This window comes from Sulfurovum sp. MH2-6 (assembly GCF_058374785.1).
Map to the genome: position 1 here is coordinate 288,358 of NZ_CM178170.1, position 57,193 is coordinate 345,550.

58 protein-coding genes, 1 other RNA gene and 1 riboswitch (1 of these 60 cut by a window edge) are annotated in these 57,193 nt (G+C 44.4%); of the genes, 38 read left to right on the forward strand and 21 right to left on the reverse strand.

Annotated elements, in window-relative coordinates; all coding sequences use genetic code 11:
- Positions 1-57: 57 nt before the first annotated feature.
- A complete protein-coding gene (locus tag AC4JOV_RS01420) occupies positions 58-276 on the forward strand; it encodes a hypothetical protein (protein WP_229936903.1) in 219 nt (72 codons plus the stop codon).
- A 25-nt stretch (positions 277-301) separates the two neighbouring features.
- Positions 302-526 carry a hypothetical protein gene (locus AC4JOV_RS01425; RefSeq protein ID WP_229936902.1) on the forward strand — a complete coding sequence of 75 codons (225 nt, stop codon included), beginning with the start codon at positions 302-304 and terminating at the stop codon, positions 524-526.
- 56 nt (positions 527-582) lie between these two features.
- Here AC4JOV_RS01425 and AC4JOV_RS01430 read toward each other — a convergent pair whose 3' ends face one another.
- On the reverse strand, positions 583-1,575 hold the full coding sequence (locus AC4JOV_RS01430) for a GGDEF domain-containing protein (protein ID WP_229936901.1): 993 nt from the start codon (positions 1,573-1,575) through the stop codon (positions 583-585).
- 233 nt (positions 1,576-1,808) lie between these two features.
- Between AC4JOV_RS01430 and AC4JOV_RS01435 the strand changes: the two genes are divergently transcribed.
- The 9 genes from AC4JOV_RS01435 to AC4JOV_RS01475 all read left to right on the forward strand — a co-directional run bounded on the left by AC4JOV_RS01435 (position 1,809) and on the right by AC4JOV_RS01475 (position 11,304).
- Positions 1,809-2,291 carry a prepilin-type N-terminal cleavage/methylation domain-containing protein gene (locus AC4JOV_RS01435; RefSeq protein ID WP_404820149.1) on the forward strand — a complete coding sequence of 161 codons (483 nt, stop codon included), beginning with the start codon at positions 1,809-1,811 and terminating at the stop codon, positions 2,289-2,291.
- A 297-nt stretch (positions 2,292-2,588) separates the two neighbouring features.
- Complete coding sequence (locus AC4JOV_RS01440; protein ID WP_229936900.1) at positions 2,589-3,071, forward strand: type II secretion system protein; 483 nt, start codon at positions 2,589-2,591, stop codon at positions 3,069-3,071.
- Positions 3,072-3,117: 46 nt separating this feature from the next.
- A complete protein-coding gene (locus AC4JOV_RS01445) occupies positions 3,118-3,600 on the forward strand; it encodes a type II secretion system protein (protein ID WP_229936899.1) in 483 nt (160 codons plus the stop codon).
- Between the two features lies 1 nt (position 3,601).
- Complete coding sequence (locus AC4JOV_RS01450) at positions 3,602-5,452, forward strand: primosomal protein N' (protein ID WP_256444094.1); 1,851 nt, start codon at positions 3,602-3,604, stop codon at positions 5,450-5,452.
- A gap of 86 nt (positions 5,453-5,538) precedes the next feature.
- A complete protein-coding gene (locus AC4JOV_RS01455; protein WP_229936897.1) occupies positions 5,539-5,895 on the forward strand; it encodes a four helix bundle protein in 357 nt (118 codons plus the stop codon).
- Positions 5,896-5,967: 72 nt separating this feature from the next.
- A complete protein-coding gene (gene ispG / locus AC4JOV_RS01460; protein WP_229936896.1) occupies positions 5,968-7,032 on the forward strand; it encodes a flavodoxin-dependent (E)-4-hydroxy-3-methylbut-2-enyl-diphosphate synthase in 1,065 nt (354 codons plus the stop codon).
- A gap of 73 nt (positions 7,033-7,105) precedes the next feature.
- Entirely contained in the window at positions 7,106-7,462 is a 357-nt protein-coding gene (locus AC4JOV_RS01465; protein WP_229936895.1) for a four helix bundle protein, read from the forward strand.
- An 87-nt stretch (positions 7,463-7,549) separates the two neighbouring features.
- Positions 7,550-10,003, forward strand: a complete 2,454-nt coding sequence (dnaB, locus tag AC4JOV_RS01470) for a replicative DNA helicase (RefSeq protein ID WP_229938385.1) — start codon at positions 7,550-7,552, stop codon at positions 10,001-10,003.
- Positions 10,004-10,038: 35 nt separating this feature from the next.
- A complete protein-coding gene (locus tag AC4JOV_RS01475) occupies positions 10,039-11,304 on the forward strand; it encodes a ComEC/Rec2 family competence protein (protein ID WP_229936894.1) in 1,266 nt (421 codons plus the stop codon).
- On the opposite strand, the gene AC4JOV_RS01480 is transcribed toward AC4JOV_RS01475, so the two are convergent.
- From AC4JOV_RS01480 to AC4JOV_RS01490, 3 genes are all read right to left on the reverse strand, one after another.
- Positions 11,301-12,116 carry a YihY family inner membrane protein gene (locus AC4JOV_RS01480; protein ID WP_229936893.1) on the reverse strand — a complete coding sequence of 272 codons (816 nt, stop codon included), beginning with the start codon at positions 12,114-12,116 and terminating at the stop codon, positions 11,301-11,303. The two genes, AC4JOV_RS01475 and AC4JOV_RS01480, sit on opposite strands and share 4 nt — an antisense overlap.
- A gap of 331 nt (positions 12,117-12,447) precedes the next feature.
- Positions 12,448-13,839: an FAD-binding oxidoreductase gene (locus AC4JOV_RS01485; RefSeq protein ID WP_229936892.1), complete on the reverse strand. Its 1,392-nt coding sequence runs from the start codon at positions 13,837-13,839 to the stop codon at positions 12,448-12,450.
- A gap of 73 nt (positions 13,840-13,912) precedes the next feature.
- Positions 13,913-14,599: a plasminogen-binding N-terminal domain-containing protein gene (locus AC4JOV_RS01490; protein ID WP_229936891.1), complete on the reverse strand. Its 687-nt coding sequence runs from the start codon at positions 14,597-14,599 to the stop codon at positions 13,913-13,915.
- A gap of 165 nt (positions 14,600-14,764) precedes the next feature.
- Between AC4JOV_RS01490 and AC4JOV_RS01495 the strand changes: the two genes are divergently transcribed.
- Together AC4JOV_RS01495 and AC4JOV_RS01500 are read left to right on the forward strand one after the other, a co-directional pair.
- Positions 14,765-15,985 carry a peptidoglycan DD-metalloendopeptidase family protein gene (locus tag AC4JOV_RS01495; protein WP_229936890.1) on the forward strand — a complete coding sequence of 407 codons (1,221 nt, stop codon included), beginning with the start codon at positions 14,765-14,767 and terminating at the stop codon, positions 15,983-15,985.
- Between the two features lie 2 nt (positions 15,986-15,987).
- The gene (locus AC4JOV_RS01500) at positions 15,988-16,554 is read left to right on the forward strand and encodes an NUDIX hydrolase (RefSeq protein WP_229936889.1); all 567 of its coding nucleotides are present in this window, start codon (positions 15,988-15,990) and stop codon (positions 16,552-16,554) included.
- A 283-nt stretch (positions 16,555-16,837) separates the two neighbouring features.
- Here AC4JOV_RS01500 and AC4JOV_RS01505 read toward each other — a convergent pair whose 3' ends face one another.
- Both AC4JOV_RS01505 and AC4JOV_RS01510 read right to left on the reverse strand, forming a co-directional pair.
- Complete coding sequence (locus tag AC4JOV_RS01505) at positions 16,838-17,323, reverse strand: globin domain-containing protein (RefSeq protein ID WP_229936888.1); 486 nt, start codon at positions 17,321-17,323, stop codon at positions 16,838-16,840.
- Between the two features lie 74 nt (positions 17,324-17,397).
- On the reverse strand, positions 17,398-18,273 hold the full coding sequence (locus AC4JOV_RS01510) for a carbon-nitrogen hydrolase (RefSeq protein WP_229936887.1): 876 nt from the start codon (positions 18,271-18,273) through the stop codon (positions 17,398-17,400).
- Positions 18,274-18,337: 64 nt separating this feature from the next.
- Positions 18,338-18,417, forward strand: a riboswitch (cyclic di-GMP riboswitch).
- 60 nt (positions 18,418-18,477) lie between these two features.
- Here AC4JOV_RS01510 and AC4JOV_RS01515 point away from each other — a divergent pair.
- Positions 18,478-19,110: a CAP domain-containing protein gene (locus AC4JOV_RS01515; protein ID WP_229936886.1), complete on the forward strand. Its 633-nt coding sequence runs from the start codon at positions 18,478-18,480 to the stop codon at positions 19,108-19,110.
- A 2-nt stretch (positions 19,111-19,112) separates the two neighbouring features.
- On the opposite strand, the gene AC4JOV_RS01520 is transcribed toward AC4JOV_RS01515, so the two are convergent.
- Positions 19,113-20,126: an agmatine deiminase family protein gene (locus tag AC4JOV_RS01520; protein WP_229936885.1), complete on the reverse strand. Its 1,014-nt coding sequence runs from the start codon at positions 20,124-20,126 to the stop codon at positions 19,113-19,115.
- Complete coding sequence (locus AC4JOV_RS01525; protein ID WP_229936884.1) at positions 20,126-20,263, reverse strand: hypothetical protein; 138 nt, start codon at positions 20,261-20,263, stop codon at positions 20,126-20,128. Before AC4JOV_RS01525 ends, AC4JOV_RS01520 begins: the two co-directional genes overlap by 1 nt.
- Positions 20,264-20,315: 52 nt before the next feature.
- Here AC4JOV_RS01525 and AC4JOV_RS01530 point away from each other — a divergent pair, with 52 nt between their 5' ends.
- Complete coding sequence (locus tag AC4JOV_RS01530; protein ID WP_229936883.1) at positions 20,316-21,323, forward strand: alanine racemase; 1,008 nt, start codon at positions 20,316-20,318, stop codon at positions 21,321-21,323.
- An 18-nt stretch (positions 21,324-21,341) separates the two neighbouring features.
- Here AC4JOV_RS01530 and AC4JOV_RS01535 read toward each other — a convergent pair whose 3' ends face one another.
- Entirely contained in the window at positions 21,342-21,554 is a 213-nt protein-coding gene (locus AC4JOV_RS01535) for a hypothetical protein (protein ID WP_491522169.1), read from the reverse strand.
- 201 nt (positions 21,555-21,755) lie between these two features.
- Here AC4JOV_RS01535 and AC4JOV_RS01540 point away from each other — a divergent pair, with 201 nt between their 5' ends.
- The 4 genes from AC4JOV_RS01540 to AC4JOV_RS01555 are packed head-to-tail and all read left to right on the forward strand — an operon-like array spanning position 21,756 to position 25,642.
- The gene (locus tag AC4JOV_RS01540) at positions 21,756-22,736 is read left to right on the forward strand and encodes an ATP-grasp domain-containing protein (protein WP_229936881.1); all 981 of its coding nucleotides are present in this window, start codon (positions 21,756-21,758) and stop codon (positions 22,734-22,736) included.
- A 2-nt stretch (positions 22,737-22,738) separates the two neighbouring features.
- On the forward strand, positions 22,739-23,794 hold the full coding sequence (locus AC4JOV_RS01545; RefSeq protein WP_229936880.1) for a glutamate-cysteine ligase family protein: 1,056 nt from the start codon (positions 22,739-22,741) through the stop codon (positions 23,792-23,794).
- Positions 23,795-23,806: 12 nt separating this feature from the next.
- Positions 23,807-24,793, forward strand: a complete 987-nt coding sequence (locus tag AC4JOV_RS01550; protein WP_229936879.1) for an ATP-grasp domain-containing protein — start codon at positions 23,807-23,809, stop codon at positions 24,791-24,793.
- Between the two features lie 12 nt (positions 24,794-24,805).
- Positions 24,806-25,642 (forward strand): class I SAM-dependent methyltransferase, encoded by an 837-nt coding sequence (locus tag AC4JOV_RS01555; protein WP_229936878.1) that lies wholly within the window; start codon positions 24,806-24,808, stop codon positions 25,640-25,642.
- A 184-nt stretch (positions 25,643-25,826) separates the two neighbouring features.
- On the opposite strand, the gene AC4JOV_RS01560 is transcribed toward AC4JOV_RS01555, so the two are convergent.
- The 4 genes from AC4JOV_RS01560 to AC4JOV_RS01575 all read right to left on the reverse strand — a co-directional run bounded on the left by AC4JOV_RS01560 (position 25,827) and on the right by AC4JOV_RS01575 (position 30,584).
- On the reverse strand, positions 25,827-26,561 hold the full coding sequence (locus AC4JOV_RS01560; RefSeq protein WP_229936877.1) for a porin family protein: 735 nt from the start codon (positions 26,559-26,561) through the stop codon (positions 25,827-25,829).
- A gap of 147 nt (positions 26,562-26,708) precedes the next feature.
- Positions 26,709-27,383: a porin family protein gene (locus tag AC4JOV_RS01565; RefSeq protein ID WP_229936876.1), complete on the reverse strand. Its 675-nt coding sequence runs from the start codon at positions 27,381-27,383 to the stop codon at positions 26,709-26,711.
- Between the two features lie 117 nt (positions 27,384-27,500).
- Complete coding sequence (locus AC4JOV_RS01570) at positions 27,501-28,871, reverse strand: DUF1501 domain-containing protein (protein ID WP_229936875.1); 1,371 nt, start codon at positions 28,869-28,871, stop codon at positions 27,501-27,503.
- A 3-nt stretch (positions 28,872-28,874) separates the two neighbouring features.
- The gene (locus tag AC4JOV_RS01575; RefSeq protein WP_229936874.1) at positions 28,875-30,584 is read right to left on the reverse strand and encodes a DUF1800 domain-containing protein; all 1,710 of its coding nucleotides are present in this window, start codon (positions 30,582-30,584) and stop codon (positions 28,875-28,877) included.
- 259 nt (positions 30,585-30,843) lie between these two features.
- Between AC4JOV_RS01575 and AC4JOV_RS01580 the strand changes: the two genes are divergently transcribed.
- The gene (locus tag AC4JOV_RS01580) at positions 30,844-31,071 is read left to right on the forward strand and encodes a hypothetical protein (protein WP_229936873.1); all 228 of its coding nucleotides are present in this window, start codon (positions 30,844-30,846) and stop codon (positions 31,069-31,071) included.
- A 262-nt stretch (positions 31,072-31,333) separates the two neighbouring features.
- Here the strand turns inward: AC4JOV_RS01580 and ssrA are convergent.
- Positions 31,334-31,707: a transfer-messenger RNA gene (ssrA, locus tag AC4JOV_RS01585) on the reverse strand.
- A gap of 298 nt (positions 31,708-32,005) precedes the next feature.
- On the opposite strand from ssrA, the gene AC4JOV_RS01590 reads away from it, so the two are divergent.
- From AC4JOV_RS01590 to AC4JOV_RS01650, 13 genes are all read left to right on the forward strand, one after another.
- The gene (locus tag AC4JOV_RS01590; protein ID WP_229936872.1) at positions 32,006-33,445 is read left to right on the forward strand and encodes an OprD family outer membrane porin; all 1,440 of its coding nucleotides are present in this window, start codon (positions 32,006-32,008) and stop codon (positions 33,443-33,445) included.
- Positions 33,446-33,466: 21 nt separating this feature from the next.
- Positions 33,467-33,886: a TOBE domain-containing protein gene (locus AC4JOV_RS01595; protein WP_229936871.1), complete on the forward strand. Its 420-nt coding sequence runs from the start codon at positions 33,467-33,469 to the stop codon at positions 33,884-33,886.
- Positions 33,887-33,904: 18 nt separating this feature from the next.
- Positions 33,905-34,651 carry a molybdate ABC transporter substrate-binding protein gene (gene modA / locus AC4JOV_RS01600; RefSeq protein WP_229936870.1) on the forward strand — a complete coding sequence of 249 codons (747 nt, stop codon included), beginning with the start codon at positions 33,905-33,907 and terminating at the stop codon, positions 34,649-34,651.
- Positions 34,648-35,046 (forward strand): TOBE domain-containing protein, encoded by a 399-nt coding sequence (locus AC4JOV_RS01605; protein WP_229936869.1) that lies wholly within the window; start codon positions 34,648-34,650, stop codon positions 35,044-35,046. The genes modA and AC4JOV_RS01605 overlap by 4 nt, the downstream gene beginning before the upstream one ends.
- Complete coding sequence (modB, locus tag AC4JOV_RS01610; protein WP_229936868.1) at positions 35,043-35,741, forward strand: molybdate ABC transporter permease subunit; 699 nt, start codon at positions 35,043-35,045, stop codon at positions 35,739-35,741. Before AC4JOV_RS01605 ends, modB begins: the two co-directional genes overlap by 4 nt.
- Positions 35,738-36,592 carry an ABC transporter ATP-binding protein gene (locus AC4JOV_RS01615; protein ID WP_229936867.1) on the forward strand — a complete coding sequence of 285 codons (855 nt, stop codon included), beginning with the start codon at positions 35,738-35,740 and terminating at the stop codon, positions 36,590-36,592. Before modB ends, AC4JOV_RS01615 begins: the two co-directional genes overlap by 4 nt.
- 133 nt (positions 36,593-36,725) lie before the next feature.
- Complete coding sequence (locus tag AC4JOV_RS01620) at positions 36,726-38,024, forward strand: alginate export family protein (RefSeq protein ID WP_229936866.1); 1,299 nt, start codon at positions 36,726-36,728, stop codon at positions 38,022-38,024.
- A 12-nt stretch (positions 38,025-38,036) separates the two neighbouring features.
- Entirely contained in the window at positions 38,037-39,023 is a 987-nt protein-coding gene (locus tag AC4JOV_RS01625) for an ABC transporter substrate-binding protein (RefSeq protein WP_229936865.1), read from the forward strand.
- Position 39,024: 1 nt separating this feature from the next.
- Positions 39,025-39,771, forward strand: a complete 747-nt coding sequence (locus AC4JOV_RS01630) for an ABC transporter permease (protein WP_229936864.1) — start codon at positions 39,025-39,027, stop codon at positions 39,769-39,771.
- 3 nt (positions 39,772-39,774) lie between these two features.
- On the forward strand, positions 39,775-40,416 hold the full coding sequence (locus tag AC4JOV_RS01635) for an ABC transporter ATP-binding protein (RefSeq protein ID WP_229936863.1): 642 nt from the start codon (positions 39,775-39,777) through the stop codon (positions 40,414-40,416).
- A gap of 124 nt (positions 40,417-40,540) precedes the next feature.
- Positions 40,541-41,386: a ModD protein gene (modD, locus tag AC4JOV_RS01640; RefSeq protein WP_229936862.1), complete on the forward strand. Its 846-nt coding sequence runs from the start codon at positions 40,541-40,543 to the stop codon at positions 41,384-41,386.
- Between the two features lie 77 nt (positions 41,387-41,463).
- Positions 41,464-42,798 (forward strand): dicarboxylate/amino acid:cation symporter, encoded by a 1,335-nt coding sequence (locus tag AC4JOV_RS01645; RefSeq protein ID WP_229936861.1) that lies wholly within the window; start codon positions 41,464-41,466, stop codon positions 42,796-42,798.
- Positions 42,799-42,807: 9 nt separating this feature from the next.
- Positions 42,808-43,599 (forward strand): methyltransferase domain-containing protein, encoded by a 792-nt coding sequence (locus tag AC4JOV_RS01650; RefSeq protein ID WP_229936860.1) that lies wholly within the window; start codon positions 42,808-42,810, stop codon positions 43,597-43,599.
- Here AC4JOV_RS01650 and AC4JOV_RS01655 read toward each other — a convergent pair.
- The 5 genes from AC4JOV_RS01655 to trpA form a co-directional block, all read right to left on the reverse strand.
- Complete coding sequence (locus tag AC4JOV_RS01655; protein WP_229936859.1) at positions 43,583-45,088, reverse strand: hypothetical protein; 1,506 nt, start codon at positions 45,086-45,088, stop codon at positions 43,583-43,585. The genes AC4JOV_RS01650 and AC4JOV_RS01655 overlap by 17 nt on opposite strands.
- Positions 45,085-45,291: a hypothetical protein gene (locus tag AC4JOV_RS01660; RefSeq protein WP_229936858.1), complete on the reverse strand. Its 207-nt coding sequence runs from the start codon at positions 45,289-45,291 to the stop codon at positions 45,085-45,087. The genes AC4JOV_RS01655 and AC4JOV_RS01660 overlap by 4 nt, the downstream gene beginning before the upstream one ends.
- On the reverse strand, positions 45,288-48,695 hold the full coding sequence (locus tag AC4JOV_RS01665) for a BadF/BadG/BcrA/BcrD ATPase family protein (RefSeq protein ID WP_229936857.1): 3,408 nt from the start codon (positions 48,693-48,695) through the stop codon (positions 45,288-45,290). The genes AC4JOV_RS01660 and AC4JOV_RS01665 overlap by 4 nt, the downstream gene beginning before the upstream one ends.
- A gap of 11 nt (positions 48,696-48,706) precedes the next feature.
- Complete coding sequence (gene lgt / locus AC4JOV_RS01670) at positions 48,707-49,498, reverse strand: prolipoprotein diacylglyceryl transferase (protein WP_229936856.1); 792 nt, start codon at positions 49,496-49,498, stop codon at positions 48,707-48,709.
- A 240-nt stretch (positions 49,499-49,738) separates the two neighbouring features.
- Complete coding sequence (trpA, locus tag AC4JOV_RS01675; RefSeq protein WP_229936855.1) at positions 49,739-50,479, reverse strand: tryptophan synthase subunit alpha; 741 nt, start codon at positions 50,477-50,479, stop codon at positions 49,739-49,741.
- A gap of 151 nt (positions 50,480-50,630) precedes the next feature.
- Between trpA and panB the strand changes: the two genes are divergently transcribed.
- The 5 genes from panB (at position 50,631) to AC4JOV_RS01700 (ending at position 55,549) form a co-directional block, all read left to right on the forward strand.
- Complete coding sequence (gene panB, locus AC4JOV_RS01680) at positions 50,631-51,443, forward strand: 3-methyl-2-oxobutanoate hydroxymethyltransferase (protein ID WP_229936854.1); 813 nt, start codon at positions 50,631-50,633, stop codon at positions 51,441-51,443.
- On the forward strand, positions 51,443-52,450 hold the full coding sequence (ruvB, locus tag AC4JOV_RS01685; RefSeq protein ID WP_229936853.1) for a Holliday junction branch migration DNA helicase RuvB: 1,008 nt from the start codon (positions 51,443-51,445) through the stop codon (positions 52,448-52,450). The genes panB and ruvB overlap by 1 nt, the downstream gene beginning before the upstream one ends.
- Before the next feature lie 99 nt (positions 52,451-52,549).
- On the forward strand, positions 52,550-53,602 hold the full coding sequence (locus AC4JOV_RS01690; protein WP_229936852.1) for an AI-2E family transporter: 1,053 nt from the start codon (positions 52,550-52,552) through the stop codon (positions 53,600-53,602).
- Entirely contained in the window at positions 53,595-54,284 is a 690-nt protein-coding gene (locus tag AC4JOV_RS01695; RefSeq protein ID WP_229936851.1) for a response regulator transcription factor, read from the forward strand. The genes AC4JOV_RS01690 and AC4JOV_RS01695 overlap by 8 nt, the downstream gene beginning before the upstream one ends.
- Positions 54,285-54,304: 20 nt before the next feature.
- Complete coding sequence (locus tag AC4JOV_RS01700) at positions 54,305-55,549, forward strand: ArsS family sensor histidine kinase (protein WP_229936850.1); 1,245 nt, start codon at positions 54,305-54,307, stop codon at positions 55,547-55,549.
- Positions 55,550-55,566: 17 nt separating this feature from the next.
- Here the strand turns inward: AC4JOV_RS01700 and AC4JOV_RS01705 are convergent, their stop codons facing one another.
- On the reverse strand, positions 55,567-56,868 hold the full coding sequence (locus AC4JOV_RS01705) for a (Fe-S)-binding protein (RefSeq protein ID WP_229936849.1): 1,302 nt from the start codon (positions 56,866-56,868) through the stop codon (positions 55,567-55,569).
- A 311-nt stretch (positions 56,869-57,179) separates the two neighbouring features.
- Positions 57,180-57,193, reverse strand: partial view of an ornithine carbamoyltransferase gene (gene argF, locus AC4JOV_RS01710; RefSeq protein WP_229936848.1) — the 3' end only. It continues 913 nt past the right edge of the window; the window shows 14 of its 927 coding nt (coding positions 914-927); the start codon falls outside the window, past its right edge; it ends in the stop codon at positions 57,180-57,182.

Below are 57,193 nucleotides of genomic sequence, written 5' to 3' on the forward strand. Positions count from 1 at the left end.
CTTGATTCTTGTTAAAATTCTGCTATTATAACACAACCAATTATCAAGGAGAAGAGTATGTCTGCATTACAAAGACTACAAGCGAAGATCGAGCAGTGGAGAGTGGATTTTGAAGCACTCAAAAGTGAAAATGCACAATTGAAGATTGAACTGCAAAATGCAAGCGGTTCCAAAGAAGAACAGGCCTTACAGATCGAAAGCCTAAAGCGTGAACTTGAAGAGAAAGATGCAGAGATCGAGAAGATCATTGCGCAGGTTGAGACACTCCTAGACTAGGGTTTTATCACCGAAAGGAATTGCCATGAAACAGGTCGGACTGACGATCTCCGGTCATCGTTACAACATCAATTTGGAAGATGAATTTGCTGACTTTGTCTATAGAGACTTGGAAGAAGCAGGTGTTGAACTCCACAAAGACAACAAACCCGATGCGTTGCTCAGAGCCTATCTCCGCCTGGCAAAGCAGGCAACCTCTTATGAGAGTGAGATCGAACTGCTGATCGAAACGCTCGAGAGTCTCTCTTAAGATTCTTTTAGAAAAACTGTAATTTCAAAAAAGGCATGAAGAAGTGAGACGACTTCTTATGCTTCTATTTTGCTTAACGCTCTTTTGAGAAACGCTTGATCCGACTCTTTCCCATCATATTGTGTCGTTCTATAGTGCACTGAGATCTTCGGTTCTACATGATTGATCTTTTTCCCAGCTAATGCCTGGTGGATACGTGCTTCAAAGATATGTCCGTTTTCATCTGTCGTGAATGGCATCAGTATGGCAAACTTGTTTTCACTATACCGGCAGGCAACATCACTCTCTCTGGCAGTCATAGAGAAAACTTCACCGATCTCTCTCATGAGCCTCTTTGTTGTTCTCTTGTTGTAAGCTTTGCTGTGATACCCATCCAAAGAGATCACAAGCAGTGTAAGCGGATAGCCATGTCTTACGGCACGGGCACAGAGCGTATGGAGCTCTGCATTGAAATATTTGCGGTTGAAGAGGCCCGTCTCCTCATCATGGATCGCATGTTTTTTCATCTGCAGATGGATGTAGACTCTGACAAAATAGATCAAAAGCAGTGCAAAGAACATCGCCAAAGAGAGGTTCCAGTAGAACATATTGACCATGCTTTTCTGTTTGAGATAAACCATGTTTTCAATGATCAGTGTAAGTTTTTCTATAGACTCATGGCACCGGACGGTATGGCGTTCCATCACCTGACTTGTCGCCGTGGAGTGTTGGATAAACTCTTTATGCTGCTCCCAGCATCTTTGTGCATCATCAAAATCTTTCTGGAGTGTCTGTCCCCCGAGGTAAAAGTGTGAGTTTTGATGTCTGCTGACCCACCCTTTGATCGATTGAAAGCTCTGATCGATCTCTTTGACAAGCACAGGATCTGGATCGAAAGCGCTAGAAGCCAGTACCCCTTCCATCCAGGCAGTTTTATGAACGACCCTGGTGTCACCCTCCAACTCCTTGAAAGCGCTGTGAAAGAGATAAAATGCGATAGGGATGAGTCCAACAACGATATAGAGCAAAAGTGTGATTCTAAGGGATTTCCACTCTTTTCTGTGATACATGATCCATTCCCCTTTCTTCTCTGTTATTTCGGGATTTGTGATATATTGTATCTATTCTATGGTTAAAAAACATAGTTGTATCTTTGAAGCGTTTCATCGATGAGATATCCATACTTTATAAAAATGTTTTTATAGGAAATCATAATAATTTTTATATTTTTTAAAGGATTAAAACTATAAAATATCAACAGGCCGGTTATTGAATCGGTACTATTTTTTATCAGGAGTTAATCATGGCAAACATGAGACGTGGTTTCACAATGATCGAATTGATCTTTGTAATTGTAATTATTGGTATTTTGGCGGCAGTAGCTATCCCTAAATTGGCGGCTACAAGAGATGATGCATCAGCAGCGACATGTGTACATGAAGTAGGTCAGTTCCTCTCTGAGGTTTCTGCAACATATACAAAGTTGGGTTATTCAGATTTTATAACTAAAAATGCAAGTGATATGACAAACATCTATACTGCAGGATCAATCAATGCTGGAGAAAACGGGATTGTAGATGGAACTGTAGATGGTGACGGTGTTGGATATGAATGTGATGGTACACTTATCGTAACATTCGCAGGTACTTCAGCAGGTAACGATTATAACTTGACAGTGACTGCTGAGGGAACAGCTGATGGTAATCCTCCTGCAGCAAATCAGGCTATTACTGACATAACAAAGAATATGTTGAATGGGGAGACATCAAAAACTTTCTCTCTCTAAGAGGTATCTACTTTCTTAACTATACCCACCTTTTGAAAAAGGTGGGGTAGTTTTTTCACATTTCCACATTTTATAATTTACTTTTCATATATTTTTCACATTTCCACATTTTATAATTTACTTTATCAAATATTTTTTTCATTTTATCTTGCAGTATAGAGATGATAAGAAAATAATAATTTATTATAGATTGATTGTTAAGATAGGTATCCGTATAATGAAGGTACAAGTAAAGTATATGTTTATTAATATAAAGAATGCTATGATAAAAAAGAGGGGAGTCAAAGGAGAGTTGTCATGCAGATTATGCATAAAAAGGCATTTACGTTGGTGGAGCTCATTTTTATAATAGTTGTATTGGGGATTTTGTCCATCGTTGCGATCCCCCGATACCTCACACAGAGAGATGATGCGACCGCGGCTGTATGTACACAGGAAGTACAGCAACTGATCTCAGAGATCAGTCAAAAGTATTTGACGGTGAATTACCATACATTTGACGTAATGCCGATTGATGAGATCACGAATATTCGTACGGGTGCAGTATCGGGTAATGGCATCTCAAGTGTGAGTGGGACTCTTGTGAAAAATGGTATTGTATATATATGCGATGGAGAAAATCTTGTAGAGTTAAAAGGCGGGGTTGTTGGTACGGAGTATAATCTGACAGTGAGAGACCTGGATCCTTCTAATGCACCGGCAGCCGTGACAGCTGCAGAAATTATAAGAAATTTAAACGGTATTGAGACAGCCGGCGGGACAAATAGCTATAAACTTTAAAAGAGCTATTGAAGTATGATATAATAACTTTAAAAGAATGGAATGGATGATGAACAGTTTATCAAGAAGTAGAAAAGCATTTTCAATGATAGAGCTTATATTTGTGATCGTTGTGATCGGGATCCTGGCAGCGATCGCGATACCGAAACTTGCAGTGACAAGAAGTGATGCGGAGATAGCAAAGGCGAAAAATACCGTGGCTGCAGTCAGAAACAGTGTGGCAACGAAACGGCAAAAGCAGATCATGAGCGGAGATATAGGGACAGGGATTAAAAAGTTAAGTTCTGATATAGGATACGATAAACCTATCTTTGATGCGTTTAATGATGATACATCAGACCCGGTATTGATGTATTCGTTGACTTCATGTAAAAACAGTGATGCGCGAGGTTGCTGGTACACTGCGGATAAGATAAACTATACCTATAAGATGCCGGTAAGCGGAAGTGTAGACTTTAATGTGACCAATAACAGTAGGTTTGACTGTAAGAAACCTAGTTTAGATAACTGTAAACTACTCACACAATAAGTTGTATTTCTATCAGGTTTCTCTTTTAGGGTCAAGTGCTCCAAGCTTGACCTATCATTATCTCCGGCAAATTACTATAGGTTCCATTGTCAGTGTACCTTTACAGACAAGAGTGAAAGAGGCTGTGATCGTAAAAGAGGTCGACAGACCCTCTTTTGAAACGGCAGCGATAGAAGCCGTTTCCGAAAAATTTTACCCCCCTGCACAAATCGATATCGCAAAATTCATCTCAGAGTACTACTTCTCCACTTTTGGGGAGGCGATATCTCTTTTTGTTCCGTACCGTCGTCATTCCGGGCTTGACCCGGAATCCACGGTTCAGGATGGCGAAGTTGTCGTGCCTCAGTTAACAGAGGTGCAGCAGTCAGCCTACGATAAACTCCTTCATAAAGAGCGGGCACTCCTCTTTGGCGTGACGGGAGCAGGAAAGACGGAGATCTTTATCTCCCTGATGGCCAAGATGCTTGAAGAGGGGAAAAGCACGATCTTTTTGATGCCGGAGATCTCCCTCACCCCCCAGATGGAGAAGCGTCTGAAAAAGTATTTCGGAGAGCGTGTCGCTATGTGGCACTCCAAGCTGACCAAAAAGAAAAAAGAGTCTATCCTGGATGGGATCTACAGCGGAGAGATACGTATCGTAGCGGGGGCACGCTCTGCCCTTTTTGTACCTTTAAAGAACCTGGGGTTGATCATCGTGGATGAAGAGCATGATGACAGCTACAAGGCGATGACAAGGCCGCGCTATCATGCCAGGGATGTGGCTGTACTTATGGGACAGAAACTTGGGGCCAAAGTACTGCTGGCCTCTGCAACACCGAGTATGACCTCCTATACGAAATATGATATGGTCAAGCTGGATCAACCTTTTATTCAGACAAGCAAACGTTATAGCTTTATCTCAGGGGATACGATCAGTACACCGATCTTGAAAGCACTCAGCCAAAACTACCGGAGGGGTGAACAGTCTCTGCTTTTTTTGCCGACACGCGGAAACTTCAAATACCTCTACTGTGAAAACTGCGGGAAGACCCACCTCTGTCCCTACTGTTCTGTAGGTATGGCACTGCACCGCAACCATAAGCACATGAAGTGCCACTACTGTAACTATACTGAAGCGATCAGGGAGAGCTGCAGTTACTGCGGACATGCACCCTTGCGAAGCGAGCGTATGGGTACACAGGAAGCCATAGAGGTGATCGAAGAGGAGATAGAGGGAATCAGGGTAGAGAAGTTTGATAAAGACAGTATCACTACAGCAAACAAGCTCAAACAGGCATTGCAGCGCTTTGAGAAAAAAGAGAGTGACCTGCTTTTGGGAACACAGATGCTCTCCAAGGGGCATGACTATGCCGATATCACACTCTCTGTGATCATGGGGCTTGATCATATCCTGGGACTGGCTGACTATCGTGCCAGGGAACGGGCGATGAGCCTTTTCTTCCAGATCGCCGGTCGAAGCGGACGTGCCAAGGCGGCAGAGGTGATCGTACAGACAGGGGATCCGGATTTTTTCAAAAGCTGTCTGGGGGACTATGAGTCCTTTATCAAAGAGGAGCTCTCCTTCCTGGAGATGATGGAGTATCCCCCTTTTGCCTCGCTCGCGCGGATACTGATCGCACACAAGGATGAGAACAAAGCAGCGAAGATCACACTGGATACCGTTGCCAGACTCAAATCCTTTGAAGCGGTCGAGATCGTAGGACAGGGGAAAGCACCTGTCGAGAAGATCGCCAATAAATACAGGTTTAATATCCTGCTTAGAGCGAAGAGCAGGGTACCGCTTCTTAAGGCCCTCCATGCGGTAGATTGCAGGGAGATTGAGATCGATATGGACCCGGTCGAATTTTCTTAGAAAATTCGAAGTGAAGAATTAAGAGTGAAGAGTGAAGAGTTTTGGTATGCTTTTCTTTTGAAAAGCTTTTTTAAATTAGGAAATAAATGAGTATATTGGAAGAGAAAAGCTATGCTTTTTCGATTCGTATTGTAAAGTGTACACAGTATTTACAAGATGAAAAAAAAGAGTTTGTACTAAGTAAACAGCTTATTCGCTCGGGTACTGCTGTTGGGGCATTGATCGCAGAGGCGAAATATGCACAATCGAAATCGGATTTTATCAGTAAGCTTTCAATAGCGGCTAAAGAAGCAAATGAGACCAAGTATTGGCTGCGTCTTTTAAAAGATTGTAACTATCTTCAAGAAAAAAGTGCTATAAGTCTATTGGATGATATAAAGAGTCTTATCCGGATTTTGGCATCAAGTATAAAAACTGCAAAAGAGAATAACTATGAAAAATAAAATACAAACGAAGTTTGTTTTCCAGCACTCTTCACTCTTCACTCTTCACTCTTCATTTTTGAAGGAGACTCTATGAAAGAGAGATTTCCTACAAAGAAGATCTATGTCGGTGATGTAGCCATAGGGGGAGATGCCCCTATCTCGGTACAGTCGATGACCTATAGTGATACGCATAATGTGGAAGCAACCGTAGAACAGATCAACAGGCTTCACTTTGCAGGTGCAGATATAGTACGTGTAGCGGTACCTAAGATGGAGGATGCCCTGGCGCTTGAGGAGATCAAGAAGCGTATCTCCCTGCCGTTGATCGCTGATATCCACTTTGACTACAGACTGGCACTTGAAGCAGCCAAATGGGTGGATTGTATCCGTTTCAACCCCGGAAATATCGGTGAGAAAAACCGTATCAAAGAGATCGTAAAAGCGTGTCAGGAGAGAAGCCTTCCGATCCGTGTGGGGGTCAATGCTGGAAGTCTGGAAAAAGAGTTTGAAGACCGGTACGGAGTGACAGCCGAAGGGATGGTGGCGAGTGCGGAGTATAATATCAAGTTTCTTGAAGATCTCGGCTTTTCGGATATCAAGGTGTCGCTCAAAGCCAGCGATGTAGACCGTACTGTAGAGGCCTACCGGATGCTGCGTCCCAAGAACAACTATCCGTTTCATCTTGGCGTAACGGAAGCCGGTACGATATTCCATGCTACGGTCAAGTCTGCTATCGGACTGGGGGCCTTGCTGCTTGACGGGATAGGAGATACGATGCGTGTCTCTATCACCGGTGAGCTTGAAGAGGAGATCAAGGTTGGGAAAGCGATCCTCAAAGACAGCGGAAGGGTACAGGAGGGACTCAACATTATCTCCTGCCCGACATGCGGACGTATAGAGGCGGATCTTGTCTCGGCAGTGGCTGAGGTAGAGAAGCGTACGGCACATATCAAAACCCCGATGGATGTCTCTGTGATGGGGTGCGTGGTCAATGCTATCGGAGAAGCGAAGCATGCGGATGTAGCAATCGCCTACGGAAAAGGTTCTGGACTCATTATGGTAAAAGGTGAGGTGGTGGCACGCCTTCCTGAGAATGAACTGGTCGATAGATTCGTAGAGGAGGTTGAGGCGTTTGCCTCAAACGCTTCGAAGTGAAGAATTAAGAACTAAGAGTGAAGAGTTTTGGTATGCTTTTCAAAAGAAAAGCTTTTTTTAAATCAGGAAATAAATGAGTATATTGGAAGAGAAAAGCTATGCTTTTTCGATTCGTATCGTGAAGTGTACACAGTATTTGCAAGATGATAAGAAGGAGTTTGTTCTAAGTAAACAGCTCATTCGTTCGGGTACAGCTGTGGGTGCATTGATCGCAGAGGCGAAATATGCACAATCGAAATCGGATTTTATCAATAAGCTTTCAATAGCCGCCAAAGAAGGAAATGAGACCAAATATTGGCTGCGTCTTTTAAAAGATTGTAACTACCTTCAAGAAAAAAGTGCTATAAGTCTATTGGATGATATAGAGGGGCTCATCCGGATTTTGGCATCAAGTATAAAAACTGCAAAAGAGAATAACTATGAAAAATAAAATACAAACGAAGTTTGTTTTCCAGCACTCTTCACTCTTCACTCTTCACTTTTCACTTTTTCCATCAAAAGGATTTTGATGGAAAACATGTACAACTTGAACATTGAGCGTGCCGTTCTCTCGGCAATCATCTTCGATCCTGAGATCTATGAAGAGATAGCCTCCAAGCTCAAGTCGCATGACTTTTACCTTCCTTTCCATCAACACGTTTTTGCCGCGATGGAAGAGCTCTCGCATGAAGAGAAGCCGATCGATGAAGAGTTTCTGAAGAACAAACTGAAGAGCAAAGGGAAGTTCGATGAAGTAGCGATGCTTGATCTGCTTTCCGTCAACCCGATATCAAACACTGCAGCCTATCTGGCTGAGATCAAGGCAAAGTCCAGCAAGCGTGCACTGGCAACGCTTGCTACGGAGATCAGAAAGACCACGATAGAGGATGATCTCCCTGCCTCTGAAGTGATGAACCTTGTAGAGAAAAAGCTCTATGAGATCACACAGGACAGCAGTAACGAGGATTTCCGTGAATCCAATGAGATCACACTGGCAATGCTCGAAGAGATCAACCGCCTTAAAGCGATGGGAAACTCCAAGCTGATCGGTACAGATACCGGGTTTCAAAACCTCAATGACAAAACTTCAGGCTTCGGAAAAGGGGACCTTGTCATCGTAGCGGCACGTCCTGCGATGGGTAAATGTCTGGGAAAAGGCACAAAAGTGCTTATGTATGATGGTTCATTGAAAAATGTAGAAGATGTTGTGGTTGGGGATAAGCTGATGGGAGATGATTCTACGCCTCGTAATGTCCTTTCCCTGGCACGTGGACGGGAAGAGATGTATTGGGTCAGGCAGAACAAAGGGGTAGATTATCGCGTCAATAAATCTCATATACTCTCTTTGAAACGTTCACGTAATGACGGCAGACATAAACATGGAGATGTGCTGAATATCAAAGTTGCAGACTATATTGAAAAGAGTGACAAGTTCAAAACAAACTACAAAGGCTATAAAGTCGGAGTAGAGTTTAATGAAAAACCTTTGGAGATCGAACCCTATTTCTTAGGTTTATGGCTGGGGGATGGCAGAAGCTCTGATGTGCGTATTGCTACCGAAGATGATGAGGTGGTAGAGTATCTGCAGGAGTATGCTTTTAGATTGGATAAAAAACTTCATCGCTATGAGGTAGATGGTAAATGTACCATGTTTGGTATTACGAATATACAAAAAGAGGGTGCTTTGCGTGATCTAAGCCATTCACTGCAAGGAAAGCTCAGAAAACTGGGCGTGATAGGTAATAAACATATCCCCCATGACTATCTTACGGGTAGTAAAGGACAAAGAGCGGCATTGCTTGCAGGCTTGATAGATAGTGACGGCTATTATGATGATAGGTATCATGTGATGGAGATCGTTCAAAAAAATCAAGCCCTTGCCCAGCAGATAAAGTTTTTGGCAGATTCGCTTGGGTTTAGGGTCTCTTTGGTAAAGAAAAAAGCGACTATCAAATCAACAGACTATGAGAGTGACGTTTTTCGGGTGCGTATCGTAGGGAATTTAGAAACGATACCTACACGGATAGAGCGAAAAAAAGCAAGGGCGTTGGCATCAAACAGAGACCATCGTCATACAGGGATCAAAGTAGAATTTGACAAAGTGGATGACTATTATGGTTTTGTCTTGGATGGCAACCATCTTTTTTTGTTAGAAGATATGACAGTGACGCACAACACGGCATTCGTACTCAATATGGCGCTCAAAGCGATCGAGCGTGACGAGGGGGTGGCATTTTTCTCGCTCGAGATGCCTGCCGAGCAGTTGATGCTGAGAATGCTCTCGGCGAAGACCTCTATCCCGCTGCAGTCGCTAAGAGTAGGTGACCTGACTGATGAACAGTGGTCACAGCTCTCGGCAGCTACCGATGATATCTCCAAAAAGAAGCTTTTTGTGGATGACGGGGGGCATGCAACGATCCATCAGGTAAGAAGCAAGCTTCGTAAGCTCAAGTCCAGACACCCTGAGATCTCGATCGCGATCATCGACTACCTGCAGCTGATGAGCGGTGATGGAAAGGAAGGAAGACAGCAGGAGGTCTCTGAGATCTCAAGAGGCCTAAAGCAGCTTGCCAGAGAACTTCAGATACCGATCGTAGCGCTTTCTCAGCTCAACCGTGGACTGGAAGCGAGGGAGAATAAGCGGCCGATGCTTTCAGACCTCCGTGAGTCCGGAGCGATAGAACAGGATGCGGATATCATTCTCTTTGTCTACCGTGACGATGTCTACCGGGAAGCCAAAGAGAAAGAGAAAGAGATGAAGGCCAAGGCGGAAGGCAAGGAGTACAGTTCGGACTTCAGGAAAAAGTCTGAAGAGGAGGCTGAGATCATTATCGGTAAACAGAGGAACGGTCCTACCGGTACGGTAGATCTGGTCTTCCAGAAACGTTTTACGCGATTTGTGGATGCGTCCCACTCTCCGGCCTTTGAAGTGGTCTATGAGGAGGGGGATATCCCGGCAAATGAAGGGAATATCGAACTGCCGCCGATCTAATCAATCTATCGTAAAGCATTCCAAGGGGGAAGAGAATGCAACTGCAAAAACCACCGCTTTTTACAGATAGAAAGAGCGTGACCTGGGTGCTCCTGGGATTCTTGTCTGTCGTTATCCTGCGACTTGCTTTTAGTTACCAGGAGTATCGATCTTTTATAGCAAAACCCTTTTATTATACCTATGCAGATGTCATCAGTGAGAAGGTGAAAAAGCGTCATGGAAAAAGCTACAGGGTTTTGAAGCTTCATACAGATGAGGGATTAGATTTTATTACGACCTCCTATACGCAGAACTCTTTTGCAAAAAAACGGTTGAGACTACAGATCTTTCCTGATGAGAAGATCAGTTTTAGAGGCTACCTGGGTACCTTTTTTGTCAAATCCCGTATCAAAGAGGTATTCCCTCTGCAAGAAACGTTGAAAGAGAGGTTACTGCAGAAAGTAGCAGTGCAGCATCAGTCTGAAACGCTTGCCTCATTTTATCATGCGATCTTTTTTGCTACCCCTTTGCATACTGATCTTAGAGAACAGATCGCTAAATTGGGTGTGAGCCATCTTATCGCTCTAAGCGGTTTTCATCTGGGAATTCTCTGGGGGATCATATATGGACTCACAGCAATGATATACAGGGTATTTCAGCAAAGGTATTTCCCCTACAGGTTTATACTGATTGATGTGGGAGCGGCAACCCTGTTGGTTTTGGCATGGTATCTTTGGTTTGTAGGGTTCCCTCCCTCTCTGGTGCGATCTTATATGATGCTTTTAATGGGATGGACAGTATTGGTACTAGGGATGGAGCTGGTCAGTTTTTCATTTCTCTTCACTGTGGTAGGTGTGGTATTGGCACTCTCTCCGTCTCTGGTGGTCTCGTTGGGCTTTTGGTTCTCTGTTTCAGGCGTCTTTTCAATATTCCTGTTGTTACAATATACACAAAATATCGATAAGTATATTCTTACATTTTTGATCATACCTGTGGGGGTTTTTGTTCTCATGCTGCCAATCGTACATAGTACATTTGCAGTGACCTCCTCTTATCAGCTGCTCTCTCCCCTGTTATCATTGATTTTTATCCCTTTTTACCCCATAGTAATGGTACTGCATCTGTTGGGATACGGAGGGATACTTGATGGACTGTTGTTAGGATTGTTTCAACTCCCTGCTGATGCGGAAATGCATCTTTTACCGATAGGGATGCTGTTTGCCTATCTCTTTCTGGCACTACTAGCTATCAGGTATAAGACGGCCTTCATGTTATTGGTAGTGTCAGCACTCTCTTATGGTGGGTATCTTTTTATTTTTTAGATATGTTCGATCTCTACCTCTTTGTTGAGCAGATCACAGAATTTGAGTCCATGAAGAAAGATCGCCCAGGAGATATAGATCCACAAAAAGAAGAAGAGAAGGGTGGAGATCGAACCGTAGATACTCAGATAGGTTTTATTGTGCAGAACATAGTAGACAAATGCATTTTTTGAGAGGTACCATATAAGTGAGGTGATAAAAGAACTGATGGCAGCAGAGGAGAGCGTGACCCTGGTGTTGGCAGAAAATTGGAACAGGAGGTAGAAGACCATCCATACGATCAGAAAAGGGAGAAAGTAGATGATGTGAATACTGTCGGTAATGCTGTACCTGTCCAGGTAGAACTGCATCGTAGCCGAGAGGTAGAATGAGGCACCCATCATTAAAGGTATTATGATCAGAAGCAGGCTGTAGGTTCTCAACGCGCTGAACAGACCACGGTTATCTACTCCGAAGATATCATTGACGATATAGTCATAGTTCTTAAAGAAAAGTATAGCCGCTACGGTGACATAGAGTACGCCGACATATCCAAGCTTGTAGGAGTTCTCCATAAAGGTGTTGATATAGTTCATCACCTCTTGTGAGTTTGTGGGCAGGAGGTTGCGAAAGATCAGTTCTTTCATCTGTGCATGGACGGTATCAAAGATCGGCATGGTGGTAAAGAACCACAGCATGATAACCAGCAGAGGAATGATGGAAAAGAGTGTACTCCAGCTGAGGCTGGAAGCGTAGTGGCCGATCTTGTCATCAAAAAGGTCTGTAAAGAAGTCCCGCAGGAAGATATAGTAGTGTTGCAAAAGGGATCTCATGGGAGATCCCTTTTAATGAATAGTGAATAGTGAGGAGGTAGCAAGTAGCAGGTAGCAAGTAGCAGTGAAGAGAGGAGTGTCGGCAGGCACCCTGAAAGAAGTGCCCTTGGGGTGCATTGTAAAATAATGCTTTTATTGGTCATGAAGTGATTCATTTTTTACTCCTCAATCAATACCTGTTCATGTTGACTTAACACTTCTCACCCTTCGACAAGCTCAGGGCGAACGATAAAACTAAAAACTCGCAACTCATCACTTTTCACCCCAAGGGCACTTGTCACTTCGTTCGGGCGCATTCTTCACTCTTCATTTTAAAAAGGCAAACGCCTTTTTAATTCGGCAGTGCCATTTTCCCCGGGTTGAGGATATTGTTCGGATCAAATGCATTTTTGAGATCTTTAAAGAGCTGTATCTCCTCTTCATTGAAGGCGATATTCATAAACGGTGCTTTGGCTGTACCGATACCGTGTTCACCACTGAGGGTACCGCCCATCTCTACGACCAACTCGAAGATCTCCTGGATACAGTGATGCCCCTCTTCAAGCTGTTTGGGATCATTTCCGTCCTCTACCATGACGTTGACATGGATATTTCCGTCTCCTGCATGACCGAAACAGGGGACCTTGAAGCCGTATTTATGACCGATCTCATAGATACGTTTCAAGGCTTCGGGCAGCATACTTCTCGGCACAGAGATATCTTCATTCAGTTTTTTGTTGCCGTAGATAGTGATCACAGGGGAAGCATTACGTCTGGCAACCCAAAGTTCGTCTCTCTCCTCGGCAGTATGTGCCACGATGAAATCCTGCGCACCGTTCTCTTTAAAGGATTTTTCAAGGGTAGCCAGCTGAAACGCTACCTCTTCAGGTACGTTCCCGTCGACATCACCGATAAGCAGCCCGCCTGCATCTTCAGGCAATTCAATACCGAGTTTCTCTTTGAGTGCCTGTACGACCAGGTCATCCATAAACTCCATTGCTACGGGGTTTGCACCTGCAGCCAGTGACTTGAATACGGCGTTCATTGCATCTTCGACAGAAGGGAAGATACCCATATAGGCTTTGGTGTATTTCGGTTTAGGAATCAGCTTGAGTGTGATCTCTGTGATGACAGCCAACGTTCCTTCACTGGCGATCAAGATACCCGCGATGTTGTACCCTGCCACGTCTTTGATCGTACGCTTCCCTGCCCGAATGACATCTCCATTCGGACGTACCGCACGTAGTGCCATCACATAGTCTTTTGTGATCCCGTATTTGGCTGCACGCATACCGCCGGCATTTTCACTTACATTTCCACCGAGTGTCGAGTAGGCTTCGCTGGCAGGATCAGGCGGATAGAAGAGTCCCACCTCTTCAGCCGCTTTTTGAAGATCCATGTTGACCACACCCGGCTGTACAACGGCAACCATATTTTCCATATCGATCTCTAGGATCTTGTTCATATGTTTTTCCATAGCCAAGGTGATCCCGCCGTTTGTCGGAAGTGCCCCACCGGTAAATCCTGAACCCGCACCGCGCGGAGTGATCACGATCCCGTGTTCATTACAGTAAGCCAGGATATCGCTGACATCCTCTTCATTGCGGGGGAATACCACTGCATCAGGTTCAAAACGCGTACGTGTGGCATCGTACGAATACGCGATAAGGTGTGCTTTGTCAGAGTAGACATTCTCTTTGCCTAGCATCTGTTCAAAAGTTTTGATATGTTTTGCGTCCAGCATAAAACTCCTTTTTAAGTCTATCAAACGATTTAATAGTCATATAGTGTACCGCTGAGCGGCTATCTCTTTACTTCTAGAGCTGATCCATCATTTTATAGTAGTCTTTTTTGTTATCGTCACTGTTAAACCAACCGGATTCTATCTTGTCAAGGCGTGAAAAGAAAGGGAATTGCCCTTTTTTAGGTAAATTGTCTAACTTTTTTTGGTTGATGATCTTTTGGGATACAGGATCGAGCAGTACTGCTGTACCGTTACGTACGATAACTACAAGTCCGACCTGGTAGGCTTTTGCAAATTCTGCAAGATTCTTTTTACTTGGTATCGTCTCTCCTTCCGTTGAGAGGAAAAGGGCATAAAGATCCGGATGTATCCAGTTCTTATGATACTCTTTTGTGATCTTTGTATAGGTCTCTGCATCAGGTGCCAAGAGCAGTACATTTTGGTACATGTATCCGCCTATCACCTTATCTCCTCTTTTTACCGGTGTTTTAATCGTCGGCAGTTGTTCATGATCAATGACACTATGAGAGAGTGATTTTGCAGAACCGTTTTGGTTTGTCTGAATGACATAGCTTGTAATAGCCTGGGCATTTTTCCCATAACTGTGTATGACGACACCGCTCATTCCATTGAGTGGGAAAGCTTTGCTCAACTTGAGCTCTTTCTGATCAACCTTCTCTACTGTGGTATGAAGGGTAGAAGGGAAAAAACTGGCAAAAAGCGGTATAGAAAACAGAGTAACAAGAGCGAACTTACGCATAGCGATCCTTTTGTGGATAATATTAGTTTGATTATACAGATAAATGAGTAAAAGTTCCATAATCAATGCGTAGTGACCTTAACTAATTTCAGTTATAATAATGCCGAATAAATGGAGGCTTAGAAAGTATGAGAAGAAATAGAATGAACCACATTGAGGCGCCAAATGTCACTCTTTAAAAGTATTGTAATGATACTTTTTGCAGTGACCTCTTTGTTTGGAGCAAAAGTGACGCAGCAGAGTTGGGAAAGAGGGCAGACTTTTTCAAACTACTTGGAAGAACATAATATTTCAAATAACCTTTTGAACCAAATCTCGAAGGAAGACCAAAAATTCCTCACAGAGATACAGAGTAATGCTGAGTATTACGAGTTGATCGATGCAGACAATACGCTGATACAGGCTCTGATACCTATCAACCAAGAGATGCAGATCCATCTTTACAAAAACGGCAAGAGCGATGAATATGGGTTTGATATCATCCCGATAGTCTATGAAGAGAGTGAATATTTTGCAAAAGTTGAGATCAATTCTAATCCTTACACCGATACGCTTAAAACGATCAATCAACCAAAAGTAGCCAAAAGAGTAGGGCAGGTGCTCAAAAATACGATCGATACAAGATCTTTGGCAAAAGGCGATCAGCTAGCGTTTAACTATAAGCAGCGTACCAGACTGGGGGAAGTGTATGATATGCCGGATATAGAGGTAGTAAAGCTTACCACAAGGGGTAAAACGAAATTTATCTATGCGGATGAAGACGGAGACGGGCATCTTGAAGGAGCGAACCGTACCAGTTTTACCAAAGAGGGAGATTTTATACACCTGGTGCCTTTCAGGGATCGATCCAAAAGACTCGGTATGCCGCTCAGGCATATACGTATTACCTCTAGGTTTACCTACCGAAGATGGCATCCGATCCTGAAGCGCTATCGTCCGCACCACGGAACAGATTTTGGGGCAAGACGCGGGACCCCGCTGTTGGCAGTCTATGACGGGAAGGTAACGTATGCCGGATGGATGGGAGGATACGGTAAAGTGGTGAAGATCAGACACCCGAGAGGTTATGAATCACTCTACGCACACCAGAGTCGTATCCATGTACGCAGAGGACAACAGGTCAAAAAGGGGCAGATCATCGGCTATGTAGGGAATACCGGTAGAAGTACGGGACCGCATTTGCATTTTGGACTTAAGAAGAGCGGAAGATGGGTAGATCCTATGAAGCATCTCAAGCGGGCCTCTTTAAACAAGAAGAAGTTTAATAAGATCGTGATCAAAGATGCCAAACTACGTAAGGAGAAGCTGGTCAACCTGATCGATACAAACAGCAGTTCTTATATCTGGAGTGCACCCGACAGACAAAATATGAGGATCGGTGGATAACGATGGAAAATGAGATCAAGTCTTTCCGGCTAAACCCCCTTGAAGATCCAAAGTTCATCACTACCTCTTTAGCTACCTATCAGCAAAACGGTATGGCAAAAAGTTGGGAGATTGTAGAGGCACATGACAGTGTCGCGATACTGATCTACCATAAAACAAAGGATGCCTTTGTCTTGGTGAAGCAGTTCAGACCGGCAGTCTATCTCAATAATAACGAAGGACTCACGATCGAACTCTGTGCAGGCATCGTAGATAAAAATCTCTCATTGATGCATATCGCAGCCGAGGAGATAGAAGAGGAGTGCGGTTACCGGGTATCTGTAGACCGGTTGGAAAAGATCACCTCTTTTTATACTTCAGTAGGGTTTGCAGGGAGTAAACAGATGCTCTACTATACAGAAGTTGATGAGAGTATGAAGGTCTCTGAAGGGGGAGGCGTGGATGATGAACAGATCGAAGTTCTCTATCTGCCGACAGCAGAGGCGAAGTCATTTATATTTGATGAAGCAGTCGCAAAAACTCCCGGGCTTATGTTTGCATTTATGTGGTGGTTTGAAAATAAAAAGTAGGGAGCAGGGAGTAGGTAGTAAGGAGTAAGTTTGGTAAGCATTTTTTTAAAATGCTTTTATTTTAAGGTTTTGTTCAAGTAGTCTATGAAAAATTGCTACCTGCTACCTGCTACCTGCTACCTGCTACCTGCTACCTGCTACCTGCTACCTGCTACCTGCTACCTGCTACCTGCTACCTGCTACCTGTGCCTACACGGCTTCACTTCGCTACGACCGTTCCGGTTCCAAAGCTACAAACGTGAAGCAGTTCACGTTTGCTTTACGCTCCTCATCTGCTACCTGCTTAGTTGTCCTGGACGGCCTGTGTATAGGCAGCATAAAAATGGCTGCCGTCTGTGAAGCTGTTGACCGTCAGTTTGGAAAAGGCTTCAAGGTATTTCCAGAAGTTCTCTTTGAGCTCTTGGGGGATATCCGTTTCACGCAGTACTGTCTCCATGCATCCAAGCCACTCATAGCGGCTTTTTTCATAGATGGAAAACTCATCATGCAGGCGAATCATATATTCGTTGAGGTCTTTCCCCTCTGATTCTATATGCACGTTCGGTCCGCCACAGAGCTGGATAAAAAAGCGTGCATTTCTCTCTTTGACCTTTTCAAACTCCTCTTCATCCTGAGGAAAGAAGTTGGCGATAGAACTCTCATAGATCTCATCATAAAAACGGTACATCAGGTCTTTCATACCTTCATATCCCAATGCTTCGTAAAATGCCGGATCAGGCATTTTAAAGTGTACAGGTGCACCTTTCTCAACAGGGGTTACATCATACATCTTATCTCTCCGAGTGTAAAATTTGGGATATTGTATCAAATTATCATAAAGGGCACCTCCCAAAACCCAGATAATTACTCGTCGCAGTAACGTCTGAGCAGGCAGTGGTAAGATTCGATACGTCTGTCACGCAGGAACGGCCATATATCCCGTACTTCTTTGGTACGGGTATGGTCGATATCCGCGTAGAGTATCTCTTCATCTTCGCTTCCTGCCTGTGCCAGTATCTCTCCCTGAGCTCCGGCGATAAAAGAGTGGCCCCAGAAACGTATGCCGTCCATCACGCCGGAACTGTCAGCTTCAAACCCTACACGGTTGCACGAAAGAACCGGAATACCGTTGGCAATAGCATGAGAACGCTGGATCGTGATCCAGCTCTCTACCTGCCGTGCCTTCTCCTCGCTACTGTCCGCATCGAACCATCCGATAGCTGTCGGATAGATAAGCACTTCAGCACCGCGAAGCGTCATGGCTCTTGCAGCTTCCGGGTACCACTGGTCCCAGCAGATGAGCACTCCCAGCCTGCCTACGGATGTATCGATGGGTTCAAACCCGAGGTCTCCGGGTGTAAAGTAGAACTTTTCATAAAAGCCCGGGTCATCAGGGATATGCATCTTGCGGTATTTCCCCGCAACAGTACCATCTTTTTCAAAGACCACGGCCGTGTTGTGATAGAGACCTGCGGTACGCTTTTCAAACAGTGAGGTGACAAGTACGACACGATTCCTTTTTGCAATCTCAGACCAGAAAGCGATATCCTGTTCAAAGTGGGCAGCATAGTCAAAAAATTTGGTATCTTCACTTTGGCAGAAATACTCATTCTGGTGAAGTTCCTGCAGCACTATCAGTTCTGCTCCATTTTTTGCAGCCTCTTCTATCTTCGAGGCAGTAGCGTTGATGGTTTCGGTTTTATTGCCATAAAATTTCTGTTGGATAAGTGCTGTTTTCATGGTAGAAATTTTAGCATAATTTTATTTTTTATTAAACCGTATTTTTATATAGTTATAGCAAGGAAATGTTAAAAGCCAAACATATCGTGAGATATGGACGGAAAGCCAATGGGTCTTAAGGATTAAGATAGCCAGGTTGCACATTCTTAGCTGCATGTAACTTTTGCTTTTCCTCATTATTTTTTATCTTCAAAGGAAAAGTATATGAAGAGTACCGCTATTGCTGCACTGTTGTCAGCTACACTATTTATCTTTACGGGATGTGGTTCGAGTAAGGTTGCACATACCAGTATCGTGAAGAGTGAAAAGAGTTATCTTTCGCAGACGAACAGTATGAAGAAAAAACGAGCGCACGCTTCCCCCTCTTTTATCACCAAATCAGAGCAAAAAGAGTTCCTCGCCCGGATCAATAAAGTCCGTTCAGAGAGAAGGTCTTGCGGTAGGTATGGTCGCATGGGACCGGTACAACCGCTGGTCTGGAGTGACAGGCTCTATGAGGCTGCGTATGAACACAGCTATGATATGGCCAAGAGCAGCCACTTCAGCCATGATGGATCAGGTACCAGAAACGATAGGGCAGCTGTTGATATGAGGCTAGGACGCGGGAGTAATTTGAGAGAGCGTATGCATTACTCTGACTATAGATGGCGTGCCATCGGTGAAAATATTGCTGCAGGGCAAAAAACGACACAAGCAGCAATGGATGCATGGCTTCGCAGTGATGAACACTGTAAAAATCTTATGAGTGAGCACTTTACAGAGGTAGGTATGGCTTACTATCCTTCAACGGATCAGTACCAGACCTACTGGGCTCAGAACTTCGGGCGCAGTCTGTAGCCTTAGTAGGCCACCTGCATCGTAGAACAGTGAAGGCTGCCTCCCTGTTCTATCAATTTGAGACAATTGATCGGAATGATCTCTTTGTCCGGAAACTCTGCTGCAAATACCTCATGGGCAATTTTATCCTGCGGTGTACCGTATGTCGGGTAGATGAGTGCCTCGTTTGTGATCAGAAAGTTTGCATAGGTAGCCGGTAAACGACGCCCCTCTTCATCATAAATCGCGTCAGACATCGGAAGCGCTACCAGGTTGTAAGGTTTTCCGTCAACCATTGTAAATCTCTGCAGTTGTTCTTCCATCTTTTTGAGTGCATCATAGTGTTCATCACTCTGATCCTCACACTTGACATACATGATCGTATCACGCTTGACAAAACGTGCAAGTGTATCGATGTGAGAGTCGGTATCATCTCCCGAGAGATACCCATGGTCAAGCCACAAGACTCTTGAAGCACCGAGGGTCTCCTGAAGTTTTGCTTCCACCTCTTCTTTACTTAACCCGCCGTTTCTGTTTGGGTTGCAGAGGCATTCAGAGGTAGTAAGGATCGTCCCCTCTCCATCACTCTCGAGTGAACCGCCCTCAAGAACAAAGGCGATCGTCTCAAGCGGTGTAGTGCCCATATAACCCATCTTGTGAAGTACTTTGTTGACACTGTTGTCAAGCGATGCTTCAAACTTTCCTCCCCATCCGTCAAAAGTGAAGTCGAGCAGTTTGAGCTCATCCTCTTCTCTGATGGAGAGATATCCGTAGTCGCGTATCCAGGTATCATTTGTCGGTATCTCGATAAATGTCATGTTGCGTGTCGAGCAGAACATATCGGATATCTCCTGCTTGTCTTGACAGATAATGTATACAGGCTGTGCGTAGGCAATGGCCTGTGCGATACGGATAAACGGGCTGAGCGCCTCGTTTAAACTCTTTTCATTTTCTGGATCATACCAGTCTGTTCCTTTATGGGGGAACGACAGGAGTACAAGCTTTTGTCTTTCCCACTCTGCAACCATATGTTTCATCAGTCTAGATCGCACCTTTCATTTTGTTTTCCGTTGTTGGCATCTTTGATCGTTTTTTTTAACTCTTTGACAAGCGCAAAAAGGACCACTGCGGTTAAGATAAAACCGATAATTTTGAGAATTGTCATCCAATCCATTTTTTACCTTTATTTAGGGGTGATTTTTGTCTATTTGGGGTATAATTCCTTCATGGCATATATAACGATCAGTAGACAAAATTTTTATCATAATCTTAACCAAATCACGCTAAAAACCGGCTCTAAAGAGAAAATAGCCATTGTACTGAAAGACAATGCCTATGGACACGGTCTCAAATTGATAGCTACACTGGCCAGTGAGTACGGTATCAAACATGCTGTGGTTCGTGATTACACGGAAGCTAAAGAGGTCAAAGAGTTCTTTGAGAGTGTCGTCGTACTCGCCGGAGAGAGCAGGGTGGATGAGGTCTGCAGTTTTGCGATCAACAGTATCGAACAGTTATCCGGTATAGAGAAAGGATGCCGTATAGAGCTTAAAGTCGATACCGGTATGCACCGTAATGGTGTTGCTCTCAGCGAACTGGATGAAGCGCTGGACATAATCACGGAAAAGGGTTTGAACCTGGTGGGTGTGATGACCCATTTCAAGTCTGCAGATGAACTCGGATCAGACTACTTTTGGCAGAAGAAGTACTTTGGACTGGTGAAGCAGAGCGTTAAAGCACGCGGTTTTGAGAGTGTACGGTTTCACTCGCATAACTCTGCAGCGATCCTGCGTACAAGAAGTTTTGATGATGATATGGTACGTGTGGGTATCGCCGCCTACGGATATGATGAACTTCCTGAGGGGTTTGACAGGACAGATCTCAAGCCGGTGCTGAGACTTTATGCAAAAAAAGTTGCCACAAGAGTGCTCAAAGCAGGCCAGAGAGTAGGGTACGGCGGCAGCTATACCGCTCCAAGAGACATGGTGGTTTCCACCTATAATATCGGCTATGGTGACGGATGGCTGAGAGCCAGTGACAAGGCAGCTTACCGGACGAGTGAAGGCTTGGAAGTACTTGGCCGGGTATCCATGGACCTGATAAGTTTTGAGAGTGAAAAAGAGTCACTATGCATTATGGATGATGCACAAAAAGCAGCACAACACTTTGGGACGATCTCTTATGAGATCACGACGGCACTCTCCTCTGATATACCAAGGGAACTGATAGAGTAATCTGTCTCTCCGAACCGCTTATTGGTGGATGACTCTAATGAGATCATTATTTTCATCCACAATTTGAAAGATATGTTTGTCTCCCGCTTCCTGATGATAGGTGACTTCACTGTTTTGCGCATCATCCAGCACCACTTTGATTGTTGCCTTCCGGTCTTCTGTCTTCACATCAAAAGAGATGATCTCTACTGCTGAAACGACTACCCCATCTTCTAATTTTTTCAAAATCATCTTTTCTCCTTTTCACTCAACATTTACTTATGGTACTTAAAATAACTTTGTAAATTCATTAAGTTGATGATGTGTTTCCCGCTGTTTGGCACGTTTACGCTAAGGAGACTTTTCATCTTTTTGTGAGTATAATGTATTCATCATATTTAGTTAGTTTAATCTTTCTTTTAGAGGGTTAAACATTGTTTGGAAGGGAAGTGCATGGCAAAAAAACATATTTTATTTATCAATGGTATCCCTGATGATGGTGCACTTAAAATTGATCAAATTCACAAAAACGGAAACATTAAATGGAGTGGAAGCGGTAGTGCCAATTTAATCAATTTTTTAAAAAACGATTATTTCAGCAGGTCGAGCATCATTATGGATACGAGAAAAGATCAAAAAATTCCTCGACAGATGATTCATGGGGTCTTTAACCAGATATCTGATCCTGATACCCATAAGATCTCACTGCAGAAAACGGAGGATTTCTATCAAGCGGTTTCCAAGCATCTCCCCTTTTTTAACCCTCCCTCCCTGGTGATGCAGACAACCCGGGACAATATCTATAGAATGCTCCAGGGGATAGATAAACTCCGTGTCCCCAAGACAGTAAAGATACAGCCAAGGTCACCTTCGGATATCTATGAGGTGATCAAAAATGAGAAGTTTGAATATCCTGTTATCTTCAGGCAGGCAGGTGACCATGGAGGTATCAGTACGATAAGAGTCGATAATGACAGAGAAGTATTTTCTCCGTTTGCCCTGGATGGAAGGGATTATTACCTCACACAGTTTGTAGATTATACGGATCAAGAGGGAATTTATGGAAAATACCGTCTGGTTGTTGTTGATGGTGAGGTTTATATCAGACATGCAATTTTCAGCAGAGAATGGATGGTGCATGCAGGAAGTCAGTTAGATAAGGAAGAGAGTCAAAAGTATAAAAAAGCTATTGCCAATCGTTTTACAAAAGAGATAAAACCCAGGATCCAACCCATTATTACAGAAATATATCATCGTTTAAAGCTTGATTATTTTGGTATTGACTGCAATATCGATGAGAATATGAATCTGCTGATTTTTGAAATCAATGCCAATATGAATGTTTTTACCAAAAGCAAAAAGACGCTTTTTTCAAAGCATATAGAAATGATACGTTCAGCTTTGGTTGAGATGTTAAGAGATAAAGGAAAATAGCTATGGTGCAAATCGGTATTGAACATGAATTTGTCTTTAAGGATAAGAATGGGACCTATCTGGATTTTGAAACAGCGAAGTTTCCGGTGTTTCAACAGATCGTAGATGCATTCCCTTATTTCGAAAATGATGATAAGTTTTTTGATTGTAAGTCATTGGAGAGAAAACCGAAACGATGTTATGTAGAAGGGTTTGAACGGTATGATAGAGAGGGAAAACTTCTTGAGACTACTCCCAAAGGCCTGGAAATCAGAACATTGCCTCATAGAGATATTGATGCGCTGGTGAGTGAATTCACGACTTCTTACCGCGTACTTATGAAGATAGCAAAAGGCTTTGGTTTTTCTCCGTTGCTCACCAGTTTACACCCTTTTAAAAACAGTGTTATATTTGATCACCCCTTAAATCAGACAGAAGTTGATCTACGTACACCGGAAGAGTTGAAGATAGCGGTCAATGCATTATTGTGGCACGGGCTTCATGTGAATGTGTCGATAAAAGGCTATACAGAAGAGCAGATGATGGATCTGATTTATAAGCTTAACTACTACACGCCTTTTATCATCCCTTTTAGTTTTTCATCTCCTTTCTATGAGGGAAAGCTATTTGATGGATTATCCTATCGAACCTATAAAAAAGCAAATAAGGCAAGAAAGGCAGCACAATTACAAAATAGAAAAGGGAACTACGTGATTGAATTCAGGGGTTACGATGCCTGTGGAGATGCCAGGCTCTTAAAGGCGCTTATCATGCTGATAAAAGGGTTGCTTTTGGATGAAACACTTGATCATAGAGCAGAAAAACAGGATCCTGAAATGCTCAAGCTTTCAGCGATGAAAGGATTTGAAGATGCGCGGATCAAGGAGCAGGGGTTAAAAGTACTGAAAGCCGTCAAAAATACTATAGCAGACAGTCAAACTGTTGAGCAATTGGAGGAGATGCTGCATAAGAATCTCTCTTATGCGGCAACAATGAAGCAGAGCTTTTTGGCAACAGGCGATATTCTTGAAAGTATTTCAAATAGATATGAGTACAATCGAGAACCGATCGGGCAATAGAAGGGAAAGAGAATGTTGAAAAAGAATGTTTTATTTATCAGCGGATTGGCAGATGACCGCAAGGTAAGGATTGCACAAATAGATGAACAAGGCAATATACAGTGGCGCAATAGGGGAAGTGCAAATATCAGCCAATATATCGCAAACGATCAGTTTCAAACAATAAAAATGATTTTGGATACGAGAAGTGACCAGGAGCTTCCCCGACAGATGATTCATGGGGTATTCAATGAAATTTCCGATCCCGATACGCATAAGATAACACTTCAGAAGGCGGATCAGTTTTATCAAGCTATCTCATCGGAGGTACCGTTTTTTAATACTCCTTCCCATGTAGTGAGAACAAGCAGAGATCAGATCTACCTATCGCTTGATGGTATAGAAAAGCTTCAGGTCCCCAAAACGGTCAGGATCGCACCCAAATCCTCGGAAGAGATTCACCGGATCATCAAGGAGGAGGGGTTTGAGTATCCTGTGATTTTCAGACAGGCGGGAGATCATGGCGGTATCAGCACGATCAGGGTAGAGGATGAATCAGAGCAGTTCTACGCTTTTCCTCTGGATGGAAGGGAGTATTATCTGACGCAGTTCGTAGAGTACCGGGAAGAGGGGTTGTATAAGAAGTATCGGTTGATTGTGATTGACGGTGAAGTCTATCTCAGACACCTCAAGGTCAGTGAGGAGTGGATGGTACATCATCGCAATCAGATCGCACATCCTGAAGCCTTGCAGAAAATTGCAGCCAGTAGTTTTGGATCGGAAATAAAGCCGAAGATCCAACCGATCATTTCAGAAATTTATAAACGGTTGCAGTTGGATTATTTTGGGATTGACTGTTATATTGACAAGGATATGAATCTATTGATTTTTGAGATTAATGCAAGCATGACGATTTTTCTAAAAGCAGAAAAAGAGATTTTCAACAAACATCTGGAGTTGATCCGTCATGGCTTGGTTGAAATGATTCGCAAAAGATTAAACGATGAAAATATTGACTAGACAGGAAGAGGCATGGATTGGACACAAAAAGTCGTAGACTCAAGGGTAGAGGATGGGAGTAGGCATCAGAGGTATCCGGCAGGTTCTCCCAATGAAGCGGAGATCAAACAGTATGCCCGCTATCTTCCAAAGAGATGTGAGATAGGTGTCGTTATGGGGATGACACCCGAATTAAGAAATATTGCCGTACAGCATTGTGATCTCCTGGTTTCGATCGATTGCAGTGCCGCCTCTATAGAGACCTATAAGGACTGGCTGGATCCGGCCTTCAGATCTAAAGAGCAGATCATTCATGGAGACTGGAATGATCTGGAAGCATTTTTGGATAAAAAGCCCGGTTTCATTGTCGGGGACGGCATTTTCGGAAATATTCATCCTTTAGAGAATTATATGCCTCTGCTTCATTCCATTCGTCTCATGTTGGATAATGGGGGAAGTTTTATTACCCGACAATGCCTTATGCCGGAAGAGGTTGTATCCGATAACCAGTGGAGTAGATCAACACTGCTTCAAGCATTTAGAAGCGGTAAGATCGATGAGGCAGAGTTTGGTTTAAGTATGCGCCTGCAGGGGTACGTCAATCAGGCATATGATCAAAAGAGTGCCCTGTTGGATAATAAAAAAGTTTTTGCATGCATTGAATCGGATCACCAAGAGGGACTCCTCTCAAAGAGAGAATATGAGATTATCCACCGTTACTTCTTTCAGGGTATCAACACTATCCCTACACGATCACAATGGGAGGGGGCGCTTAAGCAGTCAGACTTTTTCTATGAATCTCATGCCATAAAAGGAAAGCAGTGGTATGCATGGTATCCTGTTTATCATTGCAAAGCATCGATAGAATGAAATAGATGATCTTCCGGGATGTTGTCAGGTCATGCAGTATATTTGATCTGGAAGCTATGATCTTCTTCGGAAATAAAAACTCTTTCTATTTAAAGTCAAGGCTGGAAAGGTAAACGAAATAATTAGAAGAAACTAACTGAATAGACACATCATCTACCGGGATTTGAAACCCGGCAGAGACAAGTTAAAATTTATAGGTTATACCTACATTGATCGTATAAAGGGAAGTTTCCCATTCCACATAATTGTAGTCATAATAAGGCTGTATCTGACCGGCATTATAATCATAATAACCGTCTGCATCACTTGCTAACTGTACATAATCCACAAAGAAGGAGATGTTGTCACTGAGTGCATAGGAAGCACCAAGCCCCCATTGGAATCCGCTTTCATCCAACAGTTTTTCATCACCGAATGCTTCCATATCGATCTCCGCATTACCATATCCCAGCAATCCATATACCGTGAACTTTTCACCGATAGGATACATCGGTTTCAGATAGATACCCCATGCACTGAATTCTCCATCATTTGTACTCCAACTGCCATCATAATTTTCTCGACCATTATAGTAATTGGTATACTCTTCACTATACTCATAGTTGGATCCCCAGTATCTACCTTCAATGGAGATATATTTGTTATACTGGTATCCTGCTAACAACATATAACCGCTGCTATCCATGTCGGCGGAACCGAACTCTTCCCAATTATCGTATTCATCCTGACCGTATGTACGATAATAATCTGTTTCACTGCTTGCCGCACTGTATGCCCCACCGATATAGAACCCGCTTTCATCGGGAGCCGGTGCCATCACCTCTTCTACCGGAGCTACTGCCGGTTCGATATCCCCACCTGCTACTGCAAATGTACTCAATGCCAATGCCGCTGCTATAGAACATGTTAACTTTTTCATAATAACTCCTTGTGATATTATTTCTCATTATAAGATGATGTAACTTAACTGAAAATAAATATTGCTTATATAAAACTTAAAGAAGAATAGATTTATAGCTATCTAAGAGAGACGGGATATTCCCAGGCGGGTGCCTGAGAAAACTGATTAGAAGTTGTAGGTGATTCCGAGTGTGATGGCATCTGCCTTATAGTCTTTACTTTGACCCACTACCATGACCATATCTCCTTCTGAAGGAGGATCGAACTCATCATCGTCAAACATGACGGTATAGTCCACAAAAAGACTCAGTGATTCAGTGATCTTATAGCCTGCACCGATACCCCATTGGAAGTCGCTGTCACTACTTTCATAACCGCCATCCCAATCAATCGTTGTCTGACCGTAACCGAGCAGTCCGTAGAGTGTGAGATCTCCTACCGGATACATCGGTTTAAGATAGATCGCAAGATTTGAAAAGTCATCATTCGAATCACCGGCATCACTTCCGTCAACTTCCCACGATGCATCAGTAAAACTCATACTATAGCGCCCCTCAACAGCAATATAGGGGTTGAACTGATACCCGGCCAGGATAGTTCCGCCCGTCCAACTCGCTTCATTGGTTATCCAAATGGGTTCGAGATCACCCGGCGCACTTCCGCTATATTTATTTTCAAATGTAAAAAATGAAACCCCCGCACCGATATAGGGACCACTCCCATCAGGTGCCGGTGCCACTACCTCTTCCACCGGTGCAACTACCGGTTCGATATCCCCACCTGCGAATGAAAATGTACTCAGTGCCACACAGGCCATGATGGATAAACTTGTTTTTTTCATAATGAACTCCTTGTCATTTGTATGAGGAAACTATGATCTCCTGTCACTATGATGACATGAAAACTATTAAACCTCTATAAAGAAATGGTATTCCTCTCCCCCGCGCCATGGGGTGTTTCAAATGAATCCCAAAGTCTGTTTATCGAAACTGTTCAAGTTCGGGAATATAGTTTCAAGCTGCGTACTGCTGTAGGAGCCGAACCATGCAGCGAGCGTCGCTAGGTATTGCTCTACGGAGGTCGTAGGGATCACGCGTCCGCTCTCTGTGATGTATTCGCTGCTATAGCCGCCGGAGAGTGATTTGAGTTCCGGGATATCGCCATAGATCTCTCCTCCCTTGACGGCACCTCCCATGACCAGGGCATGGCCCCCCCATCCATGGTCTGTCCCGTTGCCATTGGGCACGAGGGATCTTCCGAAATCCGAAGCGGTAAAGGTAGTCACCTGCTCAGAGAGCTGCATATGCTCCATGGCATTTTGAAACTCCTGCATGGCATTGTCGAGGTAGCTCAGTTTGAGCGGATGGTCCCGCATCTGCAGTGCATGGTGGTCAAATCCGTGCAGCCTCGCAAAGAAGATCTGACGTTTGGGAGCATTGGGGAGCTGTGCATGTACTGAGATGAGTCTTGCGATCATCTCCAGTTGTTTGGCCAGGGGTACTCCCGGTTCATTCTCGAGGGTACTGGTGAAATGAAGGTCCGGCGCAGCCTCAAGTGCTTCACTGACACTTGTACGATAGTCGATATTTTTTACTCGATTTTCAGCATAGGCCCTGACCAGCATATGCTCACTCTCTGTTTCCCGTTGAATGATCTGATGCAGTATCTCGTCAAACGCAAGTGCAGAGTCCGGATCACTGTATCCGTAATTTTTGAACGGGTTGATGGTCCCAGTGATCTCGAGGGGGGCCATCTCTCCGCCTAACTGCATAAAATTGCTGCCGTCTACGCTGATATTGGTAAAGTCGTTGTTGTTTGAAAGGATATAGGCCGCCCTGGCCGCCCAGCCTGAATCTTCTATGACATTTGAGTTTGCGGTCATCCACTGTTTTTGCTGATCGATATGTGAGAAGAGCTGAGGCGGGTTGTAGACACCTGAGGTAAACTCCTGTTTGGTGATGGGTCTGTCAAGTGTCCCTACATTGGCAACAAGTGCCAGTTTGTCACTGTTGAACATCTCCTGTAGTGCAGGCATATTAAAGAGACCATATCCGCTCTCCTTCAAGGGTAGGAGCGCCTCCATGGGGACACTCAGGTCACCTCTGATTTTTGCATACTCACTGTAGGCGGCAGCAGAGGTCGGAACAACCATATTGAAGGCATCATTCCCCCCTTCTAAAAAGATGCAGACCAGGGCCTTGTAGTCTGTAGGTTCTTCTGCCTTTAGGGGCGAGAATGCACCAAGTATAGAGAGCAGGGAGGAGGAGCTTAATGCAAGTGAAGCCTGGAGTTTGAGAAAGTCACGTCTATTGATTTTTTTCCCTTTCATTGCTTACCTCTCTATAGCATATTCGGCAGAGAGAACGATCAGCACGATCACCTGCCCTACGATATCATGCGCGCTTTGATGGGTCGCAGCATAGTCTGTCAGTTCATCTTTCAGAACATCACTCATCTGCCCGGACATCAAGAGCAGATCCAGATGCTCGACCAGGGCTTCGGGACCTTGAATGTCAAGCAGGCTTCTCTCCCGGCTGAGATCAAGCCTGATCTGATCAGGCAGGTCATTTGTCAAGCCTATAACGTTCAGCATAACAGTACCAAATTCACTCATCTTCAGAGGAGGCAGGACCTTAAACTCCGGCGCAACCAGGCCACTATATTGCAGGCTCCCAGAAGGGGTGAATGTAGGTTGAAAATAGTTGAAGACCGAAGGTGCAGTGAGCGGCTGAAGATGAAGCCCGCGAGAGCCTGCAGCCTGAAAATCATAAAATGCATAACTGCCTATGGAGGGATCACCTTTTGCATGGAAAGTTCTCATCACCGAGGCAATACGTATCAGCTGTTCTCTCAGTTTTCCGTAGCTATTCGGTGCAGGTCGTTGATCTTTAAATTTCAATAATGCTTCTTCATCGGTAAGGATTGCCGTAATGACCGCTTTCATATCTCCCTTTACCCCTGATCCGTTATCATTGAATTTGGAAGCTACCCTGGCAACATATGCCGGAGAGGGGTTGCTGGTCACAAGCCTTTGTATCAGCTGTTTCCCTATAAAAGGACCGACATTGGGATGGTTCATAATGATATCGATCGCATGCTTGAGGTCCTCTTCTGCGCTAAGTCCGGCAGGTATGCTTTGGGGCTCTCCATAGGCATTGCTGAAGGTATCGGAGAAAACTTTTTCTCTTCTGTCATGATTCTCCTCATAGGGGATCATCGGTTTGGAGAGTGAATCCAGCGTGGTATAGCCATCAAGGTAATAGAAGCCACCGTTGTCGCTTGTCCACCCCGTATAGACCTTTGCAAACTCCTCTATATCTTTTTGGGTATAGGTAGGGACGGGTCGGCCATCAGGGAGTTTTGGTTCACCATTGAGTTCAAGCTGTACAAGCCCAATGCTGAAAAGCTGCAGGATCTCTCTGGCATAGTTCTCATCAGCGTGTACCAGCGTGCCGTCCTCAGTGGTATGTTCTTTCATATTCCCCAATGTACTGAGGTATACCCCCATAGCGGGGTGCAGGGCGGTATGATAAAGAATATCCCTGTAGTTTGAAAAGGCATATTCGGACAAAAGATCGTAAAAATCCACGACCGAGTAGGGGCTCTCCACGCCAATCGTTGAGACCACAATGATCTCACTCAGGGCAAGGGCTACTCTCTGTCTCAGTTGGTCCTCTGCATTGACGGCGATGCTGTACCATGCATCGCCAAGTATTGCCGCCACATCTTCTGAACCGAGGTTGATCCCCTGATGTTTTCTGATCCACTCAATGTATCCGGTAGGAGGTTTTTGAAACTGTTCATTCAACCATACGATATAACCGCCCATTTCGTAAAGCCGGTCAATGTCCTCTTCTCTCGCACCAAACGTTGCATGGGCAAGAAAGTGTGCGGCTCCTTCTCTGCTCTCTACGGGTATCTGTAGCGTGATATTATTTTCCTGGCCGGAGCCGGTATCTGTATCACTGCCCGACCCCGAACAGCCAATGAAGGTTATTAATGAAAAAATGGCGAGAAGTAACTTTGGTATGTAACTGTGCATAATCTTCCTCTTTTAAAAAGTACAGTGAGGTCTACCGCTTACTTTTTTATTCACAATATTTGATTTCATTGTAACAGAAGAACTATTAAGATGAAGAGATAGTATGGGGAGGAGATCTATGAAAGAAGCGTAGTAAAACTTATATATAAAGATGAGCGTGATAGTCTGGATCTATTTTAAAGATTTTCGGATGAGGTAGATAAAGCGTGGCGTGTTATAATCCTTTGATGAGTGAAATATAAAGGAGATGGGATAAGGTATGATAAAAGCTATTGGATCGCATATAAAAAGAAATAAAACCAGGTACTTGGCTTTGCTGCTTGGAATCGTCTCTTTGTATCTGTTTTATCTGGGTATAAAGTTTATGTTTATTGGTGCCATTGAGTCATCATTTGGAATGTTTACCGGCGGTTTCGGGATGCTCGCACTGTCGTTTATCGTAGCTGCGGCAATCAGTAAACTTTTTACTAAAAAGAGAGACTTTTAATAGAGGGGATTTTAGGATAGCAACCAAATAAGGCAAGGAAGTTTAAAAGGGAGAAATCAACATGAAATTGATTTTACATATTTTTGGTTGCTATGTAAGAAGAAGTATAGGTGATTTATACTAACCGTACGTAAATATCTCTACAGTAAGTAGAATGGTCGGTTGAGTGACAATGCTGTTATCTTGATAAGCTACAAGCAGAGAGTTATATAATGTATTACAAACTTTGAAATATTTTTACGGATTGGTCTGTTTTGAAGTTTGGTGGAGATGAGGAGAATCGAACTCCTGTCCTAAAATAGATAGAACCATGACTCTACATGCTTAGGCGGTGTTGTTTGGTCTCATCTTGCTTCGTACTACACCCAAAACTATGCAAGACCAGCCTGAAAGTTCGTCTGCGTGCTAGGCAACACTCAGATATAGTCATCAGATATGATACCTCAAACTCTAGCTAAGATGACACTCACTAGCGAGGCAGTCCTCCGCGTTAGCGGGGTTAATGACTTACGCTACTGCGTAAGCTGGACGGTAATCTGTATTGTTTGCGTTTATTCGCGTTGGGCCGCGTAACGGAATTGCCCAGTCCGACATGCACATAGCCCCGACTACTCCAGTCGAAACCAAGTCATCCCCATATGGCGGGATAATATCACTTTTAGATTACTTTGTCAAGAGGGTAAAAGGGAGTTAAGAATAAAGTTACAGATACTAAAAGAGCGTCTCTGTGTACGAGATGAAATGCATCAAGAATAGATATTGCATAAGTAGGAGATGAGGATCTGATCCATCTGTCCTGCAGGGATCATATCAGGCAGTGTTGAATGATGGAATTTTGCCCCTGACGTTATATTTTAAGTTATATAACGTTAGACTTCCCCTCTCAAAATATAGAAATCAGTATGTTATATAAAATGAATAAAAAGGAGCTTATATGAAACCGATATTCGCAGCATCATTGGCCACATTAGCTCTGTATGCAAGCCCGCCGGAGATGAATCATACCCTGAAGTCCAATATGAAGGTAGTCTATCAAAAGACACCTGTGCAAGCGGATAATTTAGGTGAGATGCTGACAAAAGGTGTATTTTACGGAAGGTTGCGTTTTAACCATTTCTGGAGTGATAAAGGAGAGACGCACTATGTGGTTGGTGCAGGAGGAAGCGTAGTCTACAAGAGTGCTTACCTGCATGGTCTTGGCTTCACGGCCGGTCTCTATACGACGCAGAATCCCTGGCATATGGATGATGAAGATGCCGCGATCTATAAAGCAGGGAAAGATGTGTTAAACAGATATGATGTGCTGACACAAGGAAAATACGGCATGAGCACATTGGCTCAGGCATATCTGGAGTATAAGCATTCACAGTTTGATCTACAGGCCGGAAGAGTCATCTATGAAAGTTTCCTGACCAAAAGCAATGATACAAAGATGATACCCAATACGTTTGAAGGGGTTGCACTCTACAGCAAAGCGCTGCCTGATACCAATGTACAGGCGGCTTATCTTATAAATCAGAAGCTGAGAGACCACACGAAGTTCCATCATCTTTTGGCATATGGTGATGATGCAAGTGATCCCTATGCCAAATATACGGAGAACGATGATTCGGCGATGCATCAAGGGCTTACACTCTCCAAGCTCAAAGCAGAGGGGATCGATGACAGGCTTCTGACTATTGAAGCGAAGAATAGCAGTATTGATAATCTTTTAGTGACTTTTAACTATACAGGAGTCCCTGATCTGGTATCTTCAGCGATGATACAGGCGGATTACAGTTTTACTATGGATGGTTTGAAGATCACTCCGGCACTGCGTTATATGAAGCAGTTTGATAACGGAGCGGGGGAGATTGGAGGGGCAAACCTTAAGACAAAGACCTTTGGATATGATGATCCGGAGAGCCTTGAGAGTTCGCTTTTCGGTGCCAAAGTCGATCTGGCACAAAATGCATGGAAACTTCGCCTGGGGTATACAAAAGTTGCCGATGAGGGTGACCTGGTCGCGCCATGGAGGGGATTCCCCACGGGCGGTTTCACCAGGGCAATGGCACAGTACAATTGGTATGCCAATACCAAAACCTATATGGTCAGGACAGACTATGACTTTGACAAAGCAGGGATGGTATCCGGGTTCAAAGCATTTATGCGTTATGCGGTACAGGACTTTGACGATTATAAGCCGGGTGTACAATCGGACAGCAATGTACTGACACTGGATCTGCTCAAAGAGTTCGATAGCTTGCCTGGGTTCTATATGAAAACCCGTCTGGCCTATATCGATGGGGATAAAGATACGGTTGCAGGTGACGGATCATTGAAATCAGACTCATCGTACAATGAATTAAGAGTAGAGTTTAATTATCTGTTTTAATAAAATATCAAAGGGGAAGAGATGCAAATTAGTGCAAGAAATAAAATTAAGGCGACCGTAGTGTCTATGGCTGAAGGTATTGTGAATGAGAAACTTATACTTTTGACATCACGTGGAGCGCAGCTTAGCTCAGTGATCACTTCAGAAAGTGCAAAAGAGATGTCGATGCAGGAGGGAGATACCGTGACAGTGTTGTTCAAAGCTTCTCATGTGATGCTCTCTAGTACAAAGGTAGACGGCATCAGTGCGCGCAACCAGTTGGCAGGGACGATCGATAACGTCATCAAAGGCATCGTCAATACGGAGGTAACACTTCTGACCGATACAGGTGAAGCTATCGTCTCTATCATTACCAATGAGTCGGCCAAGGAACTGGGTGTTGTTCCCGGTAACAAAGCAGTTGCGATCATCAAGTCAACCGATATGATGATCGCCAAATAATATCTAAAGGAGTGATATATGAAAAAAATACTTTTATCTTTGTTTTTTGGAATGATGAGTCTAAGTGCAGGAGAGATCAAGATTGCCGTAGCGGCCAATGTCAGCTATGCGATTGATGATCTCAAGAAGGAGTTCAATGCACTCTATCCTGAGACAAAAGTGCAGGTAACCCTCGGAAGCAGCGGGAAACTCACGGCTCAGATCAAGAATGGTGCGCCTTACCAGCTTTTTATGGCGGCAAATATGAAATACCCGGAGGCACTTTACAAGGATGGTATCGCTGTAACCAGACCACTGGTCTATGCACAGGGCTCGTTGGCATACCTGAGCAGCAAACCACAGGACTTCACAAAAGGTATTGCACTCATAAAAGATGCTACAATTAATAAAATTGCTATAGCAAATCCTAAGACAGCTCCTTACGGAAAGGCGGCTGTAGAGGCGATGAAAAACGGCGGTGTGTTAGCGGATGTAGAGAAGAAGTTCGTTTTTGCTGAATCTATCTCCCAAACAGTCTCTTACGCAGTTACTGCGGCAGATATCGGTTTTATCGCAAAATCGTCACTCTACAGCCCGAAAATGGCGCATTATAAAGAGGGCGTGAACTGGTCAGATGTGGATACGAAACTCTATACACCGATCAATCAGGGGATCGTTGTACTGAAAAACGGAGAAAAGAGTAACGAAGTGGCAGCATTCTATACCTTTATGCTGAGTGCCAAAGCAAAGGAGATTTTACAAGCTTATGGATATCTGGTACCATGAGTAATTTGACGGCTACCATACAGTCGATCCAGTCTAACGACGGGCTCAATATCGTTACATTTTCTATCGGGGAACAGACGCTTACGATGGTAAGTCTGGAGTTGGAGGATACGCTTTCTGTCGGGTCAGAGTGTATTCTCAATATCAATGCATCAAATGTGGCGATAGGCAAAGAGCTCACTGGAATGCTGAGCTACTCCAACCAGCTTTCGGCAAAAGTGGCGGCGATAGAAAGCGGGGAACTGCTGGCGCGTATACTTCTCGATATCTCAGGGAACCGTATAGAGTCATTGATCACGGTAGGTTCGTGTAAAAGGCTTGAGCTCAAAGTAGAAGATGAGGTTACTGCGTTGATCAAGGCGACAGAGCTATCTGTCTCAAAGGTAGTTTCATGAGAGAGCTTTTGACCGGGATTGAATTTGAACCGTTTTTACTCTCTTTCAAACTTGCCGGGCTGACCACTTTGATCCTGTTTGTGATCGCTTTGCCGTTGGCATGGTATCTATCGCAAACAAAATCAAAGATCAAACCTTTTGTCGAAGCGGTCACGGCATTGCCGATTGTGCTGCCTCCCTCAGTATTGGGCTTTTATATCCTCTGGGCACTCTCATACAACTCTCCTGTCGGTGCATTCTTTGAAGAGACTTTTGGGATCAAGCTGGTGTTCAACTTCACCGGACTGGTGATCGCCAGCTGTTTCTACAGCCTCCCCTTTATGGTGCAACCGATGCAGAGCGGATTTGAAGGATTGAACAGAAATATGCTTGATGCCTCCTATATCTGTGGTCAGGGAAAATGGATGACCGTACTTAAAGTGGCACTCCCCAATATCAAACCGGCACTGATGACAGCGATCATCGTCACCTTTGCGCATACTGTCGGTGAGTTCGGTGTGGTTTTGATGGTGGGAGGAAGTATCCCGGGAGAGACCAAGGTAGCATCGGTCGCGATCTATGAGATGGTGGAGATCATGGACTACAAATCGGCGCATATCTACAGTGCGATCATGGTGACCATAAGCTTTGTCGTGCTCCTGGGTGTCTATATTTTCAATCGTAAACAAAATAAAAAACTGGGTGGTTTCTCATGATAGATATTGATATTACTAAAACCCTCTATGGGAGCAGGGGGGAGATGGAGCTAAGTGTCGACCTTGAGATCCAAGCGGGGGAGTTTATCGCACTTGCAGGACAAAGCGGAAGCGGTAAAACCACGCTTCTTAGAATTATTGCAGGGCTGGAAAAGGCCCGGGGATCTTTGAATGTAGGGGATGAGGTATGGATGGATGAGAAGTTTACCCTCTCTCCTCAGAAGAGAAAGATAGGGTTTGTCTTTCAGGATTATGCCCTCTTTCCAAATATGACCGTGCTTCAAAATCTTCTCTTTGTAGAGAAAGATCATACGCTGGCTGAAGAGCTCTTGGAGATGACGGGACTGCATGAACTGAAAGACCGCCTTCCGGCCACACTGAGCGGAGGACAGAAACAGCGTGTCAGCCTTTGCCGTGCGATGATGAACCGCCCGAAGATTCTGCTGATGGATGAACCGCTTTCCGCACTGGACCCTGCGATGCGGACAAAGCTGCAGCATGAGATCCTTACACTGCATAAGAATTTCGGTACGACAACGATCATGGTCAGTCATGACCCCAGTGAGATCTATCGACTTGCTAAGAGAGTGATCGTGCTTGATCATGGTAAGATCATTCAGGATGGTACACCTAAAGATACCCTACTAAAAAAGAGTGGGAGTCAAAAGTTTTCCTTTGAAGGGGAGCTGCTTGATATTGTGCAGGTGGATATCATTACCGTAGCCATTGTCTCTATCGGTCAGCAACTGGTTGAAGTAGTGATCAGTCCTGAAGAGGCTGCCTCTCTTCATATCGGAGACACCGTGACACTGAGTACAAAAGCATTTGCCCCAATTTTAAGCACCAGATAGAGAAAATAAGATAAATAACGTTATATAATTATAAATATAAGGATTATTGCGTTAAGCTTCGTTTTTATAAATATTTTTAGCCATCTCGCTATATATAAGTTTATATAATGGAGATATGTTGCGAGGGGAAATAATGAAATTTAAAAAAGTATTGGCCGGAGCACTGCTTTTATCTCAAACTCTGCTTTGGGCAGATATGAGTTTTGACGGAGAACTGCGTCTTCGTTTTGAATATTTTGACAATATGAATGAAAAATATTTCGGTACCAATCCCAAGGTCGGTGTAAGCGAAGATGCTTATCTTCTCACACGGTTGCGTCTGGGGATGACCTACAAGTTTGATGAGCACTGGACGGCAAGAGTCTCGATGCAGGATTCCAGGGCTCTAGGCTGGGGATTTGACAATGAAGAGTGGTACAACAAGGAGTTTATGCAGGTCAATAACACACAAGTTGACCACTTTGAACTCTATGAGACCTACCTTCAGTATGCAACGTCGAATATTGTGATCAAAACAGGTAGACAGAAAATTGCATATGGTGATAAGAGGGTGTTTGGTCCGGGAGAGTGGAAAAACTCCGGAAAATGGGTCTGGGATGCAGCAAAGATATCTATCAGAGACGGAGAAAATTACCTCGATCTTTTTTATGGGGGAACGATGCTGCATGATCCGGATGAATTCAGTCTTGGACATCGTCACGGTTATTACGGGGGAGGGGTGTACGGACACTACGCATTGAGTAAAACAGGTGCGATCGAACCTATCTTTGCCTATAAGGAGAATGATACGGAAAATCCGAAATACCATGCACTCAAAAGCTACTACCTTGGAGCGAGAGTCTATGATGAAAACCTGTATGGATATTTTTACAATATGACCTATATGAAATCTTTCGGTGACCATACAAAAACGAATGGAAGCCGTGTGGATATAGATGGTACAGGGTTCCACCTGGATGCGGGATATCACTTTAAACCGATGCATACCAAACTGGGGCTTGGTTATACCTATGCAAGCGGAGATGACCCTGACACAAGCGATCGTGAAACCTTCGATGCGGTTTTCGGTGCCAGCGACAAATACTATGGAAGACTCAATCTTATGGGCTGGTCCAATCTGAAAGATTATGAAGTGTTTGCTGTGGTAAAACCTTGGGAGAAAACGAAGATCAAACTGGAATATCATGCATTCTATGCAGATGAACCAAGCAATAAATGGAAAAGCTATACCATTCCGAGCATGAGTTCAGATAAATACGGTGATGAGATCGACATCGTTGCCGTGCACAGTTACAGTAAAGATCTTCAGTTTCAGTTGGGGCTAGGGTATTTCAAAAGCGGTGACTATATCGAAGAAGCGGCGGAAACAGATCCATATATTACGGCAGATAATGCCTTTGGTATGTTTACGCAGGCAGCCTACAAATTTTAGAAGGAGAATAGGATGATAAAAAAAATAATTTTGGGAGTTGCTCTTATCGTAGCGGCAGTAAGTGCAAATGAAGGTGAAAAAAAAGATTTACGATTTGCTGTAGAGTATACCAGTCATGCCACCTCATATTATTACGGTGAAGCAAAAGAGTTGTTTCAGGAAAACGGTATCAATGTAGAAGATGTGAAAGTGTATGTCAGTGGCGTCGGCGTAGCGACTGCTTTTGCAAAAGAGCATTTTGATGTGGCCTATATGTGTCTTGTACCGGCGATCAATACCTATGCAAACGGCGGCGTACCTATCAAAATAATCGCAGGAACACATAAAGATGGCTATGGGGTTGTTGTCAATAGTTCCAAGATCAAAACACTTCAAGATCTAGGTAAAGAAGGAGTGAAGATCGGGGTAGGACCAAAAGGAACAGTGACAAGTTTTATCGAGGAGGTTCTTATAGAAAAAGGTGGTTTTGATCAAACAAAGGTACGAAAAAACTTTGTAACAATGAACGCTTCAAAACAGATCATGGCGCTCAAAGCAGGACTTGTTGATGCAATCATCGTACCCGAACATTTTGCGACACTTGCTGCAGGTTTAGAGGGGATGGGAATGCTTGTTCAGAGTAAAGATCTGTGGAAAGATCTTCAGGGGAGTGTTATCGTTGTCTCTAGTAGTATGGTACAAAAGTATCCAAAAACCGTAGAAAAAATCAAGAAAATAAACCAACAATCTATCAATGAAATCAACCAGGATAACAGTGAAGCCTCCGTCATCGTGGCAAAAAATCTCAATGTTTACCAAAATCGGATCAAAACACAGACAAAGTCTCCAAGCATTGACTTGACAGTCACACCTCAAATCGCTAAGGGTTCTATAGAAAATTTGATACTGACCTCTGATATTTCCGTGGAGGCAGTGCAGGAGGTGATTGATAAAATGGTGCAATACGGCTTTATTAGAGAGTCATTTGATGCAAGAGAGATACTGGTACTGGATCAATAAAATGAAACAAATCGTACACTATCTATTGCTTAAAAGTCCAATTTTATTTTTTATCATTCTTTGGGAGGTCGCTGGAAGAGTAGCAGACAGCCCGATGCTCCCCTCCTTTTCCCAAGTAATGGTAGAAGCGTATAATCTTATCGTAATGGGTATCCTGATATCCAATCTTAGTGATTCATTTTTACGCGTCATGATAGGGTATCTTGCCGGAGGATTGTTTGGGATCATGATCGGTTCTTTGATGGGGATGTATAAAGCGGTAGAGCTCTCTTTGAAGCCTTTTATAAGTATGTTGCTTCCCATACCGACTTTGGGATGGTTGCCTCTGATGATGCTTTGGATCGGTATCAATGAGATGCTGCCTATCGTACTTATTTTTATCTGTGCTTTTTTCCCGGTAGCCTATGCAACGCTTCTTGGGATCAAAGAGATTCCAAAAGAGTATATCAATACCGCCAAATCTTTAGGGGCTTCAAATCTTTATATCTTTTTCAGGATTATTCTCCCTATTGCTTCGCCTTCTATCTTTACCGGGTTACGACTTGAAGCCGGCATGGTCTGGAAGACAGTTTTGGCAGCTGAGATGTTTGCCATACCTACGGGAATTGGAGCTCTGATGATCAATGCAGAGAGTCTTATCCGCGTTGATATTATTATGGTCGCATTGATGGTATTAGCCGTGATGAGTTTTAGTTTTGAAAAAGCAATTTACAAATTGGAAGCGGTTACTACAAGTAGATGGAGATAATCGATGGGATATATAAAATTAGAAAAGATCAACACTGAGTATTGTTTAAAAGATGTGAATTTATCTATCCAAAAAGGGGAGTTCACTGTCATTATCGGGCATTCAGGTGCCGGGAAAAGTACCATTTTAAACATTCTTGCAGGATTTATCGAGCACGAAGGCAACCTCTATATGGAGGGGAAATTGCTTAATGATATCCCAACGCAAAAAAGAGAGATAGGATATTTGCATCAGGCGATCCATCTTTTCCCAAATCTGAATGTTTTTGAAAATATTGCCTTTGGACTCAAAGCGCAAGGCGTCCATAAAAATAGCATTAACGAAAAGGTGAGTAAGATGATGGATATGTTGCAAATTACTCATTTGGCCCATCGTTACCCAAAAAATCTCAGTGGTGGGGAAAAACAGAGGGTTGGAATTGCAAGAGCAATAATCACCCAACCAAAAGTTTTATTGCTCGATGAACCTCTCTCCAGTCTGGATCCCAAAACGGCAGAAAGTATTAGAGGAGAGTTGAAATTGCTTCATGAAAAACTGCAACTTACTATCGTGTATGTTACACACAATGTCTTAGATACGGATGTGCTTGCAGATAAAGTGATTGTACTTGAACAGGGTAAAATTGTAGAGCAAAGAGCCAATTAAATGATTCACCGCCGTATAGCAAGGCAAGAAATTTTTCATCTATAAGGTCTTAAACTGAGTTTGATCAAGGATACAGTGATGAAAGCGGTTTTAGATCTACATTACAAAATAAAGGATAGATACTATGTTAAGAATCGATGATCAGACACTGATGGAGTATTTTAAAGAGGATGTTCCCTATTTGGACCTGACAACGTCACTTCAGGAAGCCTCCGGGAAACAGGCACGGTTTGAAGTGTTTACCAGAGAAGATGTGATCGTCTCCTGCTCCGAAGAGGCCAGAAGATTGGCTGAACTTATGGGGTGTGAGGTGGAACATGCGATCCCTTCAAAGCAGAAGGCGCTCAAAGGTGAGAGTGTGATTGTCATCAAAGGAGACTATGAGGTACTGCATCAAGTGTGGAGGAGTATACAGGTAATATTGGAGTACAGTTGTAAGATTGCCACCTATACACATGAGATGAAAGAGGCGATATCGCGTGTAAACCCGCACTGTGAACTTCTTACAACACGAAAGAACTTTCCTTTTTCAAAGCCTTTTTCTATCCGATCCATACGTAACGGAGGAGCGATGCCTCACCGTTTGGGTTTGAGTGAAACCGTACTTTTCTTCGCTCAGCACAGGATTATCTATTCTTCCGATGAAGCCTTTTATGAAGAGATTGTAAACTTTAAGAAAAAAGTACCGGAAAAAAAGATCGTGATAGAGTCGGAGACCTTTGAAGAGGCAGCACTCCTGATGCAAAAAGGCGCTGATGTGATACAGATGGATAAAGCAGAGATATCGACACTTCAAAAGCTTTCAGCGTATCGGGATGAACATTTCCCTTCCGTGAAGATTCTGGCTGCGGGAGGCGTGAATAAGATGAATGCAGAAAGCTATGCCAAGACGGGAGTGGACGGGATCGTCACCAGTGCGGTCTATTTCTGCGGAATGGCAAATATGGGGAGCAAAATGACCCTTCTGTAAGCTTCCTTCGTCGATCTTTTAGAAACTTAGGGTAAAGTTATGGCTAGAGTATAGCGATAGCTTTAGATGGAGAGCGTATGAGTTTGACGGCAAAAGTATTATGGGCGATGGGACTGGGGGTCATTCTGGGACTGTTCATCAACCTGGGAGGCTTCAATACCGAGGGTGGCTTTGTCAACGAGTATATTGTTGGCGGGCTTTTTTATGTGATCGGAAAGATGTTTATCACAGCACTCAAGATGCTTGTGGTACCTTTGGTCTTCTTCTCCCTTATCTCCGGGGTATTGGGTATCGGGGATATCAAAAAACTGGGTAAAGTAGGTATCAAGTCTTTTGGACTCTATATGTTGACTACGGCCATAGCTATTGCGGTGGCGATAGGTCTCTCCACTGCAGTGATCCCTCTCTTCTCTTCACCTTCAGCACAGACGACTGCAGCTTTTACCGCTAAAGAGGCACCGGCGCTTTCTGCTGTGTTTATCAATATCATCCCGGCGAATGTCGTTGAAGCGTTTGCCAGCGGTAATATGCTGCAGATCATCTTTTTTTCTATCTTGCTTGGTATTTCACTTTTGATGGTAGGTAAGAAAGCAGAAAGTCTCGCCGAGGGTGTTGAGGTGTTGAACGAGGCGATGATGAAGATGGTGACCATTGTTATGGCAACCGCACCGGTGGCAGTATTCGCGCTTCTGGCCAAGGCAGTCAGTGAGCTTGGACTTGACCTTTTGGCACAGCTGGCAGTCTATGTGGTCGTTTTGGTCGCAGCACTGCTTCTTCACCTCTTTGGGACACTGATGCTGATACTCAACTTTTTTACACGGTTGAATCCCTTTATCCTTCTTGAAAAAATACGTGATGCACAGGTCTTTGCTTTCTCGACCTCCAGCTCCAACGCGACGATCCCTGTGACACTGAGAAGTGTGACTAAGCGGCTGGGGGTTGACAACTCGGTTGCCTCTTTTACTGTCCCTTTCGGTGCCACGATCAATATGGACGGTACGGCGATTATGCAGGGGGTAGCGACGGTATTTATCGCCCATATCTATGGCGTAGAGCTTGGAGTGACGGGCTACCTGACAGTGATACTGATGTCGGTACTCGCCTCTATCGGTACGGCAGGGGTTCCCGGTGTGGGGCTCATTATGCTCTCGATGGTCTTTGTGCAGGTAGGTCTTCCTGTAGAGGGTATCGGGTTGATCCTGGGAGTTGACAGGCTGCTTGATATGATGCGTACTGCAGTGAATGTGACAGGGGATGCAGTGGTAAGTACAGTGGTAGCTAAGAGTGAAGAGGAGCTGGATATCTCTCTCTATCAGGAGAGAGAAGCAGGATTGGTTGAAGTCCTTGAGATCGATGAAGAGATCGAAGAGGAGTTTGCTGAAGTGGTGCATAGTGTGGAAGCCAAGTCGTAAGGTAGAAGAGTGAAACAGAAAGAACGAGGAAAACATGATCAGAACTTTGATCCATTGATTGATAAGTTTAAAGATAGGATCTATGGCGGTATCAAGGGGGAGTGGCGGCTGAAACTACTGCAGGAAGACCTCTCGGAGCTGCACCAAAGAGAGACGATGGATATCTGGGATGCAGGATGCGGCTTGGGGCAGTTGGCACTTTGGTTTGCCAAAGAGGGGCATGCGCTTACCTGCTGTGATATCTCCTATAAGATGCTTGAAGAGACGAAAAAAGCATTTAGAGAGGCGGAGCTGGAGGCATCTTTTGCCAAACTGCCGGCCCAGCAGATGGCTACCCGGATACCACGGCAGGATCTTGTACTTTTTCATGCAGTGATAGAGTGGCTGGCTGATCCTCTGGAGACTCTGAAGGCAGTCTCCAGGAGAGTCAAACCCGGTGGATATCTTTCGCTGCTCTTTTTTAACTATCATAGTTTTGTCTACAGAAATGCGCTTAGAGGCGGGTGGTGCATCCCGTTTGTCGGGGATGAGTCTGCCTGGTACGGTAAAGGGAAAAAGCTCACGCCTCCTTATCCTCAGAAGCCTGAAGTCCTGACAGCGTGGTTGGCGGAACATGGCTATGAGATCAAAGTACAGACAGGTATCAGGGTATTTCATGACTATATGAACAAAGGTACGCTGGAAGAGACGGATATTGATGAGCTGATGAAGCTGGAGTACCGTTACTGTCGGGAGCCTGTTTACCGGGATATGGGACGCTATATCCATATCCTTGCACGCAAGACTACAGACTCGCTATAAGTCTGGCAGCAGTTCCTGCTTTTGCATTGGTGGGTTGATAGAGGTAGTTGTGCACTTTTTCGGGAATATGTGCAGGTATAGTCAGTGCTTCATACTCCTCTTTGGCCGCCTGTTTGGCTTTGAAAAGCGCCATCTGTACACGTGAGTGGAAGTTTGCCGCACCCTCTCCTGAGGTCTCTATCGCCAGGAAGTTTGCATCCGGATGACGTGCTGTAACAAGCGACTGGATACCATCAGAGACGGAGGAGGAGGGCATACATCCAAAAGGTTTCACTGAGATGACAAGATGTGCAAGATTCTCTTTGACACTCTCCACCAGGTGTGCAACCTCCAGGTGACCCTCTCCGGCTTCACACTCCAGTGTGTAGTATTCTTTACTGTATTTTGCCAGGTGATCGATATCAGGGATGTGGTAGTCGTGTAGTCCTATCGCTTTGGCATAGAGGGTAAAGTAGAGTTTTACGGCAGCTTTTGCTGCTTTGAGCATCACTCTGGTTTTGACATTGGAGAAGTCTACCGTTTTGGTTGTTTCACTTTCCAGTGTTTCATTGTGATGGAGCTTCTGTTCGGCTTCCCAAAGACTCAGCATCAGACGGTTAATGATCGGTTGGGGGATACACTCAGCCCCTTCCGCTTCTAAAAACCTGTGCAGGTTGTAGTTGCCATCCCCTTCGGTCATAGATGCCCAGAACTCTCCCATGACCATCACTTTGGGTTTGGGCTGCAGCCTGTTGAGTTTTACCTTTTCCAGGATAGTGCGACACTGCCACATAGTTTTAATCAATGATTTTTTTTGCAGGAATGCATCGGCAACCAGCTTTCGACACGCTTCTATCGCATGGTCCACACTGCCTGCCTCCACTTCGTAAGGACGCATCTTGTAGCCGAGTATATTGATGATATCGCCGATGATGACCGCTTTGATCAGTGTTATGAAAAACGTTGGCGTATACTCAATGAGGGGATCGGCTATCTCTTCTCCCTGATAGATCCCCTTATTGTGTTCAAAGGCTGTAATACGCAGGCCCTCAAAGCCTGCATCACGCAGTGCCTTTTTATACTCGGTGATATACATCCCGAAACGGCAGGGGCCGCAGCCTCCGGCAGTGATATAGACATACTTTCTTACGATCTCCTCAGCGCTTATCCCCTGCTCGTCACGCAGTTTTTGCAGATATTTGACGAGATTGCCTACAGTAAAGTAGGTTGGGTTACATTGCCCTCTGTTCCCAAAGGCCTTACCTGTCTGAAATGAAGTGAAATCAGGATTGGGAAGAGAGAGATAGTTGATACCAAGCGAGTTGAGTGCGGATTCGATGAGTCTGTCCTGTAACAGCGTGAGACCGCCTGAGAGAAAGATCGTCTCCTCTTTGGGAGCATACGCTATCTTTTCCGGGGGAGCTTCTCTCCACTGTGAAAGATCTTTATGGATAAACTCGAGGTTGTTTCCGCTCTCTTGGGACCGGATATTGTTACAGGCTGCATTCATACTATTCTCCCAAAAAGATATTTTGATGAAAAATGATCATTCATATTGCCTAGCAATATTTCAATCAATAAAAAAAAGCGGGTTTCCTGTTCATTTTTTTTCTTTGTTAATGCAACAAAGCAAAAAGAACGAACCAAAAAAAAGAAAATGCAAGGAGCTGACGCCATACAATGCATTCCCCTTGTGTCACTTGGTTTTTTCATAGTAAGACCTTTTCCGGTGCTACCGCTTCAATGGTTTGCGCATGATTTTCTTTAAGTTGTTTTTGGTACTGCTCAAGTGTATAGGCGAAGGTTTTTACCCGTATCTTGATCGAACCTCCCGGTTTGTTGGCATCGATATCATGCAGGGTAAGGTGCGGTGTCTGGCTGGCACCCAGTATCTTATCGATGATGGCATAGGTCGGGGCGTCATGGCCGCATTTGAAACTGCTGAGATCAACCACCGCAATGTTCGGGTGGCGTGCGGCAAACTTCGCAGCCCACACCTTCTGCGAAGAGTTGGTAGAGTAATTCTCCAACCATACATCCCGTATATCATAAGGCGATTCGATGATACCTGCATCGATATCGGCTTGAAAATATCTTTTAAGATAGGATTCATCTTTAGGGAGAGAACGCATCGAGAGGGTTTTGAAGCCTAAAGACTGGAACTCATCAAGAACTTCATGGTTGAGTCCCGGATCTGAGTGGTAAGGACGGCTAAGAAGCAGCAGCACAATCTCATCATTCTCTTCTGCCTGTTCAAGGATCGCTTTCCCCTCCTGCATAATCGCATCGTCATTGGCCTGCAGTGCTTTCCATGCCTGATCGGCTGCCCAGTTGCTCTCATCTTCTGTGATTTTCAGCTTCTCTCTCCATGTTGCAAAGAGCTGTTTTTTGAGCAGTTTTTTGTTCTCAAAATCGAGTGCATCCTCAACATAGGTAATCTTTTGCTGGCTAAAGAGGTCCTTCTCTTTGGTGAAGGCAGAGTAGACGACTTTTGGCGTCCCGGAGATGATAGGACATGAGGTTTGTCCCATGGTATGTTCAAGGAATCCGGGCAGGTTGGTCACGGCAGGGAACCAGAGGTAGTCAAATCCTTTTTTCCGATACTTTTTCTCAAAAAGCAGAGAGTAGACATGCGACTGGGCTACTTTGGCAGGGTAGCAGGAATCCACCGAACCGTACTTTGCCCCCTCCAGGAACATATCCTCATTGGAATAGCCTGAAAAGACGATATTGAGAGGAGCGATATCCAGTGCCTCCAGGTAGGTACGAAGAAATGGTGCGAGCGAATAGATATTGAGTACTTTTGGCAGAGAGACTTTGAGCGCCTGTCTGTATTTTCTATCTTCTTCGCTGCTGAGGTTAAAGGCTCTGGTTACTTTTTTTCGCAGTGTAGGCCCCCATCCTCCAAGGGTGAGTTTCACCTGCTGTTCTCTGATTTTGCTGTGAGTGTCAGGTTTTTGTTCCAGCGTATAGCCAGGGGCAAAGAGCGTACGTGACTCTTTTTTGACAAGGTTCGGGACAGATTCCTGCAGCGCTTTTCTCTCTTCTTTGAGTGATCTTAGGGCTTCATGTGACTCTACCGTACCCTCTTCGCACGAAAATCCTGAGATATAACGTACCGGTTCGGAAGAGGGGGTTTGGGTATCAATGAAGGTACGTGAACAGTGAATCGAACAGAAGTGACAGCGTGTAGACTCATCGGTACGTGAGGTATAGGTCATCTGGAGTGCTTCATCCATCCCTACAAATGTCGCTTCACCTCGCTCTTTCACCCTGTCTCTGGCCTCTATGGCTGCACCGTATGCACCGGCTTCACCAGGGTAAGGGTGGACATCGACAGTGGCATCAGGAACCCTTGCTTTGATATAATCAACCTGTGATTTGAGTGCAGCCAGGTTGTACTGTGTCCCGCCCTGAAGCACGAAATGTTTTCCGAAAGCTGCAAGATTGGGAGCCTGTACCACATACTGCCAGACATTTTTCGGAAGTACCTTCGCGATCCCGGCAAAGAGCTCCTCTTTGCTGTAGCCCTCTTTCTGGAAGTTGACACGGTCCGTATCGAGGAATACCGCACAGCCGTAGTTAAAGAGCGGTGCTCTCTGTGCAGAAAAGGCAGTATCTGCATACCCTTCTACAGGGATACCGAACTGCTTGGACATACTTTGAAGCAGGGTACCGTTGCCGGCACTGCATTGGTTGGAGAGACGGAAGTTTTTCATCATCCCGTTCTCCATAAAGAGTACTTTGATATCCTGCCCGCCGATATCACAGATGACATCAACACTCTGGCCAAAGACCTTTTGGGCACTCTTCATGTGGGCGATCGTTTCGATGATATTGGCATCGGCCTTGAGTGCACCCTCCAGTACATCAGCAGCATATCCCGTCACCCCCAGACCTTTTACATCATAATAGCCATGGGAATCCATCTGTTTGATCTGTTCCAGAAGCTCCAGTGTGTCTTGTATCGGGTTCCCTTTGGAGAGTTGATAGACTTTACACAGCAGGTTGCCCTCATCATCTACCAGGACAGCTTTGGAACTGGTTGAACCCCCGTCAATCCCCAGATAACAGGTTGTCACTTTTTGTAAAGCAGGGGGAGTGAAAGGCTTGATCGTATATTTCTCTTTAAAGGCTTCCAGCTCCTTATCCGAACTGCTTAAGGGCGTGTCATCATTTTCATTCCCCAGCGTGTTGTTACCGTTGACAAGGCTCTGAAGTTTATTCAACCCTGCAAAGCTTTGATCATGGTTGTCCTCTCCCTCACCGAAGATCACTGCACCCAGGGCTGCATAGTATTGTGCATTTTGCGGTACAAGGATAAGCTCGTCGATCTTCTCTCTGTCATAGGAGATCCCTCTCTCTTCCCACAGTTCACTGATACGAAGACGCCAACACTCCTGCAAGAACGGCAGATAGGTATTGGGCCCTCCCAGCAGAAGCACTTTTGGCATCAGTGTGTTCCCTCTGGTGAGTACCGTCAGATTTTGCATCACGATCGCATCGGCAAGGGAGTTCATGATCTCATCACTGGGTACGGAGGTCTTGACAAGGTTGACAATATCGGTTTCGGCAAATACCCCGCATTTTGCAGCGACATGGTGAAGTTTTTCGGTTTGAAAGCTGAGCTTTTGCACCTCTTCACTCTCCATCCCCACTTTCATCGTACACTTCTCAATCGTCGCACCGGTACCTGAAGCACACTTGTCATTCATAGAGGTGAGTACGGACTTTTTACCATCTTCACTCTGTTTGAAGTGAATGATCTTTGCATCCTGCCCGCCCAGTTCGATCACGGCACGCACATCGGGGTGATGATGCTCCACAGCAAGCACCACGGCATTGACTTCCTGGACAAAACGGGCATTGAGTGTAGGTGCGATACGCGAGGCACCGGAACCTGTGATATAGACCTTCTCTATATGGTTGTAGATTTCAGGCCGGGTAGTTGAGAGTTCTTCCAAAAGTCTTAAGAGCGTAGGGGCCTGTTTGGTTTCATGCGGTGTATAGGCTTTAGCGAGGATATTGAAATGCTGGTCACACACGACATACTTTACCGTCGTAGAACCGATATCAATTCCAAGAGAATAGTTTTTCGTTTCCATTACTTTTGTCATATTGTTCTACTTTACACTCTTTTTACTTGATTTCTTTTGAGTGCCCACAGGATCCACCCCATACCGACAAGAATGAATGGCAGGCTGAGCATCTGTCCCGTGCTTAAAGGTATCTCCCAGCTATATGCAGCCTGCTTGGTCTTTGTATACTCGAGCAAAAAGCGTACACTGAACATCATAAAGAGCAATAAGCCGGGAAAGAGCCTGGTAGTCAGTTCTGTACTGAGTTTTTTGTAGAGTATCACAAAAAGTCCCAGAATAGCGAGATAGGAGAAGGCCTCATAGAGCTGAACCGGGTGGCGGGGAAGCATATCGACACGTTCAAAGATGATCGCCCAGGGAAGATCAGTCTCCTTCCCAAGTATTTCTGAGTTGAAGAGGTTTCCAAAACGTACGGCAGCGGCGATCAATAGTCCCGGGATTGTCATACGGGAGATCAGCCAAAGAAAGGACTCATTGTAGCGTTTGCAGAAGAGCCAAAAAGCGATGATCACTCCCAACAGTCCGCCATGACTAGCAAGACCTCCTTTCCAGACCATCAAGATCTCAAGAGGATGAGAGAGGTAGTAGTGCGGTTCATAGGCCAGACAGTGCATCAGTCTCGCACCGATCACGGTACCTACCAATGCATAGATCAGAAGTGTGTCGAGTACTTCAGGATCACGTCCTTCACGCTGAAATATCCATTTTGAAATCGTTAAGCCTAAAAAAAATGATCCAACAAAAAGTATACCGTACCAGCGAAGCTGAAGGGGACCAAGTTCTAAAAGTATCGGGCTGACGTTCCAAGTAAAATAATCCATTTTAACTGCCTTAAAGATTAGTTAAGGTTATTATACTTTAAGTTTTTTAGTTATTGATCTTTTTTAATGAATTTATAATATTTTTTTATGGGAAGGGAAGCGCACAGATAATTTTAGTGTGTCAGATATTGGGCAATGTTTTTGACGGTCAGTGACCTGTATATTTTAAAAGCTATCGGTATGGGATTTTGAGAGAACCACTTCAAAAATCCCGGAAAATAAAGCTGCAAGAGAAAGGGGCTATTCGTTGATTTTCTCTTTGATCTCTTTGGCGATGGCAGCGATTTTTGTAAGTTTTTGACCGTCGCTGAGCGTCTCATCCAGAAGTACTTTGACAAAGGCCGAGCCGACGATCACCCCATCGACGCCTTTTGCTTTCTCTTTGGCGGTATTTTGATCCACACCGAAACCGACATAGACAGGCGTATCGGTAAACGCTTTGATATCAGCTACGATCGGCTGCAGATCTTCGCTTTTTCCTGCACCGGTGATACCTGCATAGGCAACAAGATAGATGAACTTATGTGCTTCACTTACGATCTTTTCGATACGCTCCTGGCTGTCGGTAGGAGCGATAAAGTCGATGAGGTTAAGGCCAGCCTCTTCTATCATAGGCTTGTATGCTTTTGCCTCTTCAAACGGTAGATCGGGGATGATGAATCCGTTGACGCCGGTCTCTTTGGCTTTGGTGATAAAATACTCCATACCTTTATGGTAGAAAGGATTGAAGTATCCCATCCATAACGTATCGATATGCGGTGCGATCTTTGCAGAGGCATCAAAAAGATGCTCAAGCTTGTAGCCTGACTGGAGTGCCAGAAGATTGGCTTTTTCGATCACCGGACCATCTGCGACAGGATCCGAGAACGGCATGCCGAGCTCCAAGGTATCGACTCCGGCCTCTTTGAGTGCCAAAGCAGCGTCAACGGTAAAGTCCAGTGACGGGTATCCCGTGGTTAGATATGCAACTAATTTTTTCAACTTAAACTCTTTTTTTATTACTATCAATAAATTATTTTGGATATTATATGCTAAAATCAGTAAAAAATAGAATGAGACGAGCAAAAAGTTCCAGAAAGTGACCAGTCACGTGAGCTTTCTGCTGAAAAAATATAGACGCAGTAGGAAAACAATGAGTATTCACACTCCAAAAATAGAGAAAAAAATCACCTTGAGTGCACTTCAGGCAATGAAAGGCAAAGAGCCTATCGTCATGGTCACAGCATATGATGCACTCTTTGCAAAGCTTTTTGACGGTGAAGTAGAGATGATACTGGTAGGAGACAGCCTCAATATGAGTTTTTTGGGCAAGCCCGATACACTCTCTGCAACACTGGATCAGATGATCTACCATACCCAGGCAGTTTGTCATGGCGCACAGAAGTCGATAGTGGTATTTGATATGCCTTTTGGTACCTATACCACACCGGAGATCGCGGTAGCCAATGCGACAAAGGTCTATCAGCAGACAGATGCACAGGCGGTCAAGATCGAGGGCGGTAAAGAGAGAGCCCCTGTCATTAAAGCACTGGTAGAGAACGGGATAGCCGTAGTGGCACATGTAGGATTGATGCCGCAGTTTGTACGAAGTGAAGGCGGATATAAGGTACGAGGTAAGGATACCGAGGATATCCAAAGCATGGTGGAAGATGCAAAGGTACTTGAAGAGGCCGGTGCATTTATGATCCTGGTCGAGGGGGTCAAATCAGAAGCTGCCAAAGCGATCACAGAGACGGTAAGTGTTCCGACCATCGGTATCGGAGCTGGAAATACAACGGATGGACAGGTACTTGTATGGAGTGATATGTTTGATTTCTTTGAAGCCTTTACACCGAAATTTGTGAAAAAGTACGGCAAAGGTGCAACGATGATAAAAGAGGGACTACAGCAGTACCGGGATGAAGTCAAAAGCAGGGAGTTCCCTAGCGAGGAGTACAGCTACTAATGGAGCGTATGGTAGAGATAGAACGCTTTGAGGGTGAAGGGAGCTACGAAGTCACTTTGAGGCCAAGCTCATGGGATGAGTATATCGGCCAGGAGAAGATCAAGAAAAACCTCAAAGTCTTTATAGAGGCGAGTAAGAAAAGAGGCGAAGCGCTTGACCATATCCTCTTCTTCGGACCTCCCGGACTTGGCAAGACGACACTGGCCAATATCATCTCCACTCAGATGGGAGCCAATATCAAAACCACTGCAGCGCCGATGATAGAAAAAGCCGGAGACCTGGCAGCACTGCTTACCAATATCGAAGAGGGGGATATCCTTTTTATCGATGAGATTCACCGTATGAGCCCTGCCATTGAAGAGATACTCTATCCGGCGATGGAAGATTTCAGGCTGGATATCATTATCGGCTCCGGTCCTGCAGCCCAGACAGTGAAGATCGATCTTCCGCGTTTTACGCTGATCGGTGCTACGACAAGGGCCGGGATGCTTTCAAACCCTCTTCGTGAGCGTTTCGGAATGCACTTTAGGATGCAGTTCTATACCCCTGAGGAGCTGGGGCGTATCGTTACACAGGCATCGCACAAGCTTGAAAAACGCTCTCAAAAAGATGCGGCGATCGAGATCGCAAGACGGAGCAGGGGAACACCCCGTATCGCCTTGCGTCTTTTAAGAAGGGTGCGTGACTTTGCCGAAGTGGAGGATGAAACTGAGATCACACATGAAAGAGCAAGATATGCACTCGATGAACTTGGGGTAAATAACCTTGGGTTTGATGAACAGGATATCCGCCTTTTGGATCTGCTTGTCTCTGCGAAGAACAAACCGATGGGTCTGAGTACGATCGCTGCTGCACTGAGTGAGGATGAAGGAACGATCGAGGATGTACTTGAGCCTTATCTGATCGCGAACGGCTACATAGAACGTACAGCAAGAGGCCGTATCGCAACGCAGAAAAGCTATGAACATTTCAAACTCGGCGGGATGAAGGAGGGTCTTTTTGAATAAAAAGATCATCACTGAGTTGAAAAACGAAGCTTCAGTGAGAGGAACTTTAGCCGGACTTTATTCCGATAAAAGAAGAAAAATAAAGAGAGGTCTGTTTGAATGATCACCAATAAGAGCTTGACGATTACGGTACTGTTTATTCTCTCCTTGATTGGTGCCTATAGTATCTATCGGCCGTTTTTGCTCTCTTTGGTGGTCGCTATGCTTCTCACGATGGCAACCTATAACTTTACCAAAAAACTGATACGCCAAACAGAGTCAAGAAAGCTGAGTGCTGCGATCACTACACTGCTTTTGGTACTGATCATTTTTGCTCCGATCATCTATCTCGCAACCACAGGTGTAGGGTACCTCTCGCAAATGGATATCTCTGTGATCAACGATATCACCTCCACTTTGAGAAAATATGAAGTGCCTTATTTTAAGGACTGGATGAGTGATGAGAAGATCGCAGAGTACCTTAAGACCGCTACCTCTTATGTGACAACGGCAGGAAGTGTAGGGATAGGATTTGTCAAGAATATGCTCCTAGTACTGGTTTTTTATTTTATTATCAACTTCTATGGAGAGCGTTTTTTTGAACTGATACGTGCACTGATGCCGGTAAGCCGTATGAGAAGTGCGAAAATGATCCATGAGGTCTCCTCCACGATGGAGGTTGTCTTCTATTCTATCATTGTGACAGCGATCTTCGAGGGAGTGCTTTTTGGTGCGATGGCAAGCTACTATGGGTTCAATGGACTGTTGTTCGGTGTGATCTATGGATTTGCCTCGCTTGTTCCGATTATCGGAGGGGCGATCGTATGGGTACCGGTCTCTCTGTATGCCTGGACAAATCTCGATGGCCAGACGGCACTGATGATTGCAAGCTATTCGATCATTGTGATATCGATCATTGCAGATACCTTTGTGAAACCCGTTATCATCAAAGTGATCAAAGAGGATCTGCTGAAGAGTACCATAGAGATCAATGAGATCGTGATCTTCTTTTCGATCCTTGCTGGGATCAGTACCTACGGTTTCTGGGGGATGATCCTTGGACCGGCGATTACTTCGTTTTTGATTGCGATCACCAAAGTATATATAGACTACAATAAAGCTGAAAATATCAAAGAGATAAAAATAAGCAACATAGGGGAGAAAGATGATTAAGATACTTATCATTGAAGATGATCCGGAACTCGCACTGATACTGACAAACTATCTGACAAAATACGATATGGAAGTGATCGGTGCAGAAGATCCTTTTTTGGGACTTTCGCTCTTGACCCAGCATGATTTTGATCTGATCATACTTGATCTTACACTCCCGGGTATGGATGGGCTGGAGGTGATCCAGAAGATCAGGGAGATTACCAATATCCCTATCATTATCTCATCAGCCCGTGATGATATCACCGATAAAGTGATCGGTATGGAGCGTGGTGCGGATGACTATATGCCAAAACCATATGATCCGAGGGAACTGGTTACACGTATCAAGACAATACTGCGCCGTACACATAGCGTAGAGACACCTGTAAAAGAGGCTGAACTCTTTGACGCAGACAGCAAAGCCCATACGATTACATTTAAAGGGGAACTGCTGGAACTGACCGCAGCAGAGTATGATATCCTCAATATGCTGATCCGGCATAAAAACGGTTCTGTATCCAGAGAACAACTGCTTTATGAGAGTGAGCATATCGATGATGACAGTTCTATCAAAAATATCGATGTGATCATCTCACGTATTCGTCAAAAGATTGCTAAGATCGATCCTGATCATGTCTATATCAAACCGATCCGGGGCGTAGGGTATCTCCTGACAGACCGTCCTTCCCCTGCGAAATAGGTTAAAAGAGAAAGAGAGCGATGAGAAACTTATCGGTTACAACATTTATCCATATCCTCTTCTCTATAGCGATCATTATTTTGGTTACGACCTTTATGCTTTTCCTCTCCTGGGACAAGGACCGTCAGAAAATAGAAGAGTTCAAACACTATCAACTGATCTCCGTGACCTTTCTTTCCAATCTGCAAAGGCATCCTGATGAAGAGACGTTGGAGGAACTCTATCAGGAGCTCAAGCTTAAACCTCTCTCCAATCAGGGTGCTCTGATCCTCAAAAAACGTATAGAGAACAGCGGAGAGACGATCTTTACGGGCGGTTCTGCATTGGGTAAAGTAAGGGTTTTTGATATCCAGGATAAACGATATATCTATATACAGCGTATGGAGTATAACCTGATGCTTGAGGATGCCAGGGAAGAGAAGTATTATTTTGAGATTGCCGTAGGTTTGGGTGCCTTTTTGACCTCGCTTTTGCTTCTGCTCTATGTGGCGGTCTTGCGGAAGCTCTATCCGCTTCGTACCCTGCATAAAGAGATACAGCGTTTTGCAAAAGGAGACCTCAATACGAAGGTAACCTATCAATATGATGATGAGATAGGTAAAATTGCACAAAGTTTTGACAATGCTATCAGGCACATCAATCAACTCTCTACCTCCAAAAACCTTTTTATGCGTAATATTATGCATGAGCTTAAAACACCGATCACCAAGGGGCGTATCGTCGTAGAGATGCTGGAGGATGCACAGAGTAAAAAGGTCTTGGTACGTGCATTTGAGCGTATGAATGAGCTCATCAGTGAACTTGCTCAGATAGAACGGGTGACAACACAGAGTTTTGAACCGAACCTGGAGTATACATCGATGGATGAGGTGGTTCAGAGAACACGTGAGCTTTTGATCAATGAGAGTGATCATATGTGTATCGAGGTGGAAAACGGGGCATTGATCACAGATGTGAATCTTTTGGCCCTGGCACTTAAAAACCTTATGGATAACGGTATCAAGTACAGTGAAGATAAACTGGTATGTCTGCGGTCGGTTGAGAATGGCTTGGAAGTCCTTTCAAAAGGAAAAGCATTGCAACATCCGCTCTCCTATTATCTGGAGCCTTTTTCCCAGGAGGAGAAACGCAGTTCAGGTTTTGGCTTGGGACTCTACATCGTGAATGCGATCTTGAAGAAATTGGGATATCTGTTGGAGTATAGATATGAGGAGGGGAACAACATCTTCTCTATTATTACCGAGAAGCATTGCCCCCTTAAATAGGGGTAAAGGTTACGCCCTTATTTTAGTGCTTCAGCGATGAGCTCAAGAGGATTCTTGAAGATCGTTTCGACATCGGCATTGTTCATGGCTTCACTGAGCTGTACACGACAGGCACTACACTCCGCGCTCACATATTTGGCTTTTGTATCTTTGATCATTGCCGCTTTAGGTTTCCCTGCCGCTTCAGCGAGGTGAAACTTCTCAGTCTGCATCGTAACACCACCAAATCCACAGCAGCGGTTCGGATCACTCATCTCCTCCATCGGATAGTTAGGTGCCAGAAGATGACGCGGTTCTTTCCAGATGCCCTGTACTTTCCTTGCATGGCAAGGATCGTGGTAGGTTACCACATCATCAAACTTTTTCCCTTTTTCTTCCAAGAGTTTGACAAGATCGGTATCGTTATAGAGCCATGCGGTTGCCATATGTATCTTCTCAGCAACTTTCTTGGCACGCGCTTCCCATTCAGGCATATCATGATTTGCAAAGAAGACCTGCCAATCATGTTTGACCATGGCGGAACAGGTCGCTTCAGGGATCAGCATTGCATCACACTCATCCATAAAGCTCTCAAAGTATTTGATGTTCTTTTTTGTCATATACTCTACCGAGTCACTATCTCCGGTAAAGTAGGCCGGAGCACCGCAACAGAGCTGTTTTTTAGGGATAAAGACATCGATATTCAACTGCTTGAGTATCTCTACCAGACTATCACCGATATCGGTATAGTTGTAGTTGGCAAGACATCCGATGAAGATCGCTACACGAGGGTTCTTCTTCTCCTGTATGGGTGCAGGTATCTCTTCGGGATGGCTGTTGAGAAAGCTGGTTTTTGCCATAGACGGTAACAATCTTCCCTTTTTGACCATCGGCAGAGCAAATCTTGCCTTAAGCCCTCTTCCTTTTTCATCGACACTCAAGGCACAGGTTTTGAACATAAAGCCAAGTTTCATGACAAGATCCATGATCTTTCTGTTACGGAGAAGGAAGAAAAAGGCTTTTTTAAACCAGGCGATACCGTATTTGTCCGCGATATCTGCACGTACCTCTTCGATGACCATATCTGTAGGCAGTGAGTTGGGACAGACATCTACACAGTTGGTACATAAAAAACAGCTTTCAAAGATATCTTTTGCGTTTTTATCCAGTTCCAGGTCTCCACGTTTATAGGCACCAAGCAGGTCGATAAATCCACGGGGCGAGGTGGTCTCATCAGGGTTGACTTGGTGGATGGTACATACCGGGATACATTTACCACATTTGATACAGGCTTCACTGGTATCAGTAAAGTTAAAGATTTCGTCGATTGATTTACTCAAACGGTTTCCTTATCAATTTGTTTTTACTCACATTCTAGCTCTTTTGAGGTAGAGTATATATAGTAGTTATAGCTAACTTTTTTATTTATTTCAAGTGTTGGGGTTTACTTTTTTTAGAAAAAAGTAAGCAAAAAAGCGTCAGCCCTCTCGAATCGCTTCGCTTTTCTGGCACTAAATGCCGATACCCCTGTTGCTAAAGCATAAATGGGGTACAAGGTCGTTAAGGCTGACATTTTCTCTTATTCTTAGTATAGAAGCATTGCTTTGCAATGCAAACTGGAACTATACACTATTCGTTCTTCACTCTTCACTTAGTTATCGTTAC

Excerpts from the sequence above, each read along its gene's own strand:
- AC4JOV_RS01420 (WP_229936903.1), top strand. The coding sequence starts at position 58 with ATGTCTGCATTACAAAGACTACAAGCGAAGATCGAGCAGTGGAGAGTG.
- AC4JOV_RS01425 (WP_229936902.1), top strand. The coding sequence starts at position 302 with ATGAAACAGGTCGGACTGACGATCTCCGGTCATCGTTACAACATCAAT.
- AC4JOV_RS01430 (WP_229936901.1), bottom strand. The coding sequence starts at position 1,575 with ATGTATCACAGAAAAGAGTGGAAATCCCTTAGAATCACACTTTTGCTC.
- AC4JOV_RS01435 (WP_404820149.1), top strand. The coding sequence starts at position 1,809 with ATGGCAAACATGAGACGTGGTTTCACAATGATCGAATTGATCTTTGTA.
- AC4JOV_RS01440 (WP_229936900.1), top strand. The coding sequence starts at position 2,589 with ATGCAGATTATGCATAAAAAGGCATTTACGTTGGTGGAGCTCATTTTT.
- AC4JOV_RS01445 (WP_229936899.1), top strand. The coding sequence starts at position 3,118 with ATGATGAACAGTTTATCAAGAAGTAGAAAAGCATTTTCAATGATAGAG.
- AC4JOV_RS01455 (WP_229936897.1), top strand. The coding sequence starts at position 5,539 with ATGAGTATATTGGAAGAGAAAAGCTATGCTTTTTCGATTCGTATTGTA.
- ispG (WP_229936896.1), top strand. The coding sequence starts at position 5,968 with ATGAAAGAGAGATTTCCTACAAAGAAGATCTATGTCGGTGATGTAGCC.
- AC4JOV_RS01465 (WP_229936895.1), top strand. The coding sequence starts at position 7,106 with ATGAGTATATTGGAAGAGAAAAGCTATGCTTTTTCGATTCGTATCGTG.
- dnaB (WP_229938385.1), top strand. The coding sequence starts at position 7,550 with ATGTACAACTTGAACATTGAGCGTGCCGTTCTCTCGGCAATCATCTTC.
- AC4JOV_RS01475 (WP_229936894.1), top strand. The coding sequence starts at position 10,039 with ATGCAACTGCAAAAACCACCGCTTTTTACAGATAGAAAGAGCGTGACC.
- AC4JOV_RS01480 (WP_229936893.1), bottom strand. The coding sequence starts at position 12,116 with ATGAGATCCCTTTTGCAACACTACTATATCTTCCTGCGGGACTTCTTT.
- AC4JOV_RS01485 (WP_229936892.1), bottom strand. The coding sequence starts at position 13,839 with ATGCTGGACGCAAAACATATCAAAACTTTTGAACAGATGCTAGGCAAA.
- AC4JOV_RS01490 (WP_229936891.1), bottom strand. The coding sequence starts at position 14,599 with ATGCGTAAGTTCGCTCTTGTTACTCTGTTTTCTATACCGCTTTTTGCC.
- AC4JOV_RS01495 (WP_229936890.1), top strand. The coding sequence starts at position 14,765 with ATGTCACTCTTTAAAAGTATTGTAATGATACTTTTTGCAGTGACCTCT.
- AC4JOV_RS01500 (WP_229936889.1), top strand. The coding sequence starts at position 15,988 with ATGGAAAATGAGATCAAGTCTTTCCGGCTAAACCCCCTTGAAGATCCA.
- AC4JOV_RS01505 (WP_229936888.1), bottom strand. The coding sequence starts at position 17,323 with ATGTATGATGTAACCCCTGTTGAGAAAGGTGCACCTGTACACTTTAAA.
- AC4JOV_RS01510 (WP_229936887.1), bottom strand. The coding sequence starts at position 18,273 with ATGAAAACAGCACTTATCCAACAGAAATTTTATGGCAATAAAACCGAA.
- AC4JOV_RS01515 (WP_229936886.1), top strand. The coding sequence starts at position 18,478 with ATGAAGAGTACCGCTATTGCTGCACTGTTGTCAGCTACACTATTTATC.
- AC4JOV_RS01520 (WP_229936885.1), bottom strand. The coding sequence starts at position 20,126 with ATGAAACATATGGTTGCAGAGTGGGAAAGACAAAAGCTTGTACTCCTG.
- AC4JOV_RS01525 (WP_229936884.1), bottom strand. The coding sequence starts at position 20,263 with ATGGATTGGATGACAATTCTCAAAATTATCGGTTTTATCTTAACCGCA.
- AC4JOV_RS01530 (WP_229936883.1), top strand. The coding sequence starts at position 20,316 with ATGGCATATATAACGATCAGTAGACAAAATTTTTATCATAATCTTAAC.
- AC4JOV_RS01535 (WP_491522169.1), bottom strand. The coding sequence starts at position 21,554 with ATGATTTTGAAAAAATTAGAAGATGGGGTAGTCGTTTCAGCAGTAGAG.
- AC4JOV_RS01540 (WP_229936881.1), top strand. The coding sequence starts at position 21,756 with ATGGCAAAAAAACATATTTTATTTATCAATGGTATCCCTGATGATGGT.
- AC4JOV_RS01545 (WP_229936880.1), top strand. The coding sequence starts at position 22,739 with ATGGTGCAAATCGGTATTGAACATGAATTTGTCTTTAAGGATAAGAAT.
- AC4JOV_RS01550 (WP_229936879.1), top strand. The coding sequence starts at position 23,807 with ATGTTGAAAAAGAATGTTTTATTTATCAGCGGATTGGCAGATGACCGC.
- AC4JOV_RS01555 (WP_229936878.1), top strand. The coding sequence starts at position 24,806 with ATGGATTGGACACAAAAAGTCGTAGACTCAAGGGTAGAGGATGGGAGT.
- AC4JOV_RS01560 (WP_229936877.1), bottom strand. The coding sequence starts at position 26,561 with ATGAAAAAGTTAACATGTTCTATAGCAGCGGCATTGGCATTGAGTACA.
- AC4JOV_RS01565 (WP_229936876.1), bottom strand. The coding sequence starts at position 27,383 with ATGAAAAAAACAAGTTTATCCATCATGGCCTGTGTGGCACTGAGTACA.
- AC4JOV_RS01570 (WP_229936875.1), bottom strand. The coding sequence starts at position 28,871 with ATGAAAGGGAAAAAAATCAATAGACGTGACTTTCTCAAACTCCAGGCT.
- AC4JOV_RS01575 (WP_229936874.1), bottom strand. The coding sequence starts at position 30,584 with ATGCACAGTTACATACCAAAGTTACTTCTCGCCATTTTTTCATTAATA.
- AC4JOV_RS01580 (WP_229936873.1), top strand. The coding sequence starts at position 30,844 with ATGATAAAAGCTATTGGATCGCATATAAAAAGAAATAAAACCAGGTAC.
- AC4JOV_RS01590 (WP_229936872.1), top strand. The coding sequence starts at position 32,006 with ATGAAACCGATATTCGCAGCATCATTGGCCACATTAGCTCTGTATGCA.
- AC4JOV_RS01595 (WP_229936871.1), top strand. The coding sequence starts at position 33,467 with ATGCAAATTAGTGCAAGAAATAAAATTAAGGCGACCGTAGTGTCTATG.
- modA (WP_229936870.1), top strand. The coding sequence starts at position 33,905 with ATGAAAAAAATACTTTTATCTTTGTTTTTTGGAATGATGAGTCTAAGT.
- AC4JOV_RS01605 (WP_229936869.1), top strand. The coding sequence starts at position 34,648 with ATGAGTAATTTGACGGCTACCATACAGTCGATCCAGTCTAACGACGGG.
- modB (WP_229936868.1), top strand. The coding sequence starts at position 35,043 with ATGAGAGAGCTTTTGACCGGGATTGAATTTGAACCGTTTTTACTCTCT.
- AC4JOV_RS01615 (WP_229936867.1), top strand. The coding sequence starts at position 35,738 with ATGATAGATATTGATATTACTAAAACCCTCTATGGGAGCAGGGGGGAG.
- AC4JOV_RS01620 (WP_229936866.1), top strand. The coding sequence starts at position 36,726 with ATGAAATTTAAAAAAGTATTGGCCGGAGCACTGCTTTTATCTCAAACT.
- AC4JOV_RS01625 (WP_229936865.1), top strand. The coding sequence starts at position 38,037 with ATGATAAAAAAAATAATTTTGGGAGTTGCTCTTATCGTAGCGGCAGTA.
- AC4JOV_RS01630 (WP_229936864.1), top strand. The coding sequence starts at position 39,025 with ATGAAACAAATCGTACACTATCTATTGCTTAAAAGTCCAATTTTATTT.
- AC4JOV_RS01635 (WP_229936863.1), top strand. The coding sequence starts at position 39,775 with ATGGGATATATAAAATTAGAAAAGATCAACACTGAGTATTGTTTAAAA.
- modD (WP_229936862.1), top strand. The coding sequence starts at position 40,541 with ATGTTAAGAATCGATGATCAGACACTGATGGAGTATTTTAAAGAGGAT.
- AC4JOV_RS01645 (WP_229936861.1), top strand. The coding sequence starts at position 41,464 with ATGAGTTTGACGGCAAAAGTATTATGGGCGATGGGACTGGGGGTCATT.
- AC4JOV_RS01655 (WP_229936859.1), bottom strand. The coding sequence starts at position 45,088 with ATGAATGCAGCCTGTAACAATATCCGGTCCCAAGAGAGCGGAAACAAC.
- AC4JOV_RS01660 (WP_229936858.1), bottom strand. The coding sequence starts at position 45,291 with ATGAAAAAACCAAGTGACACAAGGGGAATGCATTGTATGGCGTCAGCT.
- AC4JOV_RS01665 (WP_229936857.1), bottom strand. The coding sequence starts at position 48,695 with ATGACAAAAGTAATGGAAACGAAAAACTATTCTCTTGGAATTGATATC.
- lgt (WP_229936856.1), bottom strand. The coding sequence starts at position 49,498 with ATGGATTATTTTACTTGGAACGTCAGCCCGATACTTTTAGAACTTGGT.
- panB (WP_229936854.1), top strand. The coding sequence starts at position 50,631 with ATGAGTATTCACACTCCAAAAATAGAGAAAAAAATCACCTTGAGTGCA.
- ruvB (WP_229936853.1), top strand. The coding sequence starts at position 51,443 with ATGGAGCGTATGGTAGAGATAGAACGCTTTGAGGGTGAAGGGAGCTAC.
- AC4JOV_RS01690 (WP_229936852.1), top strand. The coding sequence starts at position 52,550 with ATGATCACCAATAAGAGCTTGACGATTACGGTACTGTTTATTCTCTCC.
- AC4JOV_RS01695 (WP_229936851.1), top strand. The coding sequence starts at position 53,595 with ATGATTAAGATACTTATCATTGAAGATGATCCGGAACTCGCACTGATA.
- AC4JOV_RS01700 (WP_229936850.1), top strand. The coding sequence starts at position 54,305 with ATGAGAAACTTATCGGTTACAACATTTATCCATATCCTCTTCTCTATA.